The following is a 54768-nucleotide window of genomic DNA, read 5'->3' as shown; positions in this document are numbered from 1 at the left end:
CACCTGCTCGTCCATGTCCTGCACCATGAAGAGGCTACCGTCGGGCAATTCGGCAAACGTCTGCGGCTCGCGGGTGTTGCCCGCGCTCAGGCCCAGGCCGCCGCGCAATAGCGTCCAGCTGCGGCCCTGGTCGGTCGAACGCAACGTGCCGCCGGAGTTTACGCCCCCGGTGCGCGAGGCGTACACGTCGCCGTTGCGGGCGAAGAACACGCGGTGGCGCGGCGTCTGGTTCCACCACATGCCAGCAGCACTACGTTGTTGCACCGTCCAGTAGCGGTTCGGATTGGCCACGTCGCCGAGCTGCTTGCTTAGGTTAAAGGCTACGGGTACGTTGTTGGCCTGCCCGGTGACGAACACGCCGTGGAAGCTGCACAGCAAGGAATCCTGCGGGCTCACGCTCAGCGACAGGACCTCGTAGGCCACCAAGTCGTCGTTGATGGCGTTGCGGCCGTCTACGCGCAGTGGGATGTACTGCCAGTTCTGCCCTTGGTCCTCGGAGCGGTACAGGCCGGGCTGGCGGCTCGGCACCTCGTCGGACAGGGCGGCGTATATCCGGCCCTGGCGGTCGGCCACCAGCTGGCTGACGTAGCGGCTAGCGCCGAAGCCGTTGCTGCGGCCGGTCCACGAGAGGCCCTGGTCGGCGGAGTAAAACACGCCGTCGCCCACGAAGCCGGTCTGGTCCGCGTCGCCGGTGCCGGCCAGCAGCCCGCCCTGCGGCGTCTCGGCAAAGGAAATAACGGGGTAGGTCGTGTTCAGGGTGACCGAGTCCCAGGTGGCTCCGCCGTCGGGGCTGCGGTACACCTTGCCCGCGCCGCCCGCCAGCAACTGCCCGTTGCGGCCTGCGTGCAGGGCGTACACCTGGTGCGTGCGCAGGGCCAGCTGCCAGCTGCGGCCGCGGTTGGGGCTGCGCAGCAGACCGTTGCCCACAGTAGTGAGCAGAGTCGAGTCGCCGGTGGCTACCAGCCCGATTTTCGGGCCTTCGGGCGCGGCGGGGGTGGTTTGCCAAAAACTCTGGGCCTGGGCCGCCAGGCTGGTCAGAAGCAGCGGCAGCAAGAGCAGGCGGGCCGGCCGCGGTTGGCCGGTAAACGACAGCGAAAGTTTGTTCATAGCAGGGAAGTGGAGCAGAAGCGCAAACCTACTCCAGCCCTCCATGCGGGTAAATACCATGTACATGTGATGCCCGCGCTGCAACCCTAGGGCCCCGAGACGCGGCCCGGCCTAGCCGGCTGCCACCACCGGCCGGGCGGTCATGCGCTGGCCCACGCGCTGGGCAATGATGCTGGCCAGGATGATTTGCAGGGCGTGGTAGAGCATCAGCGGCAACAGCAGGGCGCCCGAGGCCACGGTGCCGGCAAACAGGATTTTGGCTAGCACCGAGCCGTGCACCAACGACTTCTTGGAGCCGCAGAACACGGCCGTAATCTGGTCTTCGGGGGCGAAGCCGAGCAGGCGGCTCACCAGGGTAATCAGCCCGAGCACGGCCAAAAACAGCGCCACCATGCCGGCGGCCAGGCCCAGTAGGTCGCCCCAGCTGTAGTCGCGGAACACGTTGCGGGCGAAGGACTCGCAGAACGAGGTGTACACCAGCACGAGGATGATGCACTGGTCAAACTTGCGCAGCTGGCCTTTGTGGGCCTCGGCCCAGGCCCCGAAGCGGCGGTGCAGCAGCAGGCCCAGGCCCACCGGCACCACCACCTGCAGCACCAAATCGAGCACCATGGGGCCGAGGTGGCCGCCGCCCGCCGCGCCGGTGTGCAGCACTAGGCTCACCCACAGCGGCGTCATAACCAGGCCGATGAGGCTGGAAATGCTGGCGTTGAAGATGGCCGCCGGCAGGTTGCCGCCCGCCACCGACACCATCACCACTGAGGTGGATACCGTGCTGGGCACCGTGCAGAGGTAGAACACGCTGCTCCAGAGCGTGGCGCCCTGGGCGTCGGGGCCGAACAGCGGACGCAGGGCCAGGCCAATCAGCGGAAACAGCAGAAACGTGCTGGCTTGCACCACCAAGTGCAGGCGCCAGTTGCGCATGCCGGTGCGCAGGCTCTCGGGGCTCAGGCGCAGGCCGTAGAAGAAAAAAACCAGCGCCACCCCGAAGGTCAGCAGCCGGTCCCAGGGCACCGGGCTGGCGTCGCTGCCGATGCCGGGGCGCAGGTAGGCGAGGGTGACGGCCAGGATCAGGCCGAGCAAAAACCAGTCGATGCCGACGCGGCCGAGCAGGGCCACGAGGCGGTTGGGGGACGCTGCGGGGGCGGAGGGATGGGGCATAGCACGCGAAAGGGCCGATGAACGGGCCGGTAAGCACATACGGACCGCCGCCGCGCGGGGCGGTCCGGCCGGCGGCGGGCAGCGCCGAACGAGTAAAAAGGACCGTCAGCGCCCCGGTTTTGTTTCGGCCGTTGCGCGGCCTTGCGGGCCGCGGTAGTCGATGGAGCGCAGCTCCAGGCGCTGGGGCTGCCCGTTCGTGAGGAACGTGCGTTTGATGCGGTTGCCGTGCGCGTCGGTTTCGTCGGCCATGGTGTGCAGCCGGTGGTTTTGCTCCACGCCGTCGAGCTCGTAACCGGCTTCCACCAACTCGTCGTGCCAGTAGCGCTGCCAGTGCACGTGGTGGGCCAGGCTGTCGCGCTGGGCTCGGAAGGTCGAGACGTAGTGGTTGCGCTCCAGGCGGTAGGCGCCGGCCGTGTACACTTCCCGTATGTGCGGGTGGCCATCGAGCAAACTCCCGGCAAAGCGCACGCTGCGCACCAGGCTGGTGTCGCCGTGGGTGAAGGCGAGCAGGCGCTGCAGCTGCCCGTTGCGGTACCAGGCCTGACTGATGGGCCGGCCGCGCTGGTCGTAGTCGGTGTAGTGACGCAGCGTGTCGTTGGGCCAGGGCGTAAACGTTGGCGTCGGCCCGAAGCTACTGCTGATGCCCGCCCCGAGCGGCGTATTGCGAAACAGCTGTTCCGTCAGCTCCCCGTGCCGGTCGTAGCGATACGTAGTCGAGCTGGTCAGCTGCCCGTCGGCCTGAAACGACTCGGCGCGCAGCAGCTGCCCGCGCCGGTCGAACGACTCCACCGTGCGGGCGCTGACAACCGAGTCGGGGCTGCAAACCAGGGTGATACGCTGCCGCCGGCGGTCCTGGTACTGGCACACGGTGAAGTAGCCCTTGTCCGCGGTGTGGCTGCGCCGCGTCACCCGGCCGTGGGCGTCGTAGCGCACGTCGGCAAAGGGCTGGCCGGTGCGGCGGTCGAGGTTGACGCGGCGGCGGATGCGGCCCTGGGCGTCGAAATAGTAACGCCGCGGCCCGAGCCCGTTGTAAATCTTGTTTTCGGGTGTCAGGGCCGAGTCGCGCACGGTTACCACGGCCACGGCGCCGCGCACGTCGGAGGGCGGGGGCTGGAAGCGTTTGTCTGGGGCGTTGTCCGGCTCCCAGCCGGGCAGGCGCCGTTGGGCCCAAGCCGGCGCCGCCAGTAAGGCCAGCAGCAGGTAAAATAGAAAGCGCATTGTCGCCGAAGGGAGCAAAGGGGCGTTGTTTAGGTCAGCTGGCCCGTCAAGCGTAGCACCAGCAGGCCCAACGCCAGCAGCATCAGGGCACCGGTCAGTAGCGTGGCCCAGCGCGGCCGCCCGGGCGTGACTGGAAAGCGGCCCAACACCCCGAAAACAACCACCAGCGCGGCGAAGATGACCAGGCGCGACCAAGCCGCGCCGCGGACCACGGCCAGCCCCAGCGCCACGGCCGAAGCCAGGGCCGCCAGCCAATAGAGAAACTTGCCAGAAGAAGAGGAGCGAGGCATCGGGCAAAGAAAGCAGAGAAAACCGCAGCTGCGGCAGAAACCGGAGTCGTTACTACCGAGCCCGCCCTAATCCCCCGCAGCCTATCTTCGCCGCCTCGTATGGAGTTTCTTGACGCGACGCTGGCGCTGCTGTGCGCTTTTGCCTTCCTGGCCGGGTTTGTGGATTCGATAGTGGGCGGCGGCGGGCTGATTCAGCTGCCGGCCATGCTGCTGCTGCTCAAGGGCGTGCCGGTGCCCACGGTACTGGGCACCGGCAAGGTGTCGTCGGCGGCGGGCACGGCGGTGGCCCTGCGGCGCTACGCGGGCCAGGTGCCGGTGCGCTGGCGGGCAGTGGGCGCGGCGGCCGTCACGGCGGGTGTGTTTTCGTTTCTGGGGGCGCGGGTAGTCAGCCTGCTGCCCTCCGAGCTGCTGCGGCCCTTGGTGCTCGGGCTGCTGGTGGTCATTGCCGTCTACACCTTCTGGCGCAAGGACTTCGGCTCCATCCACGCCCCGCGCCTGTCGGAGCAGAAAGAGCCGCTCTACGGCATAGCCATTGGTCTAATCATTGGCTTCTACGACGGCTTTTTCGGACCCGGCACCGGCTCGTTTCTGCTCTTCGCCTTCGTGGGCCTGTTCGGCTACGACTTCCTCAGCGCTTCGGCTTCCTCGAAGATGGTGAACCTGGCCACCAACCTCACCAGTCTGGCCTATTTCGCCTACACCGGCCACATTCTCTGGCAGGTGGCGCTGCCCATGGCCGCCTGCAACATGCTCGGCTCAGCCCTGGGCGCCCGCCTGGCCCTGAAGCAGGGCGTGGGCTTCGTGCGGGTGCTGTTCCTGGTCGTGGTTTGCGCCATCATCCTGAAGCTGGGCTGGGAGACGTTCAAAGCGCAAGCCTAAGCCTTGCGAGAAACCAATAGGCATCATGAGCCGCAGTCGAACCACAGGCTGACGGTGCTGGTGCGCAGCCACACCCAGCTACAGCAACTGCTGTAAGTCGCTGAGCTGCTCGATGCGCGCCTCGTAAGCGGGCACTTCGCCGAAGCCGTAGGCGGCGAAGACAAACGGCATGTCGTTGGCGCGAGCGGCCAGGTAGTCGCCCTCGGTGTCGCCCACGTAGGCGGGGCTGCCGAGGCCGAAGTGGCGGATAACGGCCCCGATGTTGTCCGCCTTGGGCTGCTGCCGGGCCCCGAAGCAAGTGTGGCCTTCCAAGTAGCGGCCCGTCTGGGTGTGGGCCAAAAACGCTTCGATGTAGCCCTGCTGGCAATTGCTGACGATGAAGAGCCGGTACTTTCCCGCCAGGTACTCCAGCGTGGGCCGCAGCTGCGGGTAGGGCTGCCCGCCTTGCTGCCGGGCGCTGAGCAGCTCTTCGCGGGCGCAGATGTGGCGAAACTCCTCGCGCTGTTCCGCCGTCAGGTACGGAAACAGCCGCTCATACACCACCGGGTAGGGCTGGCCCGTCACGGCCTGCACGGCTTCTTCGGTGATGTCGCTGTGCACGTAGCTGACGCGCTGGCGGGCCTGCCGAAAGCCCTGGGTGACGGTGGCCGAGGCATCCCAGAGCGTGCCGTCGAGGTCGAAGATGAGGCTGTCGAGTTCTAGCTGCATAGGGGTGGAATCCAGGTACAACATGGGCCGGGTGGCGCCGGCCAATCTACGGGGCAATTTCCTGCATACGCGCATTGCGCGCCGCCGGCCACCCGCCGGCCGCCGGAGCTTGCGCGGCTCCGCTGCTGGCGCCGGCCCGGGCACCGCCCAAAACGCACCGGGCGGCCCCCGTAAGAGGCCGCCCGGTGCTGGCGAGAGGAGGCGGCTGGAAGTTAGCGCGCGGCCATGCTGTACTTGTTGGCCAGCTCGGCGTACTTGGCCGCTTGGTCCGATTTGCCCTGGTTGGTATAAGCCTTGGCCAAGCCGGCGCAGGCCTGCCCGTTCTTTTTGTAGCGGCCCAAGGCCAGGTCGTAGTAGCTGATGGCACGGGCCGGGTTGGCTTCGGCCAGCGCCTTGTCGCCTTTCAGCACGTAGTAGTCCGACCAGTCGCGGGGCGTGAGGTTTTTCAGGGCAAACACCACCGGCGCGTTGAAGCGGGCCGGCTGTTCGCTGCGCCGCGCCAGGGCTTGGTTGGCGGGCGTCACGGCCAAGGAAGCCGGGTAGTTGACGGCCTGCACCGCCAGCGCATCGAGGCCGTAGCCCAGGCCCTGCAGCACCCGCGTCGAGTCGGGGATGATGCGGCCCTGCCGGTCGAGCACGTAGCTCACCTGCACGGTGCCCTCGATTTGCCGGTCAATGGCTTCGTAAGTGTAGGTTTTGCCGATTGTCTGGGCGAGTCCCGCGCCGGAACTCATCAGCATGATGCCCAATAGTACCAGTCGCATACGCTCGCTGCCGTTGATGGAAAAAAGACGAAGAGGTAAGTGTTTACTCACCTCTCCGTCAATATACAATAATTCCTATCAAAAGTCAGGTAGCCAGCGGCTATTCCTCGCCGCGGCCGGGCGGCAGGCCGGGCACGGCGTTGCCCTGGTTGCCCTGCACGTTGGGCACGCCCATTTTCTTTTCGCGGGCCTGCTGGTACTTGTTGAACTGCGCCGGCGTGAGCACGTCCTTGAGCAGGGTCAGGCGCGACCCGCCGATGTCGTCGATGATGCTGTTGAGCTTGCGCAGGTCCTGGCGGTACTGGATGCGGGCGGTTTCCACCTGCCGGATGCTCCGCTCGTTGATTTGAAACACCTTCTCTTCCTGCTGGGGCGTCAGGCCGAGGGCTTGCTTGAGGTTTTGCGTCAGGCCGCGGGCTTGCGCCTCGATCTTGGCCTCGTCGATGGTGGTGGGCGCGGGCCCCTGCGCGGCTCCGGCCGGCTTGGGGGCGGGGCTGGTGGTTTTTACCTTGGTTTTGACGGTGCTCGTCTGGGCCCAGGCAGCGGGGGCGGCCAGCAGCAGGCCGGCCAAAATCAGGAATCGGGGGGAAGTACGCATGGGGTTCGGCATCAGCAGAGGCGCCGGGAAAACGGCGCGGGCGAGTCGGGGCACGAAAATAGCGTGCCAGCCTGTTCGATGATGCCCTAACGCCGCCGCGGCCCGGAATATTCCCTGGCCGGGCCGCATTTCCGCGAGCGGGCGTAACCTTTCGGGCGCGGCCTTCATAGAAAGAGCATGAAGCAGCAATCCTCCCGCTCCACCTGGCTCAAGGCCGCCGGCATCGGCGCCGCCGTGGCCGCCGCCGCCCTCTGGGCCAACCGCCGCGGCTCCTACGACCTACGCGGCCGCGTCGTGCTCATCACCGGCGGCTCGCGCGGCCTGGGCTTGGTGCTGGCCCGGCAGGCCGCCGCCGAAGGCGCCCGCGTGGCCATCTGCGCCCGCGACGCCGACGAACTGGAACGCGCCCGCCAGGACCTGGCCGAAGCCGGCGCCGCCGAGGTGCTCACCCTGGTGCGCGACCTGTCGGACGAAACCGCCGTGCGCACGCTTGTGAGCGAGGTGCGCCTGCAGTTCGGCCCCATCGACGTGCTCATCAACAACGCAGGCATCATCACCGGCGGCCCGCTGGAGCACATGGACGTGCGCGACTACCAGGAAACCATGGACATCCATTTCTGGGCCGCCTTGCACGCCATGTACGCGGTGCTGCCCGACATGAAAAAGCGCCGCGAGGGCCGCATCATCAACATTGCCTCGGTGGGCGGCAAAGTATCAGTGCCGCACCTGGCGCCCTACTGCGCCAGCAAATTTGCCCTGGTGGGCCTCTCCGAAGGCTTTCGGGCCGAGCTGCTGCGCTACGGCGTGTACGTGACCACGGTGTGCCCGGGGCTGATGCGCACCGGCTCGGCCCGGCACGCGGTGGTGAAGGGCCAGCACGTGCTCGAATTTGCCTGGTTTATGATTTCCGACTCGCTGCCGGCCCTCACCGTCAGCGCCGAGTACGCCGCCCGGCAGATCTGGAACGCCGCCCGCCGCGGCGACGCCGAGCTGATTCTGGGCCTGCCCGCCAAGCTTATTTCGCTGCTGCACGGCGTGGCGCCCGGCTCGGTAGCCAACCTCATGAGCTGGGTCAACCGCACTCTGCCCGACGCCACTGGCCCCGCCGGCGACGCCCGCCGCCGCGGCTTCGAAAGCGAGTCGGCGGCAACGGAATCGTGGGTGACGGGCCTCACGCGTAAGGCCGAACGGGAAAACAACCAACTCAACGACCACCCGCCGTATCCGGCGTGAGGTTTCCGCAGCTGAGCAGCAGTGCTGGCGCGGGGGGCAACATTGCACCGCTTCCACCGCCTGGCTGGGCAGTGGAAGCGGTTAAGGCCCGACGGGAAACAGCTGCTCGTCGACCTGCGTGCCCTGCCCGGCCACCCGGCACCAGGTGCTGCCCTGCTTGATGAACACTTCTAGCCGCCGCACTTTCAGGGCCACGTCCTGGCCGGCCACACTCAGGCGCACGTCGGCCAGCCAGTTGACCACCGCCGAGTTGGCGTTGTAAATCCGGATAATTTCGCTGCCCGGCACGACGCGGACGGACCGGAAGACCACCTTTTCCTTGGCCTGTGCGGCGCGCCATTCCGCCTCCGAAAAGGAAATGTCGCCTTTGGGGCCCACGGCTACCATGTCGCGGCAGGTGGGGCCGGGGCGGTAGCCGCCGGGCTGGTGCAGCAGCGCGCGGATTTGCAGCCGTTCGGCGGGGTAGCCGAGCGTGTCCAGCTGGGCGTAGGCGGCCGTAGTTAGCGGCAGGAGCAGGCCGCTCAAAATCAGGGTTTTCATAGGTAGGGCGTCGAGTGCTCCCAAACCTACCAGCCCCGCAAGCCGGGAAATAGTATAAAAACGACGTTTTCTAAATCCGCAGATCGTCCTGCAAGGTCAGCGGCGCGGCCAGGATTTCCCGGGTGATGCGCGAGGGCGTGGTGCCCGTAAATTCCTTGAAATCCCGGATCAGGTGCATCTGGTCGTAGTAGCCGCAGTGGTGGCTGATGACGGTCCAGGTGCACTCGGGCTGCCGCACCTTCAGCCGGTAGGCCCTGGAGAAGCGCGCGACCCGGGCGAAGAACTTGGGCGAGTAGCCGAGGATTTCCCGGCTGCGGCGCTCGAACTGCCGCAGGCTCAGGCACGACAGCGCGGCTATGTTCTCCACAGAATCGGCAGGATTGCCCCGGAGCAGCAGCCCGAGGCTGCGCTCCAGCGGACTGGCCACGCGGTCAGCCAGCTTGCGCAAGAGGTAGGCCTCCACGATATTTTTCATGGCCAGCGGCTGCCGGGCCTCCCGCAGTTGCTCGGTCACCTCGCGCAGCTCGCGGCCCAGCACATCGGCCGCGTCGAGCGGTTGGTCGAGCAGCTCGGGCATGGGCAGGCGCAGCAGCCGGTGCAGCCCGCCGGGGTGAAAGGCCACCGTCACAAAGCGGTGGTGGCTGCCCATGGCCAAATCGACCTTGGTCGTCTGCGGGCCGATGATGGCGCAGGCGGGCAGATCCGCAAACGCCTGGTGGCCGGTCCGGCTGCGGGTGGCGTCGCCGGGGTAGAAGTTCAGGCTGTGCTGGGGCGTGGGCGGAAACGGCGCGCTCCGGCCGTACGCCGGCCCGGGCAGCTGCAGGTCCACGGTCATGATGTGGCTCACCGCGGCGCGCAGGCGCGGATGCACGGGGTGGTGGATGGCACTCATAGCATAGGGTGGGCTAGCGGTAACTCCCGAACAAATGGTTGACAAGCTAAGACTTATGCAGCTAATTCGTCCAGATTAAGAGCCGCGCGCCCGGCTGACGCCAACCTGAACTGATGACCCCCCTGCCCGGGCCGTTGGCCGCCGCAAACGCCGAGCGGTAACCGCTGCCCGGCGGACGGTTGGCACCGCTTGCCCACTGCCGACGGCTTGCGTTGCCGAAAAAACTCCCATCTTTGCCCCATGCTCACCCGCTTTTCGTCGCGCTATTATTACCGCTCCTGCCAGCCCACCGGCTTCGGCAGTGGTCGTGTATGTGCGACGGCACCCGAGCAGACGACGTAAGGTCGCCGCCAGGAACCGCTTCATACTCGCCCCTCTCCGATAGCCGGAGAGGGGCTTTTTGTTTTTCACCTCTTCCAACTTCCAGAGCCATGACCCTGCTCCAACAACACTACGACCAGTACACCGCCGAGGACCGCCACGTATGGCAGCTGCTCTTCGAACGCCAGCTCCAAGCCCTGCCCGGCCGCGCCGCGCCCGAATTCATGGAAGGCCTGGCCCGCATCGGCTTCACCGCCGACCGGATTCCCGACTTCCGCCAGACCAACCAGGTGCTGCGCCGCCTCACCGGCTGGGAGCTGGTGGCCGTACCCGGCATCGTCGACGACGCGGTGTTTTTCGGGCTGCTGGCCGCCCGGCAGTTTCCGGCCACCACTTGGCTGCGCAAGCTCGCCGAGCTGGATTACCTCGAAGAACCCGACATGTTCCACGACGTGTTCGGCCACGTGCCGCTGCTGACCAACCCGGCTTTTGCCCGCTTTCTGCACCAACTCGGCCACATCGGCCTGCGCCACGCCGCCGACCCGGCCGCCGTGGAGCTGCTGGCGCGGCTGTACTGGTTTACGGTGGAGTTCGGCCTGATCCGCGACGCGGGCAGCGGGCAGGCGCGCATCTACGGGGCGGGCATTTTGTCCTCGGCCGGCGAGACGCGCTACAGCCTCGGCCCCGAGCCGCGGCGCCATTCCTTCGGCGTCGAAACCGTGCTCGGTACCGCCTTCCGCAAGGACGTGTTCCAGACCGACTACTTCGTGCTCGACTCGCTGGATCAGCTCTTCGATACCCTGCCCGAGGTGCAACGCCAGCTGCGGGCGGCCGCGGTGGGAGTGGAGGTCTAGCCCTGCCGAACTGCCACGCGCCCCGTCGGAAAGCCGGCGGGGCGCTTTTTTGTGCGCGGCGGTTGCGGGCGGCTGCCTAACTTGCCCGCCGTGACGTTTCCCGTTCAGCTGCACCTCAGCCCCGTCGTCCTGCCCGCGCACCTGGTGTTCGAGGTGCTGGCGTACTCCGTGGGCTGCCGCTACTACGGCAACCGGCGCCGCCGCGCGCCCGACCGAATCAGCGGCGACGACCGGCTGTGGATTTTCATCGAGGCCGCTGCCGGGGCCTTGCTGGGCTCCCGGGTGCTGGTCTTGCTGGAGCACCCGCCGGACGGGCCGCTGTACTACTTTACCAACAATACCATCGTCGGCGGCTTCCTCGGGGGGCTTGCTGGGGGCGGAGCTGACCAAGAAACGCCTCGGCGACACGGCCTCCTCGGGCGACTTGATGGTGTACCCGCTCATCCTAGGCATGGGGCTCGGCCGCACCGGCTGCTTGCTGGCCGGCCTCGAAGACGGCACCTACGGCACGGCCAGCGCCCTGCCCTGGGCCCTGGACTTAGACGACGGCGGGCCGCGCCACCCCACCAACCTCTTCGAAATCCTCTTTTGGCTGCTGAGCACCTACCTGCTGTTTCGGCTGCTCGTCGAATTCATCAAGCCCACGTCGCCGCTGCCCGGCCTGGGCCTCGCCAGCATTCAGTGCGCCTGCGTGGCCGGCCTGCTGTACTACGCCTGGCTGTGGCTGACCGATGCCGCGCGCCCGGTGGCTGCGGGCGCCTCCGCACCAATCTTCCACCCCGCTTAACTTCTCAGTTGCTTATGCTTGTCTTGACTTCCAACGGCCTGCGCGCCTTTGCCCGGCTGCGTTTCGTGGCCTTTTCCTGGATGATGCTAACCGGACTGCTGCCCGCGGCCAGCGTTGCCCAAACCAAGCCCTTGCCCGAGGCCACACGCCGCGCCAACCTGGAAGCCCAGCTGACCGAAATGGAGCAGGCGTTTATGAAGGAGGATTTTGAAGCCTACGCCGACTTCATGCATCCCGACGTGCTGCGCGTGGCCGGCGGCGCCGACGTGCTGGCCAAGCAACTGCGTCAGGGCATGGAGCAGCTCAGCGCCCAGGGCGGCAAAGTCAGCAAGGTCAGCCACGGCGCGCCCTCGCGCATTGTGGGCGCCGACAGGGAGCTGCAGTGCACCGTGCCGCAAACCACCGAGTTTCAGTTGGCCGCAGCTACCAAAACCACGCAGTCGACTCTGCTGGCCGTGTCCTCCGACGGCGGGCAGCACTGGGCTTTTCTCGATACGAACGGCAAGGATTGGGAAACGGTGCGCCGCTTGGTGCCCAGCCTCAGCCGGGAAATTGAGCTGCCCGGCCGCAAGCAGTAGCAGCCGTTACGCGACGTACCATGCAGGTAGCTTACGCATTGCAGGCCGAGGATTTGCTGCATTACCAGCTGTACGCGGCCAGCAAGTCGCCGCTGGTGAGGCGCAACCGCCGGCGCAGCTGGTTGATTGCCACGCTGGCTTTTGTCAGCTTGGCGGTGCTGTTTTACCTAGAGCGCATCACGAGTTTGGCGGTGTATTTCGCCCTCTTGGCTGGGGGCAGTGCCGCGCTGTTCCCGCTCTACTCGCGCTGGCGCTACAAGCGGCACTACCGCAAGCACGTCGAAACCCACTACCAGGACCAAGTTGGGGCCCCGGTTGCGCTGGAGCTGACCGACACCTTGCTGAAATCGGCCGACCGGGCCAGCCGCAACGAGCTGCAGCTGCGCGAGCTGTACCAAATAGCCGAAACCCCTCAAGCCTTTCTGCTGCGCTACAGCCCCGCGGGCGCGGTGATTGTGCCGAAACGCCAAGTCGATGCCGCGGCGCTGGCTTCGGAGCTGCGCCGGCTGGCGACTCTGCACGGAATCGAGTATGTTGATGACCGATCCTGGCAGTGGCAATAACCGCTGGCCGGATACCCGTTACCTGCCGCCATGCCCGAACGTCCTTATACCTGGCGCGGCTATCCTCTTCATCCTCTTCGGCCTGGCGTTTTTGGTGCTGCTCGTGACGGGCCGTCTTTGCTTGGGCCTAAGCGTTGCGCCCAGCGGCCTGCTCACGTCCCACGTCGGCTTCGGCAACTGCGCCACCCACCTGAAGCTGGGGCATATACGCTAATCCGCCGGGCTTGCCGATAACAACCGCCGCGTCGTGCGCAACAACCTGCTGAAACTGCTGGGGCCGGCGCCGCGCTGTTCGGCGGCCTGGCCAAGTGGAGCGGTGGGGCAGCCCCGCTTTTTTCGGCTTTCAGATCGGGGTACAGGCCTTGGCCAACGCGTTGTTCGGCCTCGTCTACAGCTTGGGCAAGTTTGAAAACACCGCGGCCGGCTACTGGCTGTGTGCGCTGCTGGTGCTACTCATCGCGCCGGGCTTCTGTAGGGTGGCGGCCGTCTGGGTGTTCTGAGCCCGCGGCAGCGCCAGCAGCCGGGCAATAAAAAACGCCCGACCACCAAAGCGGCCGGGCGCACCCGCTGGGTGGAGCCAGCGGGACTTGGGAAACCAGTAAGGCGCTTAGTGCGCGAACGTGCTTTCGTAGCTCACCGCGTTGTCGGCGGGGCCAGTGGTGAGCTTCAGGCGCAGCTGGGTAGCGGAAATTTCCTCCACCGAGTACACGCGCTCTAAATCGGGCAGGGTTACGGTCAGCGTCTTGGCGTCGTCGCTGAGCTTGTAGGAGCCGGCCTTTTGCTGGGCCATGGCGGGGTTGAGCTTGGTGGCGCCTTCATCCAGGATGTACCGGCCATCGGCCGCAAACTGGGTTAGGTTGTCGCGCATGGTGGGTTTGAGCTGACCGAAAATGCTCACCGTAACGGCGTCGGTGGCGCCGGCGGGTTTGCTGGTGGTCTTCAGGTCGGTCAGGTGCCACTGGCTGCTGGTCAGCAGCTGTTGCGGCGTTTGCTGGGCCTGCGCATCGGCCGCTTGGGCCGAGGGCTGTGCTACCTCCTCAATTTCTTTCTCACACGATGCCAAACCAGCAAGGGTCAGCGCCAGGCTCAGGTAAACGGGCAGTTTCTTCATGAAAACGGGTAAATGGTTTGGTGAAGAAGATCGAGCTCCTCGGCTCGGTCGGCGTTTTTGCCTTTCAGTACACAATTCCAACTTCACGCCTGAAGCCAAGGTGGCTGGCCCTGCGTTGTCGTCACAATGCTAAGCTAGGTACTATAGTTCGGGTTTTCGCGGAAAAAGTCAATAATTCAAACATTATATCTGGAAAGTTCAATGCAATTTATATTTGTACTTTTGAATGTAGATAAAATACAAAAGCCGCTTGCGTAATACGCAGAGCGGCTTTTGGTTAAGCGCAATTAGGAAAGATAAGCGCTATTGTTCTTTTTGGCAAATCGGACAGTAATAAGTAGCCCGCCCGCCGACATACTTTTTTACTATTACCTCTTGATCCACGGGGCAAACCTTAAAGGCGTCCGAACCCGCCACTGGGTAAGCATCCCACTCGCGCGCGTGAATCAGAAACGAAGTGGGAAACCGCCGGTAGCTGGCTTCCGCGTCGATGGCCGTGCGCAGCACCAGTCCGATAGCGGCGTGCAGCCGCGCTACCTCCGGGGGCGTGAGCGAGCCAGCCACCCGCTTGGGGTGCACCTGGGCCTGAAACAGCACCTCGTCGACAATCCAGTTGCCCAGACCGGCGGCCAGGCGCTGGTCGAGCAGCAGGGGCTTGATGAGGGTCTTACGCCCGCGCAAAGATTCCTGCAACTCCGCCAGCGTCAGGTCCAGGGCATCCGGGCCCAGCTTTTTGGTCCGCCGATACTCCGTCACGCTGGAAGCCAGCCGCAGGCGGCCGAACTTGCGCGGGTCGATAAAAGCCACGCGCAGGCCGTCGGCCAATTCGAAGGCCACGCGGGTAAAGCGGGCCCGGTCATGCTCGTCGCGGTAGGCGCCCACGTCGCCGGTCATGCCGAAGTGCAGGGCCAGTACCTGCCCGGTGGAGAGTTCGAGGAATAAGTTTTTGCCCAGGCGCCGGGTGCCCGTAACGGTGGCGCCCTGCACGGCCTGCCGCAGCGTCGCCTCGGGCACAGCCAGTACGTGCGCGTCGAGCACGTGCACCTGCACGATGGTCTGGTGGAGCAACAACTCGTCGAGGAAGCGGCGGTAGGTTTCGACTTCGGGTAATTCGGGCATGGGGTAGGGTAGTAACGGGTAATAAAGGAAGCGGCGACAAACCCGGTGGCGCGCGGCCGTGCCGGTATCTACGAGAAAGTCAACCGTCCAGCTTAAACCCGGTTGCCGGGCAAACGTTCCACCGCCGCCCCAAGCTACAGCGTCAGCCGGCCCTCAACCAGCACCACGCCCGTACCGGCAATCTGCACGCTGCGAATGATGCCGTCCGCGGCGTCGAGGCGCACGTGCACGGTGCCCGGGCGGCCCAGCCAGTGGCCCTGCTCGGCCACAAATGCCGAAGCGGTGAGGTAGCCATGCCGGTGCAGATAGGCCGCCATGGCTCCCGTGGCCGAGCCCGTCACCGGGTCTTCCAAGATGTCGGGCGGGGTGCCAAAATGACGGGCAAAGGTGCTGCCCGCCGGCGTAGCCCCGCCGAGACAAAACAGGTGCGGGCTGAAAAAGTCGCTGCCTTGGCGGTAGGCCGCGTAGGCCCCGGCTTCGGGCGTGCGGGCGCGGCGCAGGGCGGCGTGGTCGCGCAGCAAAATCATGAGCTGGGGCGTGCCGGTGCTCACCGTTTGCACGGGGGCGCCGGGCAGCACGTCGGCGGGCGTGAGGCCGAACAAGGGCAGGACCGCGGCCGCGTCGTGCACGGCGCCGAACACGGGCGGGCGCTGCGTCATGGTGACTTGCAGGGGCTCCGCCGCCGAGCCCGGCGCAATGCCCACGCGGATGGGGCCGTCGCGCAGCTCAAACTGCAGCTCTTGCGGGCCCGCGGCCACCGACACGCGCCCGGCGTGCACCAAGGCCACGGCAGTGGCAATGGTGGGGTGGCCGGCCAGCGGAATTTCTTCGGCGGGGGTGAAGTAGCGCACGGCCACGGCGCCGCCCTGGCTGGCCCGGCGCACAAAGGCGGTTTCGGATTGGTTGAACTCGCGGGCGAGGCGCTGCATCTGCTCGGGCGAGAGGTCGTCGGCGTCGAGCACCACGGCGCAGGGGTTGCCGCCCAGCGGGCGGGTGGTGAAAGCGTCAACGAGCAGAAAAGGGTAGGAAGTCGGCATAAGCGGGGAGATGAAGCGGCAAATAAGCGCCGCAGCCGGTAAACCAACGCACCACCCGCGGAGCCGGCCACAAAAGAAAATGCCCGCGGCCAAGGCTGGTCGCGGGCATCAGGAGAGAAGGGACGAAGCGAGGCTTACGACGGATCGGTCAGGCGGCCGATTTGCTGGCCTTGCGGGTTGAAAATGCCGCCCTGGGCGCTGATGTACAGCCGGCGCTGCTGCCCGTCGATGAGCACGAAGGGAAAATCGGCGCTGCTGGAGCGGGTCAGGCGGCCCACCACGGCGGCGGTGCGGTCGTCCTGATCCACGCGCACAATGTTCAGGCCCTTGGTCACGTACAGTGGCTGCGAGGGATTGTCGCGGAACGTGAGCTTGCCCACGAAGCTGATCGGCTGGGCCACCGGCTGGGCTTGCACCGGCCGCGGCGCAATGGCTACGGGCTGAGCCGAGGGCGCCGACGAGCGGCTGCTGGCGGCAATCTGCCCGTTGGCCTGCTGCCAGCCGCGGTTGATGGCGGCCAGGCGCGTGCTACGGCCCGGGTGCGTAGGGGAGTCGTAATCCTGCGACACCACGGCCAGGGCCGTCTGGGCTTCGGCGAGGCTGGCGCCCATCTTGCGGAGCACGAAGCCCGAAAACTCGTCGGCTTCCAGCTCGTCGGCTGGGTTCGAGCCGCCACCCTGCAGGGTGTGGCCGTTTAGGTGGTGGCCCATTTCGTGGGCCAAAATGCTCACGCCGGCCCAGTCGGTGCGGCTGGCACGGTTCACGGCGGCCACGAAATTGGGGTTGTATAAGAGGAAGCGCTGGCCCCCGTACACCACGGCCGCGGCGTTTTCCACCTCGGTGGTGGCGCGCAGCTGGAAACGGGGCTTCAGCCCAACGACATCGGTGATTTCCCGCAGCACGTCACGCTGCGGCGCCGGCTGAGCGGCTTGGGCCACGCCGCTCGTCAGCAGCCCCACGAAGAGGAGCAGGCTGGTCAGCAGCTGGCGGAAAGTGCGGGTGCGGTTCATGAAAAAATCCTTTTGTTTCAGCGTGGAGGTTTGCAAGAATGCTGCCAAAGTCAGTGGCTCTGCCGGGCAGGCAGCTTGCTATAAGGTAACGTAAGTCGGGCCGGTTTTCGTTTGTTCGGCCCCAGAATAATTGCAAGCTGGAATTCTATAGTCCCCGGTTTTGTTCAACGCCCGACCGCCCTGCTGTAGGAGCTTTTCCCGGTCAAGTACAAAGCCGATTGTATGACGAGACGTCCGTTACTGGTCGCCCTGTTCTGGGCCTTTACGTTCCTGACGGCCCCGGGGGCCCGCGCCCAAGAAACCTGCCTGCTGGTGCCCGCCTCGCTGAAGCAGCGCACGGCTAAAGCCGCCTTGGTCGTTGAAGCACGCGTGAGCGGGCAGCAAGCCGTGGCCGATGCCCAGGGCAACATCTTCACGCTGCACCAGCTCGACGTCTACAAGGTGTTTCAAGGTCAGTTGCCAGCCTCGGGCCTGCGGCTGGCTGAGCGCGGCGGCACGCTGGGGTTGCGCCGCGAGGAAGTGACGGGCACCGCCGCCCTGGCCGTGGGGCAGCAGGGCCTGTTTTTCCTGGAGCCTGACCCCGTTGGCCCCGAGCGGCAGGCCTACCGGCTGGTAGCTGGTCCCCAGGGCTTTGTGCGCTACGACGCGCCCACCGGCACTGCCGCCGAGCCCTTTGCCCGCTACCGTTCCATCGAAGACGAGCTATACCCGGCCGTGGAGCGCAGCACCGGGCAGGCCCGGCGCACGCTCAAAGCCAACCCCGCGCTGCTGGCAGTGCCCGCCAGCACGGCGGCCCGCACCACGGCGCCGATTATCGGCAGCTTTCTGCCCGCTAGTCTCTCGGCGGGAACCGGTAGCGTGCTTACCATTGTGGGCACGGGCTTCGGCACGCTGGGCAGCGCCAGCAAAGTCGAATTTCCCAACGCCGACCAGGGCGGGCAGTCCTACGTGGCGGCCAACAGCACCGATTACGTACTCTGGACCGACACCCAGATCCAAGTTCGGGTGCCCTCGCGCACGGGCAGCGGCGGGGCTGGCTCCGGCACCTTCCGCGTCACCACGGCCGACGGCCTGACCGTCAGCAGCCCGGCGGCGTTGGCCGTGGTGTATTCCTATTCCAACGTGGCCTCGGGCAGCGCCGCGCCCGCCCGGCCCCGCCTCGTCAACGACGACAACCTGGGCGGCTACACCCTGCAGTACGCGGGCGAGTTTGCCGCCAATGCCGACGCCAAGGCCGCGTTCGAGCGGGCCCTGGCGACCTGGCAGCCCGTTACCCGCCTGAACCTGCGCATCGGCGCGGCGGCCAGCAGCAGCGTGGTAGCCAGCGACGGAATCAACATCGTGCGCTTCGATACCGGCGGCGAGCTGCCCAGCTACGTGCTCGGGCAGACCACCTCGCGCTACAGCGGCTGCATCACCGGCGGCGTGACGTACTGGACGGTGGCCGAAACCGACTACAATTTCAGCCCGGCCTACAGCTGGAACTTCACCACCGCCGCGCCCACCAGCTCGCAGTTTGATTTCGAGAGCGTGGCCCTGCACGAGCAAGGCCACGCCCAGCAGCTGGGCCACATCATCCGGCCCGGCGCGGTGATGCACTACGCCATCGGCAACGGGCAGCAGGCGCGCACGCTCAGCCTCGACAGCGACGTGGCCGGGGTGCAAGCCGTTATCGACTTCAGCCTGACCAGCCCCAACCCCTGCGGTGCAGCCCTGATTCAGTTGCTGCCTGCCACGGTGCTGCCCGTTGAGCTGCTGAGCTTCGCCGGCCGCTACGAGCCCGCACTGCCCGGCACGCGCCTGAGCTGGGCCACGGCCACTGAGCAGCGCAGCGCCTATTTCGCCGTGCAGGCCACCGTCAGCCCCACGGATGCGGCCAGCTGGCAGGAAGTGGCCCGCACGGCTGCCGCTGGCCAGAGCACCGGCCGCCGCGACTACCAAGCCACCGACCCACGGCCGCTGGCGGCCGGGCAAACGCGCTACTACCGCCTGCGCCAAGTCGACACGGACGGCACGGAGCAGTTCTCCGACGCGGTAAGCGTGAGCGGCTCCGGAGCCGCCCTGGCCGAGCTGCAGGCGTACCCCAACCCGGCCAGCGAGGTGCTGCACGTGCAAGTTCCACCGACCGACAACGCCGCGGCCGGCCAACTGACGCTGCTGGACGCCGCCGGCCGCTTGGTGCAGGAGCTGCGCCCCGCGGCGGCCACCGCCGCCTTCGAGGTGCCGGTAAGCCAGCTGCGCAACGGCGTGTACCTGCTGCAGTGGCATGCCGGCAACGGGCCGGTGCTGCGCCGCCGCATCATGGTGCAGCACTAAGTCGGGCGCGGAACTCTCATAGACAAACCGCCCCGCTGGGTGCAGCGGGGCGGTTTGTGTATAATCCAGAACGTGGGGCAAATCAAGCGGGAAGCGAGGCCTTTTGCGCGGCGCCATTGACGGCCGGCGCACCCAGCGCCGCCGGGCGCTGCCGCTCCCCGATTTGCTGCCGCCACATGGCGTAATACAGGCCCTTGCGCTCCAGCAGGTCCTCGTGCCGCCCGGCTTCCACGATGCGGCCGCGCTCCAGCACGTAGATGCAGTCGGCGTGCAGGATGGTGCTCAGGCGGTGGGCAATGAGGATGGTCAGGTGGCGCCGGGTGGCCGACAGCTCGCGCACCGTGCGGCTGATTTCTTCCTCGGTAAGCGAATCCAGCGCCGAGGTGGCCTCGTCGAATACCAGCAGGGTGGGGCGCCGCAACAGGGCCCGGGCAATGCTCAGGCGCTGCTTTTCGCCGCCCGACACCTTCACGCCGCCCTCGCCGATAACCGTATCGAGGCCCTGCGGGGCGCGGCGTAGCAACGAATCGGCGGCGGCCTCATGCAGGGCGCGCAGGCATTCCTCATCGGTGGCCTGGGGCGCCACGAAGCGCAGGTTTTCGCGGATGGAGCCGGCGAAGAGCTGCGGGTCCTGGGTTACAAAGCCGATTTGCTCGCGCAGCGCGTCCAGATCAAGCTGGGCCCCCGGCACGTCGTTGTACAGGATCTGGCCCTGCGCCGGCGGGTACAGGCCCACCAGCAGCTTCACCAGCGTGGTCTTGCCCGAGCCCGAGGGGCCTACGAAAGCCACCGTCTGGCCCAGTTCGGTGCGGAACGAAATGCCGTCCAGCGCCGGCGTGTTGGCCGAAAGGTGGCGGAAGTGCACGTCGTCGAAAGCCAGGGTGCGCAGCGGACCGATGGCGGCGGGCGCGGCAGGCTTCACGTCGCGCGGCGTGTCGAGAATCTGCTGGAAGTTGGCCAGCGAAGCCTCGGTTTCGCGGTAGATGTTGATGATGTTGCCCAGCTCCTGCAGCGGCCCGAAAATGGCGAAGGAGTAGATGAACAGCGAGAAAAATTCCCCCAGCGTAATCTTGTGCTGGGCCACCAGAAACAGCATCATCAGCAGAATGGCGCTGCGCAGGGTGTTGACGAAGGTGCCCTGCACGAACGAGAGGGAGCGGATGTAGCGCACCTTTTTCAGCTCCAGCTGCAGAATGCGGTCGGTGGTGGCGTTCAGGCGCTGGGTTTCCTGCTGGGCCAGCCCCAGGCTCTTCACCAGCTCGATGTTGCGCAGGCTTTCGGTGGTCGAGCCGGCCAGCGCCGTCGTTTCGGCCACGATGGTTTTCTGCACCACCTTGATTTTCTTGCTCAGCAGCGAGCTGACGAAGCCCAGCAGCGGGATGGTCAGGAAGTAGGCCGGCGCAATGGGCCAGTACACCGTGGCCGCGTACCACATCACGAAGATGATGCCCACCACGGAGGTGAAGAGCACGTTGACGAAGTTCTGAATGAGCTTCTCCACGTCGGCGCGCACCTTCTGCAGCTTGCCCAGGGTTTCGCCCGAGCGTTGGTCCTCAAACACCTGGTAGGGCAAGTCCAGCGAGTGGCTCAGCCCGTCGGCGTACATCTGCGCCCCCAGGCGCTGGGTGATGACGTTGACGTAGTAGTCCTGGAAGTTTTTGGCAATGCGCGACACCATGGCCGCGCCCATGGCCTTGAGCACGAGCAGCCCCGCGCCCCCGGCCAAAAACGCCGCCAAGCCCGGCCGCAACGAGCTGCTGAGCGCGGGCGTCACGTGCTTGTCGATGATCTGCCGGAAGATGTAGGGGTCGAGCAGGGAGAAAATCTGGTTGATGGCCGCCAGCAGCAAGGCCAGCACCAACAAGCCCCAATACTGGCGCAGGTAGCCGAATAGCAGTTTCATGAGGGGAAGGTAGGGGAGGAGAGTCCCCCAACAACCTCCCACCCCGGTAGAAGTTTTTCCGGCGGCCGCTGGGCTTAAGCGGGTTCTTCCTCGGCCATTTCCGGCCGCGCCTCGGGGGCTATATCGGCAAAGGCTTGGCGCACGGCGGCGGACATTGGGCCGAGCACCAAGCGCACGGAACGACGGCCCAGGCGCTTCTGGTAGCGCATCAGCAGGTCGCGGGCGGCGGCGGGCAGGTGGTGCAAGCGGCTGCAGTCGATCCAGACGCTGGTTTTGCCGCTGCGGCAGGCCTGCGACAGGCAGCGCGCCAGGGTATCGGCGGCCGAGCCGCCCGCGGGCGAAGCGCTTTCGGCCAGCAGCAGCACGTAGCGGTCGGGCAGGATTTCGTGGTAAACGTCCATGGGTGGGAAGGGGGCAGAGCAGGTAAGCAGGAGCGGCGTGGGCGGCTGACAGCCGCCGTTTCGCCTGATACGAATTATAATCTGAAAAGATAAGGTATTGATTATGAATTGAATTATGAAATGGATGGTCTGTTGTTAGATTGCCATTTCTGAGGGCTACAGGTATAAAATCCGTATTTGTCGCAGGGCCAAATACGTATCTGCGTCAGTGCCGACACCTCGACGGTGCGCTTTATTTGCGCAGTGGGCTGCCTGTCAAATGCGGCAACCGACGTGGCCTCAGGTGTGGTGTCACGTCGTGACAGGCAGCCTGCTTTTTTTACCCGGTCGGGTGGAATACGCTGTTGAAAGCCGCGCAAATTCGGGTAATTCGGCCCGGCTGTGAAAAATTTGGGCTTGAAAATCAGCGAAATTTGCTCGAACACGGCCTTTTTTTAGCGCCATTCATTGCGCTGCTTGTTTCGCCTACTATCTTTGCACCATCAAACGACAACGGCGCCGTTTTCCGCTCCGTTCGTCTAGGGGTTAGGACTGCAGATTTTCATTCTGCCAACAGGGGTTCGATTCCCCTACGGAGTACTAAACCGTTGTTGTTTGAACCCGCTCCGTTCGTCTAGGGGTTAGGACTGCAGATTTTCATTCTGCCAACAGGGGTTCGATTCCCCTACGGAGTACAATAACCTAAGAAACGCCTTGTAAGCTCGCTGCTTGCAAGGCGTTTTTTGTTGCACAACGGCTGTTCTACTGCACCGGGGATAGGCCGCGGTGCAGTAGAACAGCCGCGCCGCCGCGCGGGTAATCGGCTTCGCGCGGCTGGCGTGTGCAGCCGCGCGAAGCCAGCCGTTCAATCCTAACCAAGACGGAGTAGAAACGAAGCGTGGCTAAGTCGATAGAAACCGCGGCGTTGCGGGAAACGCGCCCTCAGACGGTGCCCGATTTGCGCTCCGCCCAGGTCGCGTAGCTGCCGGACTGCACGGCGCGGTCGGCGGGCACTTCGCGCAGCGGCTCGCAGGGCTGCAGCGTCGCGTGCAGGTCGGCGGGCAGCTGCATGTAAATCTGCGTGCCTTCGGTTTTCCAGGCCAGCATGTCGTCGCTGACCTGCCGGATAATCTTGTGCGGATTGCCGACCACCAGGCTGCGCGGCGGAATTACCTCGTCGGCCCGGATGAAGCTCAGGGCGCCGATGATGCTTTCGTCGCCGATGTCGACGCGGTCCATGATGACCGCGTTCATGCCCACCAGCACGTTGCGGCCCACGGTGGCGCCGTGAATGATGGCGCCGTGGCCGATGTGGGCCATTTCCTTGAGCCGCACCGTGGTGCCCGGAAACATGTGCAATGTGCAGTTTTCCTGCACATTGCAGTTGTCCTCGATGATGATCTGGCCCCAGTCGCCGCGAACGGCCGCGCCCGGGCCCACGTACACGTGGCGGCCGATGATGACGTTGCCCGTGACCGTGGCCTGCGGGTGCACGAAAGCCGTTTCGTGCACTACCGGCACGATGCCGTTGAAGGAATAAATCATGCCGGGGTTCAGGAATGCGAGAGGGCCGGCGCGGGGAAAAATGTTTGCCCGGCGGTGGCGAGGCGGCGCAGCAGCGGGCTGGCGCGGTAGCGGTCCTCGCGGTACTCCTCGTAGAGCGCGTCGAGGGTGTTGAGCACGGCGGGCAGGCCCAGCTCGTCGGCCCAGGCCAGCAGGCCCTTGGGGTAGTTCACGCCGCGGGTCATGGCCAGTTCCAGGTCGTCGCGCGAGGCCACGCGCAGGTGCAGTGCGTCGGCGGCTTCGTTGATGAGCATGGCCAGCACCCGCTGCAAAATGCGGTGGCCCAGGGCCGGGTCGCGGGTAGGTTCGGGCGGGGTGGCGCCTTCGCGGTAATCGTAGAAGCCGCGGCCCGCCTTGCGGCCGTAGTAGCCGGCTTCAAACAGGCGTTTTTGGGTCAGGGAGGGCTTGAAGCGCGGATCGAAGTAAAAGGCGGTGAACACGGCTTCGGTTACGCGGTAGTTCACGTCGTGGCCGATGAAATCCATCAAGGCAAACGGACCCATGCGGAAGCCGCCCAACTCGGTCAGCGCCCAGTCGATGGTGGCCGCGTCGGCCACGCCTTCGTCGAGCAGGCGCAGGGCCTCGCCGTAGTAGGGTCGGGCCACGCGGTTGACGATAAAGCCCGGCGTGTCCTGGCAGATAACCGGCAGCTTGCCCCAGCTCTGCACCAGCGCCCGGGTTTCCTCGGCCAGCCCGGCGCGGGTCTGTACGGCCGGAATGACTTCCACCAGCTGCATCAGCGGGGCGGGATTGAAGAAATGGATGCCAATAAAGCGCTCCGGCCGCTGGCAGGCCGAGGCAATGCTGGCCAGCGACAACGACGAGGTGTTCGACGCCAGCACGCACTCGGCGGGCACCACTGCTTCTACGTCGCGAAACACGGCCTGCTTGACCGCCAGCTCCTCCACAATGGCCTCGATGACCAAGCCGCAGGCCGCGAAGCACTGCAGCTCGGCGCAGGGCCGCACGCGGGCAATGGCGGCTTCGGCCTCCGCCGCGGGCAGCTTACCCTTTTCGGCCAGCTTGCGCAGGCTGGCGCTGATGCCGGTGGTGGCGCGCTGCAGGGCGGCCGCGTTCAGGTCAAACAAAAACACGGGGTGGCCGGCCTGGGCTACGACCTGGGCAATGCCCGCGCCCATGGCGCCGCTGCCGATGATGCCGACGGTAATCTTGTCCATGCGGGAATAAGGAGTTGGGGAGCCGGCGGTGGGGCGCAGCGGCCGGAAAGCCGGGGCCCGCTGCCGGTTAGTGGCACTTAAAGTAGTCGAAGGGTTCCAGGCAGTCGTCGCACTGATACAGCGCTTTGCAGGCCGTGGAGCCGAACTGGCTCACGAGCCGGGTGCGGGTCGAGTGGCAGTGCGGGCACTTGATGGCTTCGTCTTGCCCGAACAGGCTGAGCACGTGCCCGGTGGCATCCTTGGGCGGGGCAATGCCGTACGCCTCCAGCTTCTGCTTGCCGGCTTCCGACATCCACGCCGTCGTCCAGGCCGGGCTGAGCTGGTGGTGAATGTGCAGGGCGGTGATGCCCTCGGCCAGCAGCCGCAGCCGGATGTCGGTGGCAATGGTGTTCATGGCCGGGCAGCCGGAGTACGTCGGGGTGATGGTAATGTGCGCCTGCCCGTCGGGCTCGACCCGCACCCCGCGCACAATGCCCAGGTCCAGAATGCTGAGCACCGGCACTTCGGGGTCGCACACCTCTTCCAGCAGCTGCCAGATGCGCTGCTCGGTGGGCATTACGGCGTTGAGGTCGGTCGTCATTCGTGCTGGGTTTCGGTCTGTGAAACGGCCGCTGCTTTCGGTAGCCTCGGCAAGCCTCCCAAGAGCTAAGGCTGCGGGGGCCACGCAGGCAGAGCCAAACGGGCGGATTAGCCTACCACTTCAGCCCCGGGTAGGCCCGCTGCAGGTACTGCAACTCGGCCAGCAGGTAGCCCAAGTGCTCGGAGTGGCGGCCGGCCTTGCCGCCTTTCTGCATAAACACGCCCTGGGGCAGGGTGAGCGTGGCTTCCTCAAACACCCGCGCCACGTGCGCGTCAATCTGCTGCTGCAGGGCGGCGTAGTCGGGAAGGAAGCCGGCGGCTTGCAGGGCCTGTTCGGTGGCGGTGGGCGTGGTCAGCTCCCCGCTGTAGCGCCACAGGGCCCCGATGGCCGCTTCCACGCGGCGGCGGCTTTCGGCGGTGCCGTCGCCGAGGCGGATGATCCACTCGGCGCTCCACTTCACGTGGTATGCCGCTTCCTTCACCGATTTTTCGGCAATGGCGGCCAGCTGCCGGTCGGGGCCGGCTTGCAGCTGCACCAGCAAGTGGTAGTGAAACGCGTCGTAGAGGAACTGCCGCACCACGGTGTGGGCGAAGTCGCCGTTGGGCTGCTCCACCAGCAGCGGGTTGCGGTACTCCACGGCTGCGCGCAGGTAGGCCAAGTCGTCCTCGGTGCGCCCCTGGCCCTCCAGTTCGGCAGCGTACTGGTAGTAGCTGCGCGCCTCGCCGAGCAAGTCTAGCGAGATGTTGGCCATGGCCAAGTCTTGCTCCAGGATGGGGCTGTGCCCGCACCACTCGCTCAGGCGGTGAGCCAGAATGAGGCTGGTATCGGCCAGCTGCAGCACGTAGGCGAAGAGCTGCTGGCGCAGCTCGGGCGTCACGTCGGGCAGGGTAATGGTATGCGTTTCTTGCATAATCGGCCCGATTACATGTGCTTGATGGAATCCGGCACGGTGTAGAACGTGGGGTGCCGGTAGATTTTGTCGTTGGCCGGCTCGTAGAAGGCGGCCGCGTCGTCGGGGTTGGAAGCGTGCACGTGCTTGGATTCCACCACCCAGATGCTCACGCCTTCGAGGCGGCGCGTGTACACGTCGCGGGCGTTTTGGATGGCCATTTCGGCGTCGGCGGCGTGTAAGGAGCCCACGTGCTTATGGTCGAGGCCCTGCTTGCTGCGGATGAATACTTCCCACAGCGGCCATTCTTTCTGGGACATGTTGAGAGGGGAATGGAGGACGTCATGTCGAGCTTGTCGAGACATCTCGCGTGTTTAATTGGACAGCATTCTTCCCGTTGAGAGAGAGTTACTATCGGCCGTCAGCACGCGAGATGTCTCGACAAGCTCGACATGACGTTCTGGTGTCAGTTAGTTGATTAAGCCGCGGCCGTTTCCGCCCGCTGTTTGCGCTTTTCGGCGTGGGCCAGGGCGGCTTCGCGCACCCAGGCGCCTTCGTTCCAGGCGTCGACGCGGGCCTGCACCCGCTCGCGCGAGCAGGGACCGTTGCCCTTCACCACGTCCCAGAACTCGGCCCAGTCCACGTCGCCGAAGTCGTAGCCCTGCTTCTGCTCGTTCCACTGGAGCTGAGCGTCGGGCACGGTCAGGCCCAGGAACTCGGCCTGCGGGACCATCATGTCCACGAATTTCTGGCGCAGCTCGTCGTTGGTGAAGCGCTTGATGCGCCACTTCATCGACTGCTCGGTGTTGGGCGAATCGGCGTCCTTGGGGCCGAACATCATCAGCGTGGGCCACCACCAGCGGTTCAGCGCGTCCTGGGCCATGGCCTTTTGGGCGGGCGCGCCCTCGCACAGGGTCTGCATGATTTCGAAGCCCTGGCGCTGGTGGAAGCTTTCCTCCTTGCACACGCGCACCATGGCGCGGGCGTAGGGGCCGTAGGAGGTGCGGCACAGCGGTACCTGGTTGAGGATGGCGGCGCCGTCCACCAGCCAGCCGATGGTGCCCATGTCGGCCCAGCTCAGCGTGGGGTAATTGAAAATCGACGAGTACTTGGCCTTGCCGGAGTGCAGGTCGGCCAGCAGCTGGTCGCGGGAGGCGCCCAGGGTTTCGGCGGCCGAGTACAGGTACAGGCCGTGGCCGGCTTCGTCCTGCACTTTGGCCAGCAAAATGGCCTTGCGCTTCAGCGAAGGGGCCCGGGTAATCCAGTTGCCTTCCGGCAGCATGCCCACGATTTCGGAGTGCGCATGCTGGGAAATCTGCCGAATCAGCGTCTTGCGGTACGCCTCGGGCATCCAGTCCTTGGGCTCGATGCGCACGTCGGCGTCGATACGGGTCTGGAATTGTTCTTCCTGGGTGAGTTCAGCCGTTTCCATGTGCGGATAACAACGATTTACTAACAAGCGTTAGCAAAAGTGGGAAATATTTCTGCTGGGCTTACGCCTGACACTTAAGAACGTCATTCCGCGCGAAGCCGAGGAACCGAAGGAAGGCGGTAGCCAATCTGGCGGGTTGGTATCGGGTAGTAACCTCAACGAGCAGCTTACTATCCGGCGAGATGTCTCGACAAGCTCGACAGGACGGCCTGACAAGGTCGTCCAAAACCACTGGGCTTACTGGTCGAAATCCACGCTCACCTTTTCCGAGGTCGGGCGGGCCTGGCAGCTGAGCACGTAGCCCTTGGCCACTTCGACGTCGGAAAGCGAGTAGTTCACGTCCATTTCCACCGTGCCCTCGGTCACGCGGCAGCGGCAGGTGCTGCACATGCCGTTTTTGCAGGAGTACGGCGCGTCGATGCCGCGTTCTAGCAGCGCGTCGAGGATGGTGTCGCCGTAGTACGACATTTCCAGCGGGTACTGCGCGCCTTCGAGCTGCACCGTTACGCGGCTGTGCTTGTCGTCTTCGTCGGCGGGGCGCTGCTGCTGCCGCTCGGCGCGGCGCTGCTGCCCGGCTTCGCCAGAAGTGAACATTTCGAAGTGCACCTTGTCGGGCGCCACGCCGGCTTCCGTCAGGGCTTCTTTCACGCCCAGAATCATTTCCTCCGGCCCGCAGATAAAGGCCTCGTCGATTTCCTGGGGCGGAATGATTTTCTGCAGAAACTGCTCGGCCTTGTGCTTGTCGATGCGGCCGAAGAAGAGGTCCGTGTCGCCGTGCTCCCGGCTCAGGATATGGTATACGCTCAGGCGGTCCACAAACTTGTTCTTCAAGGCCTCAATCTGCTCCTTAAAGATGATGGAGTTGCGCCCGCGGTTGCCGTACACCAAATACACCTGGCTCTGCGGCTCGGTGAGCAGAATGGTCTTGACGATGGACATAACCGGCGTGATGCCCGAGCCGGCCGCAAACGCCACGTACAGCTTCTGCTGCTCGGGGCGGAGCTCGGTGTAGAAGCGGCCCATCGGCGGCATCACCTCCAGCTCCTCGCCCACGCGCAATTGCTGCACGGCATGCGAGGAAAACCGGCCCTCCGGCACCTGCTTGATAGCCACGCGCCACTCGTGGTCCAGGGGGCTGGAGCAGATGGAGTAGCTCCGGCGCACTTCCTCGCCGTTCAGCTCGCGCCGAAAGGTGAGGTACTGGCCCTGCGTGAAGCGGAACGTGTCCTGCAACTCGGCGGGCACGTCCAGCGCCACCGATACGCAGTCCGGCGTTTCGCGCACGATGCTCTTGACTTTGACTTTATGAAAACGGCTCATGTCGTGGTTGGTACTAGGTGCTTAGGGCTTGGTGTTTAGGGCTTGCGTCAGAACAAGCCCTTAGCATCAGCAACTAAGCGCTACTTCGCCAGGCCTTGCAGCAGCATGGTGATGATGTCTTCTTCGAGTTCTTCGGCCGACAAGCCGCGGCCGGGGCGGTACCAGAGCTCCACCCAGCGCACCGCCGAGAGAATGGTGAACAGGGCTACCGACACGTTCAGGGGCTGAAACTCGCCGGCCGCCATGCCTTTCTCAATCAGCTCGGCGAAGCCTTTTTCGTAGTCCTTACGGGCCTGCTTAAAGGCCGTGAGCTGGGGTTCGGGCAGGTATTTCCAGTCGTGGTTGGCCACCGATACGGCCGGCCCTTCCTCCACCATCAGCCGGATGTGCAGCCGGATCAGCGCCTTGACCTTGTCGGCGTAGGAGGCCTGGGTGTGCTCGATGTCGTGGAGCTGGGAAATGTAAATGCCCGCAATGCGCGAGCAAATCAGCTCCAGGATTTCGTCCTTGCTCTTGATGTAGTTGTACATGCTGGCCGCTTCCAGGCCGACGTTGCCGGCCAAATCGCGCATGGACGTGCCGCCGTAGCCTTTCTCTTTGAAGAGCTTGGCAGCTTCGTCGAGAATAAACTGGCGCCGGATGGTTTTCTTGGTCGGCAGCATGGGGTGGGAGCGGGTTGGGGAGGGCAAGATACTAGGATTTTCGGGGTTCTAACGAATGTTCGTAAGAGCAGTTTCGGCGCCGCGCAAAACAAGCCGCCGTACTGGCCGGTTACAGCCTGGACGTCCCGCCGAAGCCCGGCGCGGCCCATCTCACATTATATAGATAGCCACGGCGCGAAGCAGGCCGCTGCAACAGCCGACCAACTGCTCCCCGTTTCGGGGGCCGGGCGGCCGACGAAAGCCGGCCGGGGCAGTGCAGGAAGGTTGGGTTGGCATTTCTCCCCAAGCCGTGTACCTTCGCCCGCGCATTCTCTCCATCGGCCCGGAGCATGGGGCCCAAACCGTTTCCTTTCCCCCTTATGGCTAAAATCAAAGTTGCCATCAACGGCTTCGGCCGCATTGGCCGCCTGACGTTCAAGTCGCTGCTGAGCCGCCCCAACGTGGAGGTAGTCGCCATCAACGACCTGACCGATAACAAGACGCTGGCCCACCTGCTGAAGTACGACTCGGTGCACGGTCGTTTCGACGGCACCGTGACCTACGACGAGAACAGCCTGACCGTCAACGGACAGCGCATTGCGGCCCTGGCCGAGCGCGACCCGAAGCTGCTCCCCTGGGGCGACATGGGCGTGGACGTGGTGCTGGAATCGACCGGCCGCTTCACCGACGAAGCCGGCGCTGGTCAGCACCTGACGGCCGGTGCCAAGAAGGTGGTTATTTCGGCTCCGGCCACGGGCAACATCCCCACCGTGGTACTGGGCGTCAACGAAGACATCCTGACCGGCGAGGAAACCATCCTCTCCAACGCCTCCTGCACCACCAACTGCCTGGCCCCCATGGCCAAGGTGCTGGACGATGCTTTCGGCATCGAGAAAGGCTACATCACCACGGTGCACGCCTACACCTCCGACCAGAACCTGCAGGACGCGCCCCACAAGGACCTACGCCGCGCCCGCGCCGCTGCCTACAGCATCATCCCGACTTCGACGGGTGCCGCCAAGGCCGTGGGCCTGGTGCTGCCCCACCTGAAGGGCAAGCTCGACGGTGTGGCCATGCGCGTGCCCATTCCGGACGGCTCGACGACCGACCTGACGGTTATCCTGAAGCAGGAAGTAACCAAGCAGCAGATCAACGAAGTGATGCAAAAAGCCGCCGAAGGCCCGCTGAAAGGCATCCTGGAATACTCCACCGATCCGCTGGTGAGCATCGACATCGTGGGCAACCCCCACTCGTGCATCTTCGACTCGGAGCTGACCTCGGCCAACGGCACGCTGGTGAAAGTGGTGGGCTGGTACGACAACGAAACCGGCTACTCGACCCGCACCGCCGACCTGATCGAAAAGCTCGGCAACATGGTGAAGTAAGCTGCGGCTGATTCATACAAAAGCCAGTTCCGCTGCGGTGGGGCTGGCTTTTTTGTTTGGTCGAGGATGAGCAAAGCTGTCAACGACGGTAACACCAGCAGTCATTGCGAGGAGGCACGACGAAGCAATCCTTCCTCCAGTAGCACCGCCGGCTCAATACCGACCAACCGAAAACAGCCCCGCCCGAAACCTGCAGTTACTAGTTTCGGGCGGGGCATGTTGTAGCGTTGTACCTCGGGAGGAAGGATTGCCGCGCTTCGCTCGCAATGACAGTGGGTGCTGCCGGCTGCATTTTTATCTGGCAGCTATCCGTTCTTATCCTCGATTTATCTTTGCCGCCCTATGCCCGCCAACCTGTCGCGTCTGTGCTTCATCTTCAACCCGATTTCGGGCACCAACCGGCGCTTTGACCTCCGCGGCTTGCTGCATCGGCAGCTCGGCAAAGAGTACGCCCTGCACTACGAAATCCGCCCGACCGAATACGCCGGCCACGCCGAAGAACTGGCCCGCACGGCCGCGGCCGAGGGCTTCGGCGTGGTGGTGGCCGTGGGCGGCGACGGGACGGTGAACGAAGTGGGCCGCGGGCTGCTGGGCACCGGCGCGGCCCTGGCGGTGCTGCCGCGCGGCTCCGGCAACGGCCTGGCCCGGCACCTGGGCATTCCGCTGGACGCCGCGGCCGCCGTGAACCTGCTGCGCCGCCCCCGCGTGCTGCCCATCGACGTGGGGCGGCTGAACGGGCGGCCGTTTTTCTGCACCGCCGGCCTGGGCTTCGATGCGCACGTGAGTCGCCGCTTTGCCGAAGCCGGCACCCGCGGGCTGGCCACGTACGTGAAGGTGGCCCTGCGCGAGTACGGCCGCTACCGCCCCACGCCCGTCACCATCGAACTGGGCGAGCAGCGGCTCACCTCGGACTGCTACATGCTGGCCTTTGCCAACGCCGCGCAGTACGGCAATAACGCCTACATCGCCCCGCTGGCCGACATCCGCGACGGACTGCTCGACCTCTGCCTGATTGATCAGATGCCGCTGAGCCGGGCCATTCGGGTGGCTTACGGGCTGGCCGCCGGCACGCTGCCGGCCTCGGGCGCGGTGGTGTACCACACGGCCCGCACCGTGCGCGTAACGTCGCCCAAAAACCTGGGCTTCCACCTCGACGGCGACTTTGCCGGCGAGGCCCGCGAAGTGCAAGTCGACCTGCTGCCGCTGGCCCTGCCGGTGGTGGTCGGCACCACGTTTAAGTAGTTGTATCAGTTGCTGCGCAGCGGCCTGGCTACCTTGTGGCCGGCGCCGGCGTCCCGAAATCTTCAACCGGCTGGCCCCGTACCCAGCTAACCATCCAGCGAAATGAGCAAGCAGAACCGCACCGGGGTCGTGTACTCGACCAACCCCGATTTCGAATACCAGAACAACGACGCGCCCGAAACCAGCACGCTGCCGCCCCAGCAGCAGCAGCTGCGCGTGCAGCTCGACAAAAAGCAGCGCGGCGGCAAGCAAGTGACCCTGATTACCGGCTTTGTGGGCCGCGACGAGGACCTGCAAACCTTGGGCAAGACCCTGAAAACCAAGTGCGGCGTGGGCGGCAATGCCAAGGACGGCGAAATCCTGATCCAGGGTGACTTCCGCGAGAAGGTGCTGGCCGAGCTGCTGAAGCTAGGCTACAAGGCCAAGAAAATTGGCGGTTGAGCCGCTGGCCCGCCCGGCAAGCCGTATACCAAGGCATTTTACCGGGCCACGCGGCGGCATGGGGCTGCTCCGGGCCCTATGCTTAGGGCATGAAAACGCAGTTTGAACTCGTCGAAGGCTCGGTGCGCGGGCTGGTGCAGTGGCTGAAGCTGGGCGTGGAGGCCGTGGGCGCCGGCGTCATCGGCTTCGGCATTCTGACGGCCCTGCTGCAGCTGCTGCCCATGCTGCTGCGGCGCCGGCCGGCCAACTTTACGGCCGTGCGCCTGTCGCTGGCCCGCTACCTGGCCCTGGCGCTGGAGTTTCAGCTCGGTGCCGACATTCTTTCCACCGCCATTGCCCCGAGCTGGCAGCAGATCGGGCAACTCGGGGCCATTGCCGTTATCCGCACGGCCCTGAACTTCTTCCTCTCCCGCGAAATGAAGGAGGAACAAGCCTCCGTAGCCGAGGAAGTGGTGGACGCCAAGGCCGACGGTAAGTAACGAAGATATTCAGCGCGTTTATTGGGTGGAATGCACCTGTCATCCTGCGCTTTGTTCAGGATGACACTTCGCTCATCCTTTCTCAACTATTAGGAGAAGGCCAAGAGGTATTCACCCGTCAATCCAGCCTTCAATTTCACGCGCCTAGCTGGCGCAGGGCGCGCTGCACGTCCTCGGGCGTGTCGATGCCGTGGGTGGCCAGCTCGGTTTCGGCGGTGCGGATGCGGAAGCCGTGGGCCAGCCAGCGCAGCTGCTCCAGGGACTCGGCCAACTCCAGCGCATCGGGAGCCAGCTGGGTGAGCTGCTGGAGCACGGCGGGGCGGTAGGCGTAGAGGCCGATGTGGCGCAGGAAACGGTGGTGCTGCAGCCACGACATGGTGGGGTACTGGCGCAGGTAGGGGATGGGGTGGCGGCTGAAGTACAAGGCCTCTTGCTGGGCGCCGAGCACCACCTTCGGCAGGTGCGGGCTGAACAGCTCTTCCTGGCTGATGACTTGCTTGACCAGGGTCGCAATCTGCGTGTCGGCGTCGGCGAAGAGGTCGATAAGGGCGTTGATCTGCGCGGGTTGGATGAACGGCTCGTCGCCCTGGATGTTGACCACGCAGTCGGCCGGCTGCCCAAGCTGTTGGTAGGCTTCCCACACGCGGTCGGTGCCGCTGGGGTGGTCGGGGCGGGTGAGCACGGCCTCGCCGCCGAAGCCGCGCACGTGGTCGAGGATCCGCTCGTCGTCGGTGGCCACCACCACGCGGTCGAGGGCGGCCAGGCGGGTTTGCTCTACCACGCGTTGAATCATGGATTTGCCGGCCAAATCGACCAGCGGCTTGCCGGGCAGGCGGGTGGAGGCGTAGCGGGCCGGAATGATGCCGATGCTGTGCATAAAAAGCGAAAAGAAGCGCCGGGCGGCGGGGCCGGCCGCGGGCGGGGCGGGAGGTAGGACTTAGGCCGGCAAAATTGGCACGATGCTAGCCAAAATCCTGCGCCGCAGGCAACTTTCCGTATCTTTCGGCGAAGCAGCGCGGGGTCCGACGGGTCTACACCACTGATTTATCCCGGGCCACCCGCGCGCTCCTTGCCGTACGCCTCCCTCCGTATGCCCCGAATTTCCTCGACTCTCTCCGCCTGTTGCTTTTTCCTGCTTCCCCTGGCCGCCCCGGCCCACGTGTTTCGGCCCATGCTGCCCGATTCCCTGGGTGTGGTGGTGCAGCAAAACAAAACGTTTGTCCGCCACCGCGTCGCGCCCGGTGAAACGCTCTACGGGCTGGCCCGCCGCTACAAGGTGTCGGTGGAGCAGATCATGGAAGCCAACCCCGGCATCAAAGGCGCCCTCGTTACCGGCCAGGAAGTGCTGATTCCGCGGGTGCGGGCCGTGCTGCCGGCTGCCTCGGGCACGGCGGCGGCCAAGCCAGCCGCTCCGGCGGCCAGCGCCTCCGCCCGCAGCTTGCCCACCGATGCGGCCGGCAACCACGTCTACAAAGTGCAGCCGGGCCAGACGCTGTTTGCCGTGGCCCGCAAGTTCGGCGTCAGCGCCAGCGCCCTGCAGAAATACAACAGCAAGCAGCTGCCCGCCAACGGGGCCGTGAAAGCCGGCCAGACGCTCATCATCGTGCCCGCCGGCGGCAGTAGCGCCCCGGAGGCCGTGGCCGCTGCTCCCGCGCCCAAGCCCGCCCCGCCCACCGCCCGCCCCGAGCGCGACGACGAGGCCGAGAAGGAGCGGGCCCGCGAGCGGGAAGCCGAACGGGCCCGCGAAGCCGAAAAAGCCCGCGAAACGGCGGCCGCTCCGGCTTCCTCGCCCGTGGCCAGCACCCCGACCACACCCACGCCGGCCGCCGATGCCGACGAGGAAAAGGAGCCCGCCCGCGCCAGCGAAATCGTGCGCAAGGTGACGGAAAGCGGTATTGCAGCCGTTATCGAAGGCGGCAACTCCGAGAAGTACTTAGCCCTGCACAAAACAGCCCCGGTGGGCACCATCATGATGGTGCGCAACATCATGAACGGGCAAGTGGTGTACGTGCGCGTCATCGGCAAGCTGCCCGACACCGGCGACAACAACGCCGTACTGATTCGCCTCTCCAAAAAGGCGGTGGCCAAGCTCAACACGCCCGATCAACGTTTCCGCGTCGAAACCTCCTACCTGCCGGAATAATGCGAGCGGCGCCGCGAACGGACATTCGGGCCGGCGAGGTGCTGACCCACGCCGAAATGTGCTGGGTGGAAAGCACCAGCTTGCAGCGCGGCATGAACTTCCGGTTGCACGGGCGCCACTCCGTCATTCTGATGTCGGTGCGGCCCGGCGCGCCCTACGCGGATGAGCTGCGCAATGCGGGGCGGGTGTTGATTTACGAGGGGCACGACGCGGCCCGCAACGTCGCGCCTAATCCCAAACTCGTAGACCAGCCGGAGTTTCTGCCCAGCGGCAAACCCACTGAGAACGGCAAGTTTCGGCAGGCGGCCTTGGCGGCGAAGGCCGGTACAGCTGCCCCCGACCGGGTGCGCGTCTACGAGAAGATTAAAGACGGCATTTGGGTTTACAACGGCGTTTTTGCGTTGGTCGACGCGTGGCAGCAATTCGACGGAACGCGGCAGGTCTTCAAGTTCGAGTTGCAGCTGCTTGATGACGAAACGCCCGCCGTTAGCGAAGCCCTGCCGGACTTGGCGCACAACCGGCTAATTCCCGCCGCAGTAAAACAGGCTGTGTGGAAGCGCGACAAAGGCCGCTGCGTGTCGTGCGGCAGCCCCGACAACTTGCACTTCGACCACATCATTCCCTTCTCCAAGGGCGGCTCTTCCCTGACGGCTGATAACATTCAATTGCTCTGTGCGCGGCACAACCTAGCCAAGCACGCTCACATCCAGTGACCCACTCCGAAATCCAGGCCCTGCTCGACGACCGGTACCGGCGCTACGATCAGCCCGCCTTTATTGATCCCGACCCCATCAGCCTGCCGCACCGCTACTCCCAGCGGGCCGACATCGAAATCAGCGGGCTGTTTGCGGCCCTGCTGGCCTGGGGCAAGCGCAGCATCATCCTCAAGAAGATGGACGAGCTGCTGGCGCGCATGGATAACGCCCCGCACCAGTTCATCCTCGGCCACCAGGACGACGACCTGCGCCGGCTCGAGAAGTTTTGCCACCGCACTTTCTGCGACACCGACCTGCTCTACTTCGTGCACTGGCTTAGCCAGTATTACCGGCAGCACGACACGCTGGAAGATGCCTTCCTGTACGGGGCCACGCAGCGCGAGCGGCTGGAAAACTTCCACAACCTCTTCTTCAGCCTGCCTGACGCGCCCGAGCGCACCCGCAAGCACGTGGCCACGCCGGCCCGCAACTCGGCCTGCAAGCGCGTGAACATGTACCTGCGCTGGATGGTGCGCCGCGACGCGCAGGGCGTCGACTTCGGCCTCTGGACGCGCCTCTCGCCCGCCGACCTCGTCTGCCCGCTCGACGTGCACGTGGAGCGCGTGGCCCGGCGCCTGGGCCTGCTCACGCGCAAGCAAACCGACTGGCAGGCCGCCACAGAGCTGACCGAGCGCCTGCGCGAATTCGACCCCGCGGACCCGGTCAAGTACGACTTTGCCCTGTTTGGGCTGGGTATCGACGAGAAGTTCTGAGGCGGGCAATACAGTGCGGAAATAGGGATAAGTTGCGCTTACTGAATGTTCTCTACTGCTACTGATTACTGTTGTGGCTCCTACTATTGCTGCATTGCAATGTGTTTACCAGCGGGTCCGGTCTGGGCGCGAAACCGTGGGCGTTATTATCGTGGTAACCGGCGGCCTGATCGGGGTGCTGCCCCTCGTACTGCTGGCCTTCGGGCACTGGCTGCGGGGCGGCAGCTACCTGGCGGGCGTATTGCTGCTGCTGTTGCTGGGCTGGCGGCTGTACCGCAGTTCCCACAGTTGCGTGAACGTTGCGTTGACGGAAGCAGCGCTGGAACTGCGAATTGTGGGCGGCCCCGCCTCGGAAACGCCGACTGAGCGGTGGCCGCTGAGCAGCATCAGCAGCTATTCGCTGCTGGCCCTGAACGAGCCCCACGGCGTGCAGATAAAGCTGTTCCGAACCGATGGAAAGACGCTGGTGCTGCGTGATTCGCGCAAACAGACCGCGCCAGACCTGACTGGTTATCTGCCCTTGCATGACTTCTGCCAGGAATTGGTAGAGCGCCTGCGCGCTACTAATCAGAACGTCGCGGCTCGGTTAAATTTTTACCAGAGCTTCTGGGGACACCTGATAGCGGCGACGATGGTGCTAGTGGCGGTAGGCGGCGGGGTGGCCGTTTATGTGGAGCGCATGTCGCTGTCCGGTTACCTGACGATGCTGACCGGGGCCACCGGGTTCATTGCGTACTACGTGCGCAACAACCAGTGGCTGGGCGGGGCTATGGCACCTGACGAAACAGGTAATAGCCGGGTATAACGGCCCTTCGCATAGCTTTGCCTGAATCTTTCTCCCCCCGCGGCTGTTAAAGAAGGCTGCCGTGCGCGGCCAGCCCTTGTTCCCACTACCGACTACTCCATACCCACCTTTTGATTTACCCGCAAACCTTCGAGCAGAAAATCGGCTTCCAGCAGGTGCGTGAGCGGCTGAGCGAGCTGTGCCTGAGCCAGCTGGGCCGTCACTACGTGCAGAAAATGCAGTTTCAGCCCCGCGCCGACGAGCTGAAAAAGCTGCTGCTCCAAACCGATGAGTTTCGCCAGCTGCTGAATTCCGGTGCCGATTTTCCCAGCCAGTACTACCACGACGTGCACCCGCACCTGCTGCGGGCGCAGCTGCCCGGCGCTTTCCTGGAAGTGGCCGCCTTCTTCGAAATCAAGATGTCCTTGCGCACCATCCGCGAGGCGCTGACCTTCTTCGTGCAGGCGCCCGAAGGCCTGTATCCCACGCTGCGCCTGCTCGGCATCGGCGTGCAGGCCGACCGCAACCTGCTGACCAACTTGGACAAAGTGGTGGGCGACGACGGCCACGTGCGCGACGACGCCTCGCCCTTGCTGCGCCAGATTCGGCAGGAGCTGATCAACCGCCAGGGCATTTTGCGCCGGCAGATTGCCGACGTGCTCCGCAAGGCGCGCTCCGAGGGCTGGACGCCCGAGGGCGCCGAGCCCACCATCCGCGGTGGGCGCCTGGTGCTGCCCATCGTGGCCGAGCACAAGCGCCGCATCAAGGGCCTGATCCACGACGAATCGGCCACGGGCCAGACGGTGTACATCGAGCCGGAGGCGGTGTTCGAGCTCAACAACGACATCAAGGACCTCGAAAACGCCTGGCACCGCGAGCTGGTGCGCATTCTGATTGCCCTGACCGATCAGCTGCGCCCCCACATTCCGGATTTGCGCCGCGCCTACCAGTTCCTGGGCCTGCTCGACTTCGTGCGCGCCAAGGCCCGCTTGGCCCAGCAGCTCGAAGCCGCGCTGCCCCGCCTGCACCCGCGCCCGCTCATTCGCTGGGAGCAGGCCCGCCACCCGCTCTTGTACCTGAACTTCAAGGAGCAGGGCCGCGAGGTGGTGCCCCTGGATCTGGAACTGACGCCGGAGCAGCGCATTCTGGTCATTTCCGGGCCGAACGCCGGCGGTAAGTCGGTGAGCATGAAGACGGTGGGCCTTGTGCAGTACATGCTGCAGTGCGGCCTGCTCATTCCCGTGCGCGAGGGTTCCGAGGCCGGCGTGTTCGACGACATTTTCCTCGACATCGGCGACGAGCAGAGCCTGGAAAACGACCTGAGCACCTACTCCTCGCACCTGACGCACATGAAGCAGTTTCTGCTGCTGGCAGGCAAGCGCAGCCTGGTGCTCATCGACGAATTCGGCACGGGTACCGAGCCGGTGCTCGGCGGTGCCATTGCCGAGGCGGTGTTGTCGGAGCTGAACCGGGTGCGGGCCTTTGGCGTCATCACCACGCACTACACCAACCTGAAGAACTTGGCGGAGCGCACGCCGGGCCTCGTCAACGGGGCCATGCGCTACGACCCGAAGCATCTGCAGCCGCTCTACCGCCTCGAAACGGGCAAGCCGGGCTCGTCCTTCGCCCTGGAAATTGCCCGCAAAATCGGCCTGCCCAAGCCTATCGTGGAGCGTGCCTCCCAACTCGTGGGCAAGGAAAAAGTGCGCTACGACCGGCTGCTGGAAGAACTGGAGGCCGAGAAAACCCAGCTGGAAAAGCGCACCGCCGAAGCCGAGAAAAACGAGCGGCGGATGAAAAAGCTGGCCCAGGAGTACCAGGACCTCAAAAACCACCTCGAAGAAACCCGGCTGGACGTCATCCGCGAGGCCAAGCAGAAAGCCAAGCTGCTGCTCAAGGACACCAACGCCCAGATCGAGGCCACCATCCAGGAAATCCGCACCGCCGGGGCCGAGAAGGAGCAAACTAAGGCGGCCCGCCAGAAGCTCGATGCCTTCGTGCAGAAGGAGCTGAAGACGGAGTTGCCCAAGCCCCGCGGCACCCGCGAGGTGGCCGACCCCAAAGCCCTCAAGCCCGGCGACAAAGTGGCTTTGATCGGGCAGGAAGGCTACGGCGAGCTGGTGAGCCTGAAGGGCAACACCGCCGAGGTGCTTTTTGGTGGGCTGAAAACCATCGTGAAGGTGGCCCAGCTGGAGAAGGTGACGCGCTCGGAAATCCGGGAGCGGGAAAAGGAAGCTGCCCGCAAGGCCCCGGCCGCCGAAGCCCGTGCCGGCGGCAATCTGGACGTGACCGGCCGCATGGCCGGCTTCAGCACCACGCTCGACTTGCGCGGCGAGCGGGCCGAAGACGCCCTGCAGCGCGTGATGAACTACGTCGACGACGCCATCATGCTCGGCGTGCCGGAACTCAAGTTCATCCACGGCCGCGGCAACGGCGTGCTGCGCCAGGTGGTGCGCGACTACCTCTACTCCCAGCGGGCCGTGGCCAGCGTGGCCGACGAGCACGCCGACCGCGGCGGCGACGGGGTGACGGTGGCCGTGCTCAAGTAAGCCGGCGCCGGCTTGTTCTGCCGAAACGCCAACGGGGCGGCTCTTCCTTGCGAAGGGCCGCCCCGTTGGCGTTTGGCCGGCTGCTGAAATTATTTCTTGCGGGTAATCATCGGCACAGCCGGCTGGGTAGAAATACCCTGACTGTTGCCCGACGACACGCGGATGTAGTAGGTGGTGCCGGCCTGCAGGTCGTTCAGCGTCATCTGGTGCTGGGTGACGGGCGTCTTGTCTTCCACCACGCCGCCCAGCGCCGGGGTAGCGCCGTACTCGATCTTGGTGGTGCCGGGGTTGACCGTGGCAAAGTCCACCGTGATGCTGTTCTTGGTTACCGCCACCGGCACCGGCTCGCCCTTGATGACGGGCAGGCCGCCGGCCACCACGAAGTCGGTGCTCAGGCGCGGCAGCAGCTGGTAGCCCGTGGGCGTGCCCGCCGGGGAGTGCTGCCCGACCACGCCCACCAGGTCAAACTTGCCGCTGGGCGGGGTGAAGCCCACCAACCCGTTGGGGCCGGTGGAGGGGGCCGAAATGCGCACAATGGCGCCGGCTTGCCCGTTGATGAGGTAGTTCACGTTGCCGACCAGCGCCGTGGCCGTCTGGCCGCCGGTCGTCGTGAGCCGCTCCACGTCGGTGATTTTCACCAAGCGGCCCTCATGGGTTTCGTCCAGCACTTTGGTCAACTCCGCGGCGGACACGGTGGTCATGGCGAACTTACGCCCCGACGCCAGCTTTTTCACCGATTGCACCGGGTCCATTTCCAACAGGCTGTTGTAGTTTTTCAGCGTGCCGGTGGCTTCCACGCTGTCGCCGGGCATGAGGTTTTTGAGGGCGTCCAGCGTGTTCGAGAACAGCGGCAGGCCCGCTTCTTTGTCCTGGATGTAGCGGATGTTGCCCAGTTCCGGGCCGTTAACCACCACGCCGCGCACCGTCACGGTGCTGCCCGGCTCGGCCGTGCGCACCGACGCCAACGTGGCGGGGCCGGCGGGCGCGGCCGGGGTAGCCGGAGCAGCTGGCGCGGCCGGGGCCTTGGTGGTGGTGGTCGTGGTGGTGGTACGCTTGGTGGTCCGGGTTTGGGCCTGGGCCGTCATCAGGGCGCTGCTGAGAAATAGCGCCAAAAAAGTCATTTTCTTCATCGGAGGCGGGGAGGCGGCAATAGGTAATAAGGCGGCAAGCTCTACACAAATTTGGGCTTAGTTCCTGAGACTATTGCAATGGGAAGGGTAGGTATTGCTGAATTTTAATATTTAAGTCCTGTTTTGCCGCCATTGCTGGAGTATGTAGCCCGCGCGCCGGTGCGCGGACGGGCTGCCCCGACGCCCAAATCGTGCCAAATCTTGCCCGGTTAAATAATGTTGACTTCCGGGTGCAGCTCGATGCCGAACTTCTCGCGCACCGAGGCAATGATTTCTTCGGCCAGGGCCCGCACTTCGTGGCCGGTGGCCCCGCCGTGGTTGACCAGCACCAAGGCCTGTCGGTCGTGCACGCCGTAGCGGCCCTCGCCGGCGCGGTGCCCCTTCCAGCCGCACTGCTCGATCAGCCAGCCGGCGGGCACTTTCACGCCGCCGGGCACGGGGTAGCCGGGCAGCTCGGGGTACTGGGCCTTGAGTGCGTCGAACTTGGCCTGCGACACCTCCGGGTTCTTGAAGAATGAGCCCGCGTTGCCGATCTGGGCCGGGTCGGGCAGCTTGCTGCGGCGGATGCTGATGACGGCCTGACTGACCTGCTGCGGGGTAGGCTCTTCGGTCACGCCCATTTCCTCCAGCGTGGTGCGGATGGCCCCGTACGAGGTGTTGGCCTGCGGGCGCCGGTGCAGGCGCAGCACCACGCCCGTCACGATGTACTGCCCGCGCAACAAGCCCTTAAACACCGATTCGCGGTAGCCGAAACCGCACTCCTCGCGCGAGAAGCGGCGCAGCTGCCCCGAGCTGATTTCCACCGCTTCGAGGTACTCGAAGGCGTCCTTCAGCTCCACGCCGTAGGCGCCGATGTTTTGCAGCGGGGCCGCGCCCACCGTGCCCGGAATCAGCGAGAGGTTTTCGAGGCCCGAGAGGCCCTGGCCCAGCGCGTACTCCACCAAGCCGTGCCACGACTCGCCCGCCCCGGCGCGCACCAGCACCGTGCCGTCGGCCTGCTCGTCGAGGGTTTCCAGCCCCCGGATTTCGTTTTTGAGCACTACCCCGTCGAAATCCTGGGTAAAGAGCAGGTTGGAGCCCCCGCCGAGCACCAGCTTGGGCGCCGTTTGCACCTCGGGCAGCTGTAGCAGGGCGCGCAGCTCCTCGGCCGATCCGAAGGCGGCAAACAGGCGGGCATGGGCGTCGATGCCGAAAGTATTGTAGGGGCGCAGCGACACGTGGTGCTGCAGCGCGGGCGAAGCGGTAGACATGGGGCAAAGATAGGCAGCGGGCGCGCCAGCCCCGAAAACAGCCGCGCCCGCTGCCGAGAGGGCAACGGGCGCGGGTGACAAAGGCGCAAGTCGGCTTAGCGCACGCGGTAGCCGCTCAAGGCGTAGTAGAGCAGGTAGGCGTAGCAGAGCGCCGGCAAGATGAAGGCCACGCGCAGACCGCCGGCGTAGGTAGCCAGCCAGCCCATCAGCAGCGGCACGATGGCCCCGCCCACAATGGCCATGATCAGGTACGAGGAGCCCTGCTTGGTAAACGAGCCCAGGCCCTTAATGGCCAGCGGGAAGATGACCGGCCACATGATGCTGTTCATCAGCCCGCAGAGCACCACCAGCCACAGGGCCGCCTCGCCGCGCACCGCAATGGAGGCCAGCACGAACACCACGCCGGCGGCGCACACGGCCGCCAGGGCTTTCCGGTCGTTGAGGCGGGTGAGCAGCGGGATGCCCACCACCCGGCCGACCAGGGAACCGAACCAGTACGAGGCCACCAGCACCGCGCCCACGGCCTTGGTGAAGCCGGCGGTGGTATCGATGGCGGCCGGCGCCTGCCCGAAGAGCACGGCCAGGAAGTTGGTCGCGACGTTCAGGCCGCGCACCAGAGCTTGGGTGAAGTCGCTGAGCTGGCTGATGCCCTGGGCCTCGCCGTAGCGAATCAGAAAGGAGCCCAGGCCCACTTCCACGCCCACGTAGAGGAAAATGGCCGCCACGCCCAGGCGCAGGTGCGGAAAATCCAGCGCCGATTTGCGGCCCTGGGTGCTGACCGGGGCCTGCTCGGCCGTTTCATCGTCGGCCTGCATGCCTTCGATTTCGGGCAGCTTTAGCATGAAAAACACCCCGGCCAGCACGGCCAGGAAAGCGGCCAGGCCCAGGTAGGGCGCTTTGACCAGCGTGGCTTCCTGAGCCAAGCGCTCGGCGGCGGGCAGCGCGGCCAGGCGGGCTTTCAGCACGGCCGAGCCGCCGAAGAGCAGCATGCCGCCCAGCAGCGGGGAGAGCGTGCCGCCCAGGTTGTTGGCCACGCCCACGATGCTCACGCGGCTGGCGGCGCGGTTGGCCGGCCCTAGCACCGAGACGTAAGGGTTGGCGGCCACTTGCAGCAGGGTCACGCCCGCGCCGAGCACGCCCAGCCCGAGCAAGAACACGGCGAAAGTGCGCGAGTTAGCGGCCGGTACGAACAGCAGCGCGCCCGCCGCCATCACCAGCAGCCCCAGCACGATGCCGCGCTGGTAGCCCAGGCGGCGCAGCACGTAGCCCGCCGGCAACGACATCAGAAAGTAGGCCCCGAAAAAGGCGAACTGCACCAGCGAGGACTGCAAATCGGTGAGCTGACACACGTCCTTGAGGTAGGGCATCAGCACGTCGTTGAAGTTGGTGACGGCCCCGAACAGGAAGAACAGGGACGTCATGGCCGCCATGGGCAGCGCATAGCTGCGGGCGGGGCCGGTGGCTACGGGGGCAGGGGAGGAGGAAGTGGTGGGAACGGCCATGCAGGCGGGAAGGAAATGAATACCGGGCTTTAAAGATAGGAAAACCGCGTGCCCTGCCTTGCGTGGGGCTAATGCCCGCCGCAACCGCAGCCGGGCGGGGCAGTCGGCCCCGCCTGCCGCGTGGCATAGGGTGTAAATGGGTCGGCGGACTGCTGGAGCCAGCGTGCCCGGTCGAGCAGCTGCTCACGGGTTTCGCGGTACGCCGGGTCGAGCGCAAAGGCCTCGACGCAGCACACAGCTTGGCATTGGGGCTCTTCGTGAAAGCCCACGCACTCGTTGCACTTGCCCGGCACCACGTAGTAATACTCCGCCTGCAACGCGCCCTGCGGGGCGCCGGCCGGCGTGGTGCGGCCGTCGGTCAGCCGGATGGGCCGGTGAGCTGGGTAGCGTCGGCCCAGCGCCAAGGGGCGCCGCCCTCGTAGATGGCGCCATGCGGGCATTCCGGCTCGCAGGCCCCGCAGTTCACGCACTCATCGGTAATTCGGATGGCCATCGGCAAGCAAGATGAGGCAGCCCCGGATAGGGCGGCGGTGAACTTCCGCAAGATACTCCAGGCGCCGGGGCCGGAACCAGGTTTTCGTCGTGGGCGCAACGCTGCCGAGCGGCTTTAGCGAAAGGACTGCGGGCGGGAGTAGCGCCACGCCCAGGCAATAAGCGGCAGCTGCAGGGGCAGACGCGCCCACAGCAGCCATTGCGGCGCCCCCAGGCCCTCGCCGGGCAGCAGGGCCATGCGCACGTTGGCCGGAAACACCGCCAGCAGCAGCGCCACCAGCCCCCAGGCCGCCGCGCGGCGCGTGCGCTGCGACAGCAAAAGCAGGCCCAGCACGATTTCGGCCGCTCCGCTCAGGTAAACCAGAAATTCGGGCGCGGGCAGCAGCGGGGGCACGATGCGCACGAAAGGCCCGGGCCGCAGAAAATGAAAGGTGCCGGCCGTGACGAGCAGCGCCGTCAGGCTCAGCAGGCCCAAACGGTACAGTGGAGAAGCTGGGGCAGGAGTTGACATGCAAACCGGGGTATAGGCCGCAGTACGTACGCCTGGCCCTTGGCAGTTATAGCTTCCGTGCCAGCACGATGCTGTGCGTATCTACCTGCCCGCCGGCCCGCGGGTAGGGCTTGCGAAATTCCTCGAACACCGCGAAGCCGGCCGCCGCCAATTCGGCCCGAATGGTCGCCGCCGGGTGGTAGTGCACGAAGGTGCGGTACTGCCCGTTGCTCGACGCCTCGTACCCCGAGCGGGCCGGTACGTCGTCGATAAAGCTTAGGTAAACCAGCCCGCCAGGAGCGAGCAGGCCGTGAGCGTCGCGCAGTAGTTGGGTCGCGTCGGCGGGGGCGAGGTAGGGTAGGCAAAAACCGGCTACCACAGCCTGGTAAGGTCCTTTGAGCGTGCTCAGGTCCCGGCAATCGAGCACGCAGCAGTGCGCCGTGGGGTTGTTGGCCTGGGCCAGCCGCACCATGTTCGGGGCCAGATCGGTGGCCTCCAGGTGCAGATCGGGGCGCCGCCGGAGCAGGGCCCGGGTCACGTTGCCAGGGCCGCAGCCCAGCTCCAGCACCCGGGCCCCCACGGGCTCTAGCAGCTGGCAAAGCCGTTCGTAGGTGTCGTCGTAGAGGTCCAGGTCCATGAAATAGGCCTGGTAAGCCTCGGCTTGCGCGTCGAAGGCGGCAATGGTGGCGGGAAGGGAGGCCATGCGGGGCGGTCAATAGTTGGCTTTGCGGGCGGTGCGTCGAGCGGCTACCAGATATTCTTTGAGTAGCCTGGTCAAGTCAGCGGATGCTGCCTTAGACGGGCGTCGTCTAGCGAGGAAAGCAGCAAAGCTATGCGCCCGATAAAGCAAAGTCCCAAACGCAAGTAGCGGATGCTCGGCTAAGTTGCCCGGCATCCGCTACGAAAACCTGTACTGGCCCGTCAACGCCAGCATGCATCAAGGTTCATCAATTATCATTCGGGTTTGCTGCGTAGAAGAAGCATCCAATTCATAGCAGGATTTCGTGCCCTCATACAGCGCTACTATCACTGCTGCCGGCACCAATACTTCCGCCAAGACTACTGCCGTAGCGGCTGCCGAAGCGCCGGCCAAAACCGATCCTCCCCACAGCACGGCTTCCGCTGCGCCCACTGCCACCAAACTGTCCTTGGCTTCCCGTTTGCTGGCATGTAAGATGCGCAAGGCTTTTTCTTTGTGTTCCTTCATTCGCATGCCCATATCCTCCAGGCCTCGGAAGAGGCGCACCACCTTGTTGTTTTCAAATTCCTCCCGAAATTCCCGTATTCCGAGCCAGTCGTCTTCTTCGTCCATGATGCAAGCAAGAAAAGTGAATAGATGAATCCGTTCTGGGCAGCCCACACAGTTGCCACCAACCCGTTGGCAGGATTGGCCGCCTAGGCACGCAAAATGCAATTTTTGTGTTTGTTTAGTCTAAATTATAGTATAAATAATTATAAATCAAATCCTGCTTATTTAGGAAGGCGGGGCGGTTTCCTGCGCACCATTTTAGCTTTTCTCTAGTTTCTTTAGCTTAGAACTCCCGCCAAACCGCCGTATTTTTACACCGATGTTAGCAGCTACCGAACCCCGCACGTCCACCCAGCTCGATGCCGCCCGGCGCGTCCTGAAGCAGTATTACGGCTACGACCAGTTCCGGCCCATGCAGCAGGACATTATCCAGAGCATCCTCTCGGGGCAGGATACCGTCGTGCTCATGCCCACAGGCGGGGGCAAATCGGTGTGCTTTCAGGTGCCGGCCATGGTGCAGGAGGGTGTGTGCGTCGTCGTTTCCCCGCTGATTGCCCTGATGAAGGACCAAGTGGAAGCGCTGAAAGCCAACGGCATTTCGGCCGCCTGCATCAACTCCAGCATCGGGCAGGCCGAGCAGAACAGCATTGGCCGGGCCTGCCACGCGGGCCTGCTCAAGCTGCTTTACGTTTCGCCCGAAAAGCTCTTGTCGGAAGGCTTCCTGGCGTTTTTACACCGCTTGAAAGTCAGTATGTTCGCCATCGACGAGGCGCACTGCATCTCGTCCTGGGGCCACGACTTTCGCCCGGAATACACCCAGCTGCGGGTGCTGCGCGAGCAGTTTCCGCAGGTACCCATCATTGCTCTCACCGCCACCGCCGACCGCCTTACCCAGCGCGACATCCAGCAGCAGCTGCGCCTGAACGAGCCCAAGGTGTTTCTGTCCTCCTTCGACCGGCCCAACCTAAACCTGAGCGTGCGCCCGGGCCAGGACCGCGTCAACTCGGTGGTGAGCTTCCTGAAAAGCCACGAAAACGAGGCCGGCATCGTGTACTGCCTCTCGCGCAAGCAGTGCGAAACGCTGGCCGGCAAGCTCAAGGAGAAAGGCGTCCGCGCCGGCTTTTACCACGCGGGCATGACCGACAAGGCCCGCTCGGACGTGCAAGAGCAGTTTCTGCGCGACGATTTGCAGGTGATTTGCGCTACGGTGGCCTTCGGCATGGGCATCGACAAGAGCAACGTGCGCTGGGTGCTGCACTACAACCTGCCCAAGAACATCGAGGGCTACTACCAGGAAATCGGCCGCGCCGGCCGCGACGGGGCGCCCGCCGAGGCCGTGCTATTCTACAGCTACGCCGACGTAGCCCAGCTGCGCGACATGATTACCAAGGACGCCGACCCGCGCTTGGCCCAGCTCAACACCACCAAGCTGGAGCGCATGCAGCAGTTTGCCGAGGCCGCCTCGTGCCGCCGCCGCATCCTGCTGGCCTACTTCGGCGAAGTGCTCGAAAAAGACTGCGGCAACTGCGACATCTGCCGCAACCCGCCTGTGACCTTCGACGGCACCGAGCTGGCCCAGAAGGCCTTGTCGGCCGTGGCCCGCACCCGCGAAGCGGCTCCGCTGTCCATGATTTGCGACGTGCTGCTGGGCCGCCGCAACCAAGCCGTCATTTCGCGCGGCTACGACCAGATCAAGACCTTCGGTGCCGGCGCCAACCTCTCGTTTCTCGACTGGCAGAGCTACTTGCACCAACTGCTCAACGATGGCCTGCTCTACATTGCCTACGAGCAGGGCTATGCCCTCAAGCTCACCGACCTGGGCTGGCAGGTGCTGAAAGGGGAGCGGAAGCAGGCCCTGAAGCAATTCCAGGTGCCGCAGAAGGCCGAAAAAGCGCCCAAAGGCCGGGCAGCCAAAGCCGCCGCGGGCCAGCGCCTGCCCTCCGTTACCGACGAGCTGTTCGACCGCCTGCGCCAGCTGCGCAAGCAGATTGCCGACGAGCAGGGCGTGCCGCCTTACGTGGTCTTTTCCGACGCGACGCTGCAGGAAATGGCCATCGAGCGGCCGCGCACGCGCTTGGCCATGCTGGCCGTGTCGGGCGTAGGCATGAAGAAGTTTGAAACCTACGGGGAGCGGTTCATCGAGCTCATCACCCAGCACGCCGGCGCCCCCTCGCCCGACGACGTGCCAGACGTGCCCGGCGAAGACGACACGCCCGCCCCGGCCGCCAAAAAACGCCCCGCGGGGGGCGGCGCGCCCAGCGGCACGGCCCTTGACAGCTGGAAAATGCACCGCCAGGGGCTGTCGGTGGAGCAAGTGGCCGAGCAGCGCGGCCTAGCCGTCAGCACCATCAAGTCGCACCTAGAGGCCCTCTACGAACGGGGCTACCAGCTGCGTACCGAGGAGTTTATCAGCCAGGACGACTACGCCCGCATCAAAACCGCCGTGCAGGAGCTGGGCCCCGATTTCCGCTTGCGCGATCTGTTTGACCATTTGCGCGAGCAGTACGACTACTTCCAGCTGCGCGTGGCCCTCACCTACGACAAGCGCCTGCGCGGGGAGTTGCCCAACCAGCCGCCGGTGGAATAGACGACCTTGCGCCGAATCCGTTTGCCGGGCCCGCCCCTGAAAAGGCGCGGGCCCGGCAAACGGATTCGGCACCGCCTGGTCTTAGCGGTGACCGGGCTCACCCCCGCGCTTTAAGCCTGCCAAAATATTCCGGGCGCTGTATACAATGGCCGCTGCAATATCCGTTCATATTGCACAATCGGGTCGCCGCAAATTGCTACTTTAGGCAAGGCCCTTTCTCCTTCCGCATGGCTGTTACCGTTCCCCTTTCCCGCGTCCTGCAGGGTGGCGCTGGCGTCGCCGTATTGCTGTTTACGGGCCTGATGCTCACCAAAGTAGTGCCCTACCTGAGCTTTGAGCCCGGCATCGACTTTCTGACCACCAAATCGGCCGAAACCAACGCCGATGGGCTGTTCCGGCTGGGCTTCTACGTGCATATCACCAGCAGCCTGTGGGTGATGGCGGCCGGACTGGTGCAGTTTTTCCCGCGGCTGTGGGCCGGGCGCGGGCAATTGCACCGCACTCTAGGCAAGGTGTACGTGGCCTCCATTTTGGCCCTAGCCGCGCCCTCCGGGCTGATTCTGGCCCTGTATGCCAACGGTGGGCTGGTGGCTAAAGTCGGCTTCACGCTGCAGTGCGTGGTGTGGTGGCTCAGCACCTGGCAGGCCTACCGCATGGCCCGGCAGCGGCAGTGGCAGCCGCACACCGACTGGATGCTGCGCAGCTACCTCGTCACGCTGGCGGCCATGAGCCTGCGCCTGGAAAGCTTCGGCATGTTCTACCTCTTCCAAACCAAGCCCATCGAAACCTACCTGACCGTCACCTGGCTGTCGTGGACCGGCAACCTCGTACTGGCCGAAGTACTCATTCAGGCCGGCGTGACCCGGCGCCTGCTGCGCACTGCCCTGGCCGCCCAAGCCCAACCCCTCACCGCCAAATCCCAGCTGGTATGATGTTCCGCTCCGCCTGCCTGATCGGCCTTGGCAGCTGCGCCCTGCTGACGGCCCTACTGGCCGCCCGCCCCGCCCCGTCCTCAGGCGGTGGCCGGCCCGCCCGCGCCGCGGCCACCACCTCCCGCACCCGCCTTTCAGAGGCTGCCGCGCAGAGCTTCTGGCGGCGCTACAGCTGCTCCCGGCTCTGGCAGGTGGCACCGGGCCGCGTCGGGGCCCAGAGCGGCTTCTTTGGCCGCAGCGGCTTTCGCATCGACTTTGCCCTGCTGCAGGTACAGCGCGACGCCGGCAACCCCAACGTCTACCGCGTGGAAGGCAAAAGCCGTTGCCTGAAAAATATTGCTGTGCCCTTCGAAGGCGTCATCGTGCTCAAGCAAATGTACCAGGCCCCGGCCGAGGGGCCGGGTCGCTACACCGTCGTGGGCACGTTTGAGTTTGTAGAGGAGCGCATTGCCCGCAACACCGGCACCTACCGCGGCACGGTGGCCGCCGACGTGGCCGTGGAGGGCAACGGCCTCAGCCTGACGCGCATCGAGGGCAGTCCGGCCGGGGGCTGCGGCTTCAAGTTCGAGGGCCAGTGGCGCAGCACCGAGGGCGAAGTGGAGCGCGTAGTGTGGGCCGACAACTGGCGGGCCCTGGCCCAGCAGGTGTTTGCAGACTTTGAAATGGGGGACCGGATGCCCAGCATCAACCCTAAATACCGGGAGCGGGGCTGGAGCAGCTTCTGGGAAAATGACGAATGGTGGACCGAGACGCCGCGCGCCAGCCTAAGCCTCTAACGCGGCCGCGCCGCATGTTGCTGACCTCAACCCAATACCTTTTGCCTATGAAAACGCACGTGTACTTGCTGCTCGCGGCCGGCCTGATTGCGGCCTGCCAGCGCACCACCGAAACGGAAACGCCCACCGCGGCGGCCCCCGTGGCAGCGCCCCGCCCGGCCGCCGTGGTCGAGGCCGCGCCCGCCGCGGCCGCGGCCCCGCTGCCGCCCGAGCAGCTGGCCGTGTTGCGCCAGCTGGACCTGGCGCCGCTGCTGCTGCCGGCCAGCTACGAAGACGAGGAGGGCAGCCGCTCGGCGGGCATGGCCATGAACGGATTTTTCGGCCCCGAGCACTACCGCATCGAGTTCGTGTTTACCCGCGTGGAGCGCGACGCCCAAAACCCCGCGCTCTACCACATCAGCGGCAAGGACCGTTATAAAAAGCGCATCACGCCGCTGGAAGGCACCATCGAACTCACCAAGCTGGCGACCCTGGAGCCCCTGGAAGGCCGCCCCAACGGGGAGCTGACGGCCGCCTACGCCGGCGCCGGGCAGTTCGAGCTGCGAGAAGTGACCGGCTCGGGCAGCGGCGTGTTCAGCGGCACCTTCGCCCTGGATTTCGGCCGCAGCACCGGGCAAAAGGTGGAACTGGTGACCTGGGGCTACTCCGACAAGTCGATGGGAGCCCGCGGGGCCGGCAGCCGCTTCGAGGGGCAGTGGACGAGTAACCAAACCAAAAAGCCCAAGCCCGTGCTCTGGGCCGATGGCAACGGCCTGTTTGCCATTGCCGAGGACGTGTTTGCCGACTTCAACGTGGGCGAGCGGGGCCCGGAAATCAACGAGAAATACGCCAAGCTCGGCTGGAACTCCTACTGGGAAAACGACGAGTGGTGGGCCGAAACGCCAAAAGTGGCGACGGTGAGCCTGTAGGCAGCCCGACGCACGCGTCGGCAACGCCCGGTGGCCGTTTGGACTGCACCTGCTGCAGCCGGGCGGGCACCGGGCGTTGCTAATCCAAGGTGCGCCCTCGTTGTTCGGGTGTCGAGCGGCCGCATCCGGCTGCTTTTTTGCCCGGTTTTACGCTTTCGGGCGCGGGCTAGAGACTATTGCCAACGGCCGCCGAACTGCACTTGGGTACGGACTGGCGGCCGTTTTGGGGTAAAAACTACAGCCAGTGGGTGGGCTTCGGGGATAAATAAAGGTTGAAAAAAACTTTCTGCTAAATGAATTAGTAAAACCAAAGAGCCGTTAGTACCTTCACGAGCCGGTAAGCCGTTGAGGGCGAATCACGTTAGCCGGCCACCCCGCCCCATGATCAATACCAACCTGAAATTTTGGCGCCGCGAGCTTAGCCTGACGCAGGCTCAACTGGCTGATAAACTGAACATCAAACGTTCCCTGATCGGGGCCTACGAGGAAGGCCGCGCCGAGCCCAAGCTGACTACGCTGGTCAAAATGGCCCGGCTGTTCGGCATCTCGCTCGACGCGCTGGTGACCACCGACTTCAGCAAAAAGCGCCAGGCCGCGGCCGTGCTGCGCCAGCTGCAGAACGCGCCCGCCCTCGAAGCCGCCGGCACCGACGGTGCTTCCGTGGCCGATCCGGAGCGCAGCAAAGGCGAAAACCTGCGCGTGCTGGCCATCACCGTCGACAAAAACCAGAACGAGAACATCGAGCTGGTACCGCTGAAAGCCGCTGCCGGCTACCTCAACGGCTACGCCGACCAGGAGTACATCGAGGACCTGCCCAAGTTCCGCCTGCCCATGCTGGGCCAGACGGGTACGTTCCGCGCTTTCGAAATTGCGGGCGACTCCATGCTGCCCATTGCCTCGGGCACCGTCATCGTGGGCCGCTACGTGGCCGACTGGAACGAGGTGAAGGACGGCACGCCTTGCATCGTGGTGAGCAAGAAGGAAGGCATCGTGTTCAAGCGCGTGTTCAACCGCCTGCAGGACGCGGCCACGCTCACCCTGCACTCCGACAACCCGGTGTACTCGCCCTACGACATCGACGTGGAGGACGTACTGGAAATCTGGGAAGCCAAGAGCTACATCAGCAGCACGTTCCCCATTGCCGACCTTTCGCTGAACCGCTTGGCCAGCATCGTGCTCGACCTGCAAAAGCAGGTAACCACGCTGAAAAAGGCGTAAGCGCGTTTTTTATCGGTTTTTGCGGATCGTAGTCGTCCGCTACAGGTGATGCCACGGCCCCAAGCCGTGGCATTGCTGCGTTACGCCGGAACGGAGAGCAGATGGACGCATCGGCCCAGCAGGTTGCGGCTCGGTTGGTTTGTCGCGGCCGAGCGTTAATTGCTTGGAAGCAAGGGCTGATGCGGAACTGCGGTGGTGGGGGCGGCCCAGCTGGGGCAGAGCGCGGTGGCAACTCCACTGGAAAATCTTGGTGGGCGGGACTAGTTCGCCGGAATCCGTGATTTAACTTTCGGCGGCCCCGGAGCGTATGCGGGGCAGTACTCCTGGCCGCGGCCAGCCCGACCTCACGCCCGACGACTATGCTCTCCTACATTTCCGCCAACGACCGGTTTCACGCCCAGCCCGTGGCTTGGCTCAACAGCTACCACCTGTTCAGCTTCGCTGGCTACTACGACCCCAAGAACATGCACTTCGGGCCGTTGCGCGTGTTCAACGACGACACGGTGGCCGCCAAATCCGGTTTTCCGCAGCACCCCCACCACGAAATGGAAATCGTGAGCATCGTGCTGGAGGGCGAAATCACCCACGAGGACACGATGGGCAACAAAACGACCATCAAGGCCGGGGAGGTGCAGCGCATGACGGCGGGCACCGGCCTGGCTCATTCGGAAATGAACCAGCAGGACGAGTCGCTGAAGTTTTACCAGCTGTGGTTTATTCCGAACCAGAAGGGACTGGCGCCCAGCTACGAGCAGAAAGATATCGACTTTTTGGGGTCGAAAAACGAGCTGGTGCCGCTGGTGTCGGGCCAGAAAGTGCTGGAAGATGTGGTGTACATCAACTCCAACTCGACGGTGTACTGGAGCAACCTGCGCGCCGATAAGGAGCTGGAGTTCAAAACGTTCCCCATTCGACTTACCTTCGTGTACGTACGCGAAGGCGCCATCCTCATCAACGGCACCCGTCTGGGCCCCGGCGACCAAGCCCGCATGACCGACGAACACGTCATTCACTTCCGGGCCGAGCAGGATGCGCAGTTCATCCTGATTGATCTGCCCGCGGCGGAAGCCAACTACTAGCGGCGGCAACTCCGTAACCGACAAGCCCGCCCCGGCGCTGCTGCAGCGCCGGGGCGGGCTTGTCGGTTACGGGGCCGAAAGGCAGCTACTTTTTCGGCGGGGCTGGCTTGAACAGCAGGCGAAACGCCCGGAGCGCCGCCGGGTGGTAAATCGTCGCGTGGGTTTCGCTGGGCAGCGGGTCGTACTGGCTGCGCAGGCCGGTGCGGGCAGCGGAGGCCGCCAGGGCCTCCGTGAGCTGGTGCATGTGCTGGTCGTCGCCCTGGCTGCTGATGGCCAAGTACACGGCCTTGCCGGCAAAGCGGCTGGGCTGGGTTTGCAGGAGCTTGGCCGCCTGGCCGGCCAGCGCGCCGCGGTTCCACCACAGGCTGGGGTCGATGGCCACGTAGGACGTGAACAGCGCGGGCTCCAGCAGCAGGGTTTCGACCACGAACAGCCCCGCCAGCGACTCGCCAACCACGGCCGTTTCGTCGGTGGTGCGGTAGCGGGCGCGCACGGCGGGCATGAGTTCGGTGCGAATAAATTCGCGGAACGCGGCCGAGCCGCCCACCCGCGGCGCAATTTTCTTGTCCTCGGCCACCTCGGTGGGGCCGGTCATGTCGCGCCGCCGCTCGGTGTTGGCAATGCCCACCAGGATGAAGGGGCGCATGGTTTCGTTACCGACCGACACCTGCACCAAGCCGGCCACGTGCAAAAAGTCCTCGTTCAGGCCGCCGTCGGGCATGTAGAGCACCGGCAGGCGCAGCGACGGGGATTCGGCGTAGCCGGGCGGCAGGTACACGTTGAGGCGCCGGGTTTCGCCGAGCACCTTGGATTCGAGCGTAAACGTTTCACCGATGACCAGCGGGGCCGCGGCGGACTGCGCGGCGGCCGTTCCGGGCCAGCTGCTCAGCAGCGCCAGAACCAATAAGACAAACCAGGTGGATTTCATACGTGAGGAAGGCTCGGCTTCGCCCGAAGGCGAAGCCAAGCGGGTTACATGGTGTATTTACGGCCTTTGTTCTGCTGCTGCAAGTAGGTCATCAGCGGCTTGAAATAGTCGACCATGGCGCGGGCAGAAAGGTCCTCGCCGGTTTTCTCGCGCAGCAGGGCGCGCCAGTCGGCGGAGGCGCCGGGGTACATGATGTCGCGCAGGAACTGGCCTACTTCCTTGTTGCCGTAGTAGTTGGTGGCGTGCGGGTCCTGGTGCAGAATCTGCTTGCTGATGTGGTCGTGGAGCTGGAACAGGATGACGTAGCTCAGCGCGTAGTCGTAGTACTGGGCCGGGTCGTCGTTGATGTGGGTCTTGGTGGCCGGGTCGAGGTACTGCTCGCCGCGGGCGGTGGGGGGCACAATGCCCTGGTACTCCTTGGCCAGCTGCCACCAACGGGCGTTGAGCTGGTCGGCCGCCAGGTCATCGGCGTAGAAGTTGTTTTCCCATTCGCTCATCACGCCCGAGGCGAAGGGAATGAACACCACGTAATTCAGGGCTTCCTTCAGCAGCGTCTGCGTCTGATTGGTTTGCGTCTTGGGGTCGACCAGGCTCAGGCCCGCCAGGAAGGGTTTTTGGGTGGCGGCCAGGCCCATCAGGCTGCCCATGGCTTCGTGGTAGGCGCGGTTGGCGCCGCCGCGCAGCAGCACGGGCACGTCGGGGTTGGTGTAGGTGAGGTAGTAGTAAATGTGGCCCAGTTCGTGGTGGGTCGTCTCGTACCACTC

The 54768-nt window shown here is 65.0% G+C and carries 55 protein-coding genes, 2 tRNA genes and 1 pseudogene (2 of these 58 running past the window's edge); 25 read left to right on the top strand and 33 right to left on the bottom strand.

All coding sequences use genetic code 11. The features are described 5' to 3' along the window. From LJ737_RS22920 to LJ737_RS22905, 4 genes are all read right to left on the bottom strand, one after another. Nucleotides 1-1107: the 5' portion of a T9SS type A sorting domain-containing protein gene (locus LJ737_RS22920; protein ID WP_227769092.1), read on the bottom strand. 297 nt of this gene lie to the left of the window's left edge; 1107 of the gene's 1404 nt are visible here — the first part of the coding sequence; its start codon is at nt 1105-1107; its stop codon lies beyond the left edge, outside the window. Between the two features lie 111 nt (nt 1108-1218). Beyond that, the gene (locus LJ737_RS22915; protein WP_227769091.1) at nt 1219-2268 is read right to left on the bottom strand and encodes a bile acid:sodium symporter family protein; all 1050 of its coding nucleotides are present in this window, start codon (nt 2266-2268) and stop codon (nt 1219-1221) included. A gap of 105 nt (nt 2269-2373) precedes the next feature. Continuing rightward, a complete protein-coding gene (locus LJ737_RS22910) occupies nt 2374-3486 on the bottom strand; it encodes a hypothetical protein (protein ID WP_227769090.1) in 1113 nt (370 codons plus the stop codon). A gap of 29 nt (nt 3487-3515) precedes the next feature. Then, entirely contained in the window at nt 3516-3776 is a 261-nt protein-coding gene (locus LJ737_RS22905) for a hypothetical protein (protein ID WP_227769089.1), read from the bottom strand. A 99-nt stretch (nt 3777-3875) separates the two neighbouring features. On the opposite strand from LJ737_RS22905, the gene LJ737_RS22900 reads away from it, so the two are divergent. After that, nucleotides 3876-4655: a sulfite exporter TauE/SafE family protein gene (locus LJ737_RS22900; RefSeq protein WP_227769088.1), complete on the top strand. Its 780-nt coding sequence runs from the start codon at nt 3876-3878 to the stop codon at nt 4653-4655. A 78-nt stretch (nt 4656-4733) separates the two neighbouring features. On the opposite strand, the gene LJ737_RS22895 is transcribed toward LJ737_RS22900, so the two are convergent. From LJ737_RS22895 to LJ737_RS22885, 3 genes are all read right to left on the bottom strand, one after another. Continuing rightward, nucleotides 4734-5363, bottom strand: a complete 630-nt coding sequence (locus tag LJ737_RS22895; RefSeq protein ID WP_227769087.1) for an HAD family hydrolase — start codon at nt 5361-5363, stop codon at nt 4734-4736. A 212-nt stretch (nt 5364-5575) separates the two neighbouring features. After that, entirely contained in the window at nt 5576-6103 is a 528-nt protein-coding gene (locus LJ737_RS22890) for an energy transducer TonB (protein ID WP_227769086.1), read from the bottom strand. Nucleotides 6104-6227: 124 nt separating this feature from the next. Further along, nucleotides 6228-6725 carry a hypothetical protein gene (locus LJ737_RS22885; protein ID WP_227769085.1) on the bottom strand — a complete coding sequence of 166 codons (498 nt, stop codon included), beginning with the start codon at nt 6723-6725 and terminating at the stop codon, nt 6228-6230. 177 nt (nt 6726-6902) lie between these two features. On the opposite strand from LJ737_RS22885, the gene LJ737_RS22880 reads away from it, so the two are divergent. Next, nucleotides 6903-7958: an SDR family NAD(P)-dependent oxidoreductase gene (locus LJ737_RS22880; RefSeq protein WP_227769084.1), complete on the top strand. Its 1056-nt coding sequence runs from the start codon at nt 6903-6905 to the stop codon at nt 7956-7958. An 81-nt stretch (nt 7959-8039) separates the two neighbouring features. Here the strand turns inward: LJ737_RS22880 and LJ737_RS22875 are convergent, their stop codons facing one another. Together LJ737_RS22875 and LJ737_RS22870 are read right to left on the bottom strand one after the other, a co-directional pair. Further along, nucleotides 8040-8498 carry a nuclear transport factor 2 family protein gene (locus tag LJ737_RS22875; RefSeq protein WP_227769083.1) on the bottom strand — a complete coding sequence of 153 codons (459 nt, stop codon included), beginning with the start codon at nt 8496-8498 and terminating at the stop codon, nt 8040-8042. Between the two features lie 70 nt (nt 8499-8568). After that, nucleotides 8569-9390, bottom strand: a complete 822-nt coding sequence (locus LJ737_RS22870) for a helix-turn-helix domain-containing protein (protein WP_227769082.1) — start codon at nt 9388-9390, stop codon at nt 8569-8571. A 431-nt stretch (nt 9391-9821) separates the two neighbouring features. Here LJ737_RS22870 and phhA point away from each other — a divergent pair, with 431 nt between their 5' ends. The 5 genes from phhA (at nt 9822) to LJ737_RS22845 (ending at nt 12993) form a co-directional block, all read left to right on the top strand. Continuing rightward, nucleotides 9822-10565: a phenylalanine 4-monooxygenase gene (gene phhA, locus LJ737_RS22865; protein ID WP_227769081.1), complete on the top strand. Its 744-nt coding sequence runs from the start codon at nt 9822-9824 to the stop codon at nt 10563-10565. Between the two features lie 367 nt (nt 10566-10932). Then, nucleotides 10933-11352, top strand: a complete 420-nt coding sequence (locus tag LJ737_RS22860) for a prolipoprotein diacylglyceryl transferase family protein (protein WP_227769080.1) — start codon at nt 10933-10935, stop codon at nt 11350-11352. A gap of 14 nt (nt 11353-11366) precedes the next feature. Beyond that, the gene (locus tag LJ737_RS22855) at nt 11367-11930 is read left to right on the top strand and encodes a hypothetical protein (protein WP_227769079.1); all 564 of its coding nucleotides are present in this window, start codon (nt 11367-11369) and stop codon (nt 11928-11930) included. 20 nt (nt 11931-11950) lie between these two features. Further along, on the top strand, nt 11951-12493 hold the full coding sequence (locus LJ737_RS22850; protein WP_227769078.1) for a YcxB family protein: 543 nt from the start codon (nt 11951-11953) through the stop codon (nt 12491-12493). Nucleotides 12494-12801: 308 nt separating this feature from the next. Then, nucleotides 12802-12993, top strand: a complete 192-nt coding sequence (locus LJ737_RS22845; protein WP_227769077.1) for a hypothetical protein — start codon at nt 12802-12804, stop codon at nt 12991-12993. A gap of 107 nt (nt 12994-13100) precedes the next feature. Here the strand turns inward: LJ737_RS22845 and LJ737_RS22840 are convergent, their stop codons facing one another. From LJ737_RS22840 to LJ737_RS22825, 4 genes are all read right to left on the bottom strand, one after another. After that, nucleotides 13101-13604 (bottom strand): hypothetical protein, encoded by a 504-nt coding sequence (locus LJ737_RS22840; RefSeq protein ID WP_227769076.1) that lies wholly within the window; start codon nt 13602-13604, stop codon nt 13101-13103. A 303-nt stretch (nt 13605-13907) separates the two neighbouring features. Next, the gene (gene mutM, locus LJ737_RS22835) at nt 13908-14723 is read right to left on the bottom strand and encodes a DNA-formamidopyrimidine glycosylase (RefSeq protein WP_227769075.1); all 816 of its coding nucleotides are present in this window, start codon (nt 14721-14723) and stop codon (nt 13908-13910) included. A 134-nt stretch (nt 14724-14857) separates the two neighbouring features. Next, the gene (locus tag LJ737_RS22830; protein ID WP_227769074.1) at nt 14858-15760 is read right to left on the bottom strand and encodes a PhzF family phenazine biosynthesis protein; all 903 of its coding nucleotides are present in this window, start codon (nt 15758-15760) and stop codon (nt 14858-14860) included. A gap of 134 nt (nt 15761-15894) precedes the next feature. Further along, a complete protein-coding gene (locus LJ737_RS22825) occupies nt 15895-16770 on the bottom strand; it encodes a M48 family metalloprotease (protein WP_227769073.1) in 876 nt (291 codons plus the stop codon). 222 nt (nt 16771-16992) lie between these two features. Here LJ737_RS22825 and LJ737_RS22820 point away from each other — a divergent pair, with 222 nt between their 5' ends. Continuing rightward, the gene (locus LJ737_RS22820; RefSeq protein WP_227769072.1) at nt 16993-19086 is read left to right on the top strand and encodes a T9SS type A sorting domain-containing protein; all 2094 of its coding nucleotides are present in this window, start codon (nt 16993-16995) and stop codon (nt 19084-19086) included. Nucleotides 19087-19168: 82 nt separating this feature from the next. Here LJ737_RS22820 and LJ737_RS22815 read toward each other — a convergent pair whose 3' ends face one another. Next, nucleotides 19169-20989 carry an ABC transporter ATP-binding protein gene (locus LJ737_RS22815; protein WP_227769071.1) on the bottom strand — a complete coding sequence of 607 codons (1821 nt, stop codon included), beginning with the start codon at nt 20987-20989 and terminating at the stop codon, nt 19169-19171. Nucleotides 20990-21063: 74 nt separating this feature from the next. Then, nucleotides 21064-21390 (bottom strand): STAS domain-containing protein, encoded by a 327-nt coding sequence (locus tag LJ737_RS22810; protein ID WP_227769070.1) that lies wholly within the window; start codon nt 21388-21390, stop codon nt 21064-21066. A gap of 507 nt (nt 21391-21897) precedes the next feature. Between LJ737_RS22810 and LJ737_RS22805 the strand changes: the two genes are divergently transcribed. Continuing rightward, a tRNA-Glu gene (locus LJ737_RS22805) sits at nt 21898-21969 on the top strand. 23 nt (nt 21970-21992) lie between these two features. Continuing rightward, nucleotides 21993-22064: transfer RNA gene (locus tag LJ737_RS22800), tRNA-Glu, on the top strand. Nucleotides 22065-22311: 247 nt separating this feature from the next. Here the strand turns inward: LJ737_RS22800 and LJ737_RS22795 are convergent. The 8 genes from LJ737_RS22795 to LJ737_RS22760 all read right to left on the bottom strand — a co-directional run bounded on the left by LJ737_RS22795 (nt 22312) and on the right by LJ737_RS22760 (nt 28993). After that, the gene (locus LJ737_RS22795) at nt 22312-22914 is read right to left on the bottom strand and encodes an acyltransferase (RefSeq protein ID WP_227769069.1); all 603 of its coding nucleotides are present in this window, start codon (nt 22912-22914) and stop codon (nt 22312-22314) included. An 8-nt stretch (nt 22915-22922) separates the two neighbouring features. Further along, the gene (locus LJ737_RS22790) at nt 22923-24110 is read right to left on the bottom strand and encodes a 3-hydroxyacyl-CoA dehydrogenase NAD-binding domain-containing protein (RefSeq protein WP_227769068.1); all 1188 of its coding nucleotides are present in this window, start codon (nt 24108-24110) and stop codon (nt 22923-22925) included. A gap of 67 nt (nt 24111-24177) precedes the next feature. Continuing rightward, the gene (gene paaD / locus LJ737_RS22785) at nt 24178-24690 is read right to left on the bottom strand and encodes a 1,2-phenylacetyl-CoA epoxidase subunit PaaD (RefSeq protein WP_227769067.1); all 513 of its coding nucleotides are present in this window, start codon (nt 24688-24690) and stop codon (nt 24178-24180) included. Between the two features lie 112 nt (nt 24691-24802). Further along, nucleotides 24803-25600, bottom strand: a complete 798-nt coding sequence (paaC, locus tag LJ737_RS22780) for a 1,2-phenylacetyl-CoA epoxidase subunit PaaC (RefSeq protein ID WP_227769066.1) — start codon at nt 25598-25600, stop codon at nt 24803-24805. Between the two features lie 11 nt (nt 25601-25611). Then, nucleotides 25612-25899, bottom strand: a complete 288-nt coding sequence (gene paaB, locus LJ737_RS22775) for a 1,2-phenylacetyl-CoA epoxidase subunit PaaB (RefSeq protein WP_126692595.1) — start codon at nt 25897-25899, stop codon at nt 25612-25614. 158 nt (nt 25900-26057) lie between these two features. Then, a complete protein-coding gene (gene paaA / locus LJ737_RS22770) occupies nt 26058-27011 on the bottom strand; it encodes a 1,2-phenylacetyl-CoA epoxidase subunit PaaA (protein ID WP_227769065.1) in 954 nt (317 codons plus the stop codon). 237 nt (nt 27012-27248) lie between these two features. Beyond that, complete coding sequence (gene paaE, locus LJ737_RS22765) at nt 27249-28331, bottom strand: 1,2-phenylacetyl-CoA epoxidase subunit PaaE (protein ID WP_227769064.1); 1083 nt, start codon at nt 28329-28331, stop codon at nt 27249-27251. 80 nt (nt 28332-28411) lie between these two features. Beyond that, nucleotides 28412-28993, bottom strand: coding sequence for a TetR/AcrR family transcriptional regulator (locus LJ737_RS22760; protein WP_227769063.1), 582 nt, complete (start codon nt 28991-28993; stop codon nt 28412-28414). Nucleotides 28994-29352: 359 nt separating this feature from the next. On the opposite strand from LJ737_RS22760, the gene gap reads away from it, so the two are divergent. The 4 genes from gap (at nt 29353) to LJ737_RS22740 (ending at nt 32519) form a co-directional block, all read left to right on the top strand. Next, nucleotides 29353-30357: a type I glyceraldehyde-3-phosphate dehydrogenase gene (gap, locus tag LJ737_RS22755; protein WP_227769062.1), complete on the top strand. Its 1005-nt coding sequence runs from the start codon at nt 29353-29355 to the stop codon at nt 30355-30357. 342 nt (nt 30358-30699) lie between these two features. After that, a complete protein-coding gene (locus LJ737_RS22750; protein ID WP_227769061.1) occupies nt 30700-31599 on the top strand; it encodes a diacylglycerol/lipid kinase family protein in 900 nt (299 codons plus the stop codon). A 102-nt stretch (nt 31600-31701) separates the two neighbouring features. Next, the gene (locus LJ737_RS22745; protein ID WP_227769060.1) at nt 31702-32040 is read left to right on the top strand and encodes a translation initiation factor; all 339 of its coding nucleotides are present in this window, start codon (nt 31702-31704) and stop codon (nt 32038-32040) included. Between the two features lie 89 nt (nt 32041-32129). After that, complete coding sequence (locus LJ737_RS22740; protein WP_227769059.1) at nt 32130-32519, top strand: DUF1622 domain-containing protein; 390 nt, start codon at nt 32130-32132, stop codon at nt 32517-32519. A gap of 136 nt (nt 32520-32655) precedes the next feature. On the opposite strand, the gene kdsB is transcribed toward LJ737_RS22740, so the two are convergent. Next, nucleotides 32656-33396, bottom strand: a complete 741-nt coding sequence (gene kdsB / locus LJ737_RS22735) for a 3-deoxy-manno-octulosonate cytidylyltransferase (protein WP_227769058.1) — start codon at nt 33394-33396, stop codon at nt 32656-32658. 213 nt (nt 33397-33609) lie between these two features. On the opposite strand from kdsB, the gene LJ737_RS22730 reads away from it, so the two are divergent. From LJ737_RS22730 to LJ737_RS22710, 5 genes are all read left to right on the top strand, one after another. Beyond that, nucleotides 33610-34662, top strand: a complete 1053-nt coding sequence (locus LJ737_RS22730) for a LysM peptidoglycan-binding domain-containing protein (protein WP_227769057.1) — start codon at nt 33610-33612, stop codon at nt 34660-34662. Further along, complete coding sequence (locus LJ737_RS22725; protein WP_227769056.1) at nt 34662-35375, top strand: HNH endonuclease; 714 nt, start codon at nt 34662-34664, stop codon at nt 35373-35375. Before LJ737_RS22730 ends, LJ737_RS22725 begins: the two co-directional genes overlap by 1 nt. Then, nucleotides 35372-36130 carry a TIGR02757 family protein gene (locus LJ737_RS22720; protein ID WP_227769055.1) on the top strand — a complete coding sequence of 253 codons (759 nt, stop codon included), beginning with the start codon at nt 35372-35374 and terminating at the stop codon, nt 36128-36130. The genes LJ737_RS22725 and LJ737_RS22720 overlap by 4 nt, the downstream gene beginning before the upstream one ends. Nucleotides 36131-36203: 73 nt before the next feature. Continuing rightward, entirely contained in the window at nt 36204-36935 is a 732-nt protein-coding gene (locus tag LJ737_RS22715; protein ID WP_227769054.1) for a hypothetical protein, read from the top strand. Between the two features lie 110 nt (nt 36936-37045). Then, the gene (locus LJ737_RS22710; protein ID WP_227769053.1) at nt 37046-39463 is read left to right on the top strand and encodes an endonuclease MutS2; all 2418 of its coding nucleotides are present in this window, start codon (nt 37046-37048) and stop codon (nt 39461-39463) included. A gap of 89 nt (nt 39464-39552) precedes the next feature. On the opposite strand, the gene LJ737_RS22705 is transcribed toward LJ737_RS22710, so the two are convergent. From LJ737_RS22705 to LJ737_RS22675, 7 genes and pseudogenes are all read right to left on the bottom strand, one after another. Then, nucleotides 39553-40593 carry a hypothetical protein gene (locus tag LJ737_RS22705; RefSeq protein WP_227769052.1) on the bottom strand — a complete coding sequence of 347 codons (1041 nt, stop codon included), beginning with the start codon at nt 40591-40593 and terminating at the stop codon, nt 39553-39555. A gap of 209 nt (nt 40594-40802) precedes the next feature. Further along, nucleotides 40803-41843, bottom strand: a complete 1041-nt coding sequence (murB, locus tag LJ737_RS22700) for a UDP-N-acetylmuramate dehydrogenase (protein ID WP_227769051.1) — start codon at nt 41841-41843, stop codon at nt 40803-40805. A gap of 95 nt (nt 41844-41938) precedes the next feature. Then, nucleotides 41939-43345: a sugar MFS transporter gene (locus LJ737_RS22695; RefSeq protein ID WP_227769050.1), complete on the bottom strand. Its 1407-nt coding sequence runs from the start codon at nt 43343-43345 to the stop codon at nt 41939-41941. A gap of 155 nt (nt 43346-43500) precedes the next feature. Continuing rightward, nucleotides 43501-43838, bottom strand: a pseudogene (locus LJ737_RS22690) (4Fe-4S binding protein); the annotation flags it as partial. Between the two features lie 114 nt (nt 43839-43952). Beyond that, nucleotides 43953-44348, bottom strand: coding sequence for a DoxX family protein (locus LJ737_RS22685; protein WP_227769049.1), 396 nt, complete (start codon nt 44346-44348; stop codon nt 43953-43955). Between the two features lie 46 nt (nt 44349-44394). Then, on the bottom strand, nt 44395-45030 hold the full coding sequence (locus tag LJ737_RS22680; RefSeq protein WP_227769048.1) for a class I SAM-dependent methyltransferase: 636 nt from the start codon (nt 45028-45030) through the stop codon (nt 44395-44397). 234 nt (nt 45031-45264) lie between these two features. Next, nucleotides 45265-45639 (bottom strand): hypothetical protein, encoded by a 375-nt coding sequence (locus LJ737_RS22675; RefSeq protein ID WP_227769047.1) that lies wholly within the window; start codon nt 45637-45639, stop codon nt 45265-45267. Between the two features lie 256 nt (nt 45640-45895). On the opposite strand from LJ737_RS22675, the gene recQ reads away from it, so the two are divergent. From recQ to LJ737_RS22645, 6 genes are all read left to right on the top strand, one after another. Then, nucleotides 45896-48163 (top strand): DNA helicase RecQ, encoded by a 2268-nt coding sequence (gene recQ, locus LJ737_RS22670; RefSeq protein WP_227769046.1) that lies wholly within the window; start codon nt 45896-45898, stop codon nt 48161-48163. A 227-nt stretch (nt 48164-48390) separates the two neighbouring features. After that, nucleotides 48391-49095, top strand: coding sequence for a DUF2306 domain-containing protein (locus LJ737_RS22665; protein ID WP_227769045.1), 705 nt, complete (start codon nt 48391-48393; stop codon nt 49093-49095). Then, nucleotides 49092-49871, top strand: a complete 780-nt coding sequence (locus tag LJ737_RS22660; protein WP_227769044.1) for a hypothetical protein — start codon at nt 49092-49094, stop codon at nt 49869-49871. The genes LJ737_RS22665 and LJ737_RS22660 overlap by 4 nt, the downstream gene beginning before the upstream one ends. 47 nt (nt 49872-49918) lie before the next feature. Continuing rightward, the gene (locus LJ737_RS22655; RefSeq protein WP_227769043.1) at nt 49919-50779 is read left to right on the top strand and encodes a hypothetical protein; all 861 of its coding nucleotides are present in this window, start codon (nt 49919-49921) and stop codon (nt 50777-50779) included. A gap of 381 nt (nt 50780-51160) precedes the next feature. Beyond that, entirely contained in the window at nt 51161-51997 is an 837-nt protein-coding gene (locus tag LJ737_RS22650; RefSeq protein ID WP_227769042.1) for a LexA family transcriptional regulator, read from the top strand. 359 nt (nt 51998-52356) lie between these two features. Then, nucleotides 52357-53076 (top strand): pirin family protein, encoded by a 720-nt coding sequence (locus LJ737_RS22645; RefSeq protein ID WP_227769041.1) that lies wholly within the window; start codon nt 52357-52359, stop codon nt 53074-53076. A gap of 85 nt (nt 53077-53161) precedes the next feature. Here LJ737_RS22645 and LJ737_RS22640 read toward each other — a convergent pair whose 3' ends face one another. Both LJ737_RS22640 and LJ737_RS22635 read right to left on the bottom strand, forming a co-directional pair. Next, nucleotides 53162-54004 carry an alpha/beta hydrolase gene (locus tag LJ737_RS22640; RefSeq protein WP_227769040.1) on the bottom strand — a complete coding sequence of 281 codons (843 nt, stop codon included), beginning with the start codon at nt 54002-54004 and terminating at the stop codon, nt 53162-53164. A gap of 44 nt (nt 54005-54048) precedes the next feature. After that, nucleotides 54049-54768, bottom strand: the 3' end of a protein-coding gene (locus LJ737_RS22635) for a M2 family metallopeptidase (protein WP_227769039.1). 1137 nt of this gene lie beyond the right edge of the window; the window shows 720 of its 1857 coding nt (coding positions 1138-1857); its start codon lies off the right edge, out of view; it ends in the stop codon at nt 54049-54051.

This window comes from Hymenobacter sp. 15J16-1T3B (assembly GCF_020711235.1).
Lineage (GTDB): Bacteria > Bacteroidota > Bacteroidia > Cytophagales > Hymenobacteraceae > Solirubrum.
Note: the sequence above shows the minus strand (reverse complement) of the source record. Positions and strands in the feature narration are given on the sequence as shown.

Bases quoted from the DNA above. Each gene is read 5' to 3' on its own strand.
- LJ737_RS22650 (WP_227769042.1), top strand. From the start codon at position 51,161: ATGATCAATACCAACCTGAAATTTTGGCGCCGCGAGCTTAGCCTGACG.
- LJ737_RS22645 (WP_227769041.1), top strand. From the start codon at position 52,357: ATGCTCTCCTACATTTCCGCCAACGACCGGTTTCACGCCCAGCCCGTG.
- LJ737_RS22745 (WP_227769060.1), top strand. From the start codon at position 31,702: ATGAGCAAGCAGAACCGCACCGGGGTCGTGTACTCGACCAACCCCGAT.
- LJ737_RS22890 (WP_227769086.1), bottom strand. From the start codon at position 6,103: ATGCTGATGAGTTCCGGCGCGGGACTCGCCCAGACAATCGGCAAAACC.
- LJ737_RS22760 (WP_227769063.1), bottom strand. From the start codon at position 28,993: ATGCTGCCGACCAAGAAAACCATCCGGCGCCAGTTTATTCTCGACGAA.
- gap (WP_227769062.1), top strand. From the start codon at position 29,353: ATGGCTAAAATCAAAGTTGCCATCAACGGCTTCGGCCGCATTGGCCGC.
- LJ737_RS22655 (WP_227769043.1), top strand. From the start codon at position 49,919: ATGAAAACGCACGTGTACTTGCTGCTCGCGGCCGGCCTGATTGCGGCC.
- LJ737_RS22905 (WP_227769089.1), bottom strand. From the start codon at position 3,776: ATGCCTCGCTCCTCTTCTTCTGGCAAGTTTCTCTATTGGCTGGCGGCC.
- LJ737_RS22795 (WP_227769069.1), bottom strand. From the start codon at position 22,914: ATGATTTATTCCTTCAACGGCATCGTGCCGGTAGTGCACGAAACGGCT.
- paaE (WP_227769064.1), bottom strand. From the start codon at position 28,331: ATGAGCCGTTTTCATAAAGTCAAAGTCAAGAGCATCGTGCGCGAAACG.
- recQ (WP_227769046.1), top strand. From the start codon at position 45,896: ATGTTAGCAGCTACCGAACCCCGCACGTCCACCCAGCTCGATGCCGCC.
- LJ737_RS22815 (WP_227769071.1), bottom strand. From the start codon at position 20,989: ATGAAACTGCTATTCGGCTACCTGCGCCAGTATTGGGGCTTGTTGGTG.
- LJ737_RS22705 (WP_227769052.1), bottom strand. From the start codon at position 40,593: ATGAAGAAAATGACTTTTTTGGCGCTATTTCTCAGCAGCGCCCTGATG.
- LJ737_RS22665 (WP_227769045.1), top strand. From the start codon at position 48,391: ATGGCTGTTACCGTTCCCCTTTCCCGCGTCCTGCAGGGTGGCGCTGGC.
- murB (WP_227769051.1), bottom strand. From the start codon at position 41,843: ATGTCTACCGCTTCGCCCGCGCTGCAGCACCACGTGTCGCTGCGCCCC.
- mutM (WP_227769075.1), bottom strand. From the start codon at position 14,723: ATGCCCGAATTACCCGAAGTCGAAACCTACCGCCGCTTCCTCGACGAG.
- kdsB (WP_227769058.1), bottom strand. From the start codon at position 33,396: ATGCACAGCATCGGCATCATTCCGGCCCGCTACGCCTCCACCCGCCTG.
- LJ737_RS22640 (WP_227769040.1), bottom strand. From the start codon at position 54,004: ATGAAATCCACCTGGTTTGTCTTATTGGTTCTGGCGCTGCTGAGCAGC.
- LJ737_RS22675 (WP_227769047.1), bottom strand. From the start codon at position 45,639: ATGGACGAAGAAGACGACTGGCTCGGAATACGGGAATTTCGGGAGGAA.
- LJ737_RS22900 (WP_227769088.1), top strand. From the start codon at position 3,876: ATGGAGTTTCTTGACGCGACGCTGGCGCTGCTGTGCGCTTTTGCCTTC.
- LJ737_RS22825 (WP_227769073.1), bottom strand. From the start codon at position 16,770: ATGAACCGCACCCGCACTTTCCGCCAGCTGCTGACCAGCCTGCTCCTC.
- LJ737_RS22730 (WP_227769057.1), top strand. From the start codon at position 33,610: ATGCCCCGAATTTCCTCGACTCTCTCCGCCTGTTGCTTTTTCCTGCTT.
- LJ737_RS22790 (WP_227769068.1), bottom strand. From the start codon at position 24,110: ATGGACAAGATTACCGTCGGCATCATCGGCAGCGGCGCCATGGGCGCG.
- LJ737_RS22885 (WP_227769085.1), bottom strand. From the start codon at position 6,725: ATGCGTACTTCCCCCCGATTCCTGATTTTGGCCGGCCTGCTGCTGGCC.
- paaC (WP_227769066.1), bottom strand. From the start codon at position 25,600: ATGCAAGAAACGCATACCATTACCCTGCCCGACGTGACGCCCGAGCTG.
- LJ737_RS22685 (WP_227769049.1), bottom strand. From the start codon at position 44,348: ATGTCAACTCCTGCCCCAGCTTCTCCACTGTACCGTTTGGGCCTGCTG.
- paaD (WP_227769067.1), bottom strand. From the start codon at position 24,690: ATGACGACCGACCTCAACGCCGTAATGCCCACCGAGCAGCGCATCTGG.
- LJ737_RS22850 (WP_227769078.1), top strand. From the start codon at position 11,951: ATGCAGGTAGCTTACGCATTGCAGGCCGAGGATTTGCTGCATTACCAG.
- phhA (WP_227769081.1), top strand. From the start codon at position 9,822: ATGACCCTGCTCCAACAACACTACGACCAGTACACCGCCGAGGACCGC.
- paaB (WP_126692595.1), bottom strand. From the start codon at position 25,899: ATGTCCCAGAAAGAATGGCCGCTGTGGGAAGTATTCATCCGCAGCAAG.
- LJ737_RS22870 (WP_227769082.1), bottom strand. From the start codon at position 9,390: ATGAGTGCCATCCACCACCCCGTGCATCCGCGCCTGCGCGCCGCGGTG.
- LJ737_RS22750 (WP_227769061.1), top strand. From the start codon at position 30,700: ATGCCCGCCAACCTGTCGCGTCTGTGCTTCATCTTCAACCCGATTTCG.
- LJ737_RS22840 (WP_227769076.1), bottom strand. From the start codon at position 13,604: ATGAAGAAACTGCCCGTTTACCTGAGCCTGGCGCTGACCCTTGCTGGT.
- LJ737_RS22875 (WP_227769083.1), bottom strand. From the start codon at position 8,498: ATGAAAACCCTGATTTTGAGCGGCCTGCTCCTGCCGCTAACTACGGCC.
- LJ737_RS22880 (WP_227769084.1), top strand. From the start codon at position 6,903: ATGAAGCAGCAATCCTCCCGCTCCACCTGGCTCAAGGCCGCCGGCATC.
- LJ737_RS22915 (WP_227769091.1), bottom strand. From the start codon at position 2,268: ATGCCCCATCCCTCCGCCCCCGCAGCGTCCCCCAACCGCCTCGTGGCC.
- LJ737_RS22725 (WP_227769056.1), top strand. From the start codon at position 34,662: ATGCGAGCGGCGCCGCGAACGGACATTCGGGCCGGCGAGGTGCTGACC.
- LJ737_RS22810 (WP_227769070.1), bottom strand. From the start codon at position 21,390: ATGGACGTTTACCACGAAATCCTGCCCGACCGCTACGTGCTGCTGCTG.
- LJ737_RS22855 (WP_227769079.1), top strand. From the start codon at position 11,367: ATGCTTGTCTTGACTTCCAACGGCCTGCGCGCCTTTGCCCGGCTGCGT.
- LJ737_RS22910 (WP_227769090.1), bottom strand. From the start codon at position 3,486: ATGCGCTTTCTATTTTACCTGCTGCTGGCCTTACTGGCGGCGCCGGCT.
- LJ737_RS22740 (WP_227769059.1), top strand. From the start codon at position 32,130: ATGAAAACGCAGTTTGAACTCGTCGAAGGCTCGGTGCGCGGGCTGGTG.
- LJ737_RS22830 (WP_227769074.1), bottom strand. From the start codon at position 15,760: ATGCCGACTTCCTACCCTTTTCTGCTCGTTGACGCTTTCACCACCCGC.
- LJ737_RS22680 (WP_227769048.1), bottom strand. From the start codon at position 45,030: ATGGCCTCCCTTCCCGCCACCATTGCCGCCTTCGACGCGCAAGCCGAG.
- LJ737_RS22695 (WP_227769050.1), bottom strand. From the start codon at position 43,345: ATGGCCGTTCCCACCACTTCCTCCTCCCCTGCCCCCGTAGCCACCGGC.
- LJ737_RS22895 (WP_227769087.1), bottom strand. From the start codon at position 5,363: ATGCAGCTAGAACTCGACAGCCTCATCTTCGACCTCGACGGCACGCTC.
- LJ737_RS22660 (WP_227769044.1), top strand. From the start codon at position 49,092: ATGATGTTCCGCTCCGCCTGCCTGATCGGCCTTGGCAGCTGCGCCCTG.
- LJ737_RS22820 (WP_227769072.1), top strand. From the start codon at position 16,993: ATGACGAGACGTCCGTTACTGGTCGCCCTGTTCTGGGCCTTTACGTTC.
- paaA (WP_227769065.1), bottom strand. From the start codon at position 27,011: ATGGAAACGGCTGAACTCACCCAGGAAGAACAATTCCAGACCCGTATC.